Source organism: Achromobacter sp. UBA2119, assembly GCF_002331005.1.
GTDB classification, from domain to species: Bacteria; Pseudomonadota; Gammaproteobacteria; order Burkholderiales; family Burkholderiaceae_B; genus Achromobacter; species Achromobacter animicus.
In genome coordinates, this window is the sequence record NZ_DCYD01000010.1 from 1 (window position 1) to 57,671 (window position 57,671).

The window sequence follows — 57,671 nt, forward strand, 5'->3', positions numbered from 1 at the left end:
CCCCTGCGGGGTTTTGTCTTTGTGGCGTCGGAAATGAGTGCCCAGCTACATGGCCGGCGCGTGTCGAGCGGTGCCTTTGCCTGACAACAGAAGCAGGTCGGGCGCGGGGCGCTAATACGTCGGCGCGGGGCGCGGCTATGCGCTGCTTGCCTCAAAACCTCCTTGGTATATCGCTTTAATTAAGAAACCCCTCGCGGCTGGCGCCGCGAGGGGTTTTGTTTTGTTGCGCGGGGGATGGCATGCGCTGCAGCGAATTCTCGACGTGGCTGCTTTATACAGGGCTACGGGATCCGCCGACGTAATCCTGGCGGTCGATGCCGTGGCGTTGGAGTTTGTCGTAGAACGTCTTGCGCGGAATGCCTAGCGCGTCGAGTGTGGCCTTGATGTCGCCGCGGTGGGCGGTGAGGGCGTCGCGGATGATTTGCGCTTCGATCTGCTCCATGCGTTCCGGAAGGCTGAGGGCGCCCGCTTGCGGTTGGACAGGCTCAGGTGCGGAGCTATTGAGAACCCCAAGCACGAAACGTTCTGCGAAGTGCGCGAGTTCACGAACGTTGCCGGGCCAGTCGTGCGTCATCAGGTGTTGGCGGATCGAGGCGGGCATGTCGGGGATGTCGCGCTGGAATCGGCGTGAGGCGTGGCCGAGGTAGTGGGCGAAGAGTAGCGGGATGTCTTCACGCCGTTCCCGCAACGGTGGGAGGCGGATCGTGACGACGTTGAGGCGGTAGAACAGATCTTCGCGGAACTTGGCGCGTATGGCGGGGCTACCCAGATCTTCTTTTGTGGCGGCGACAACGCGCAGGTCGAGATTGCGGACTTCGTTGCTGCCGAGCGGTGTGATCTGGCGTGATTCGAGCACGCGCAGCAGTTTGACCTGGACGGCGAGCGGCATGCTTTCGATCTCATCGAGAAACAGGGTGCCGCCGCTGGCATGTTCGATGCGGCCGATGCGTTTCTTTTGGGCGCCCGTGAAAGCGCCAGGCTCGTGACCGAAGAGCTCGCTTTCGATGACGCTTTCGGGTAAGGCGCCGCAATTGATAGCGACCAGCGCACGGTGCCGGCGGCGGCTCAGGCGGTGCAGTGCGGTTGCGACGACTTCCTTGCCGGTGCCCGTTTCACCTTCAACGAGCACATCGACGTCGGCGTCTGCAATGTGGCGCAGCGTTTGCTTGATGCGCTGCATGGCGGGCGTGGTGCCGATGAACGGCACTTCGTCGGCTTCGACGGTGAAGGCGGCTTCGCGCAGACGGCGGTTTTCGAGAACGAGGCGCCGCTTTTCGGCGGCATGACTGATGGAGGCTACCAGTCGATCGGCCGGATAGGGCTTAGACAGGAAGTCGTACGCACCCTCCCGCATGCATTGAACTGCTGTGGCGATGTCGCCGTGGCCTGTGATCAGGATGACCGGAATGTCAGGGTCGATGGCGCGTAGCCGCTGGAAAAGCTCGAGGCCGTCAATATCAGGCATGCGGATATCCGTGACCACTACGCCGTCGAAATTCCGGCCCAGGGCCGGCAACGCAGCACGCGCGTTGGCGTGCGCCTCGACCGAGATGCCATGAAGCTTCAGCGTCTGCTGGGCCGCGCGGCGCAGTTCGTCGTCGTCGTCAATGAACACGGCGTGGGGCGCGACGGGCCGTGGCATGCGGTCGTTCGTCACGTCCGCGACCTTTGTTGTATTACGGGCATTTGCGGAATTTGCGGCAGTTGGGGCCCCGGCGCCGGGGGACTGAGGATCAGGGGCACGCGTCATGGTGAGTGCTCGGGGTGTGAGTTTGATCCGGCGCTTTGCGCAGGGTCAGAATGAACAACGCGCCGGTCGCGGGCGCATGAGGGGACGGCAAGCTGGCATCGCCTGGGCGGGCGGCGCGTAGTTCGCCGCCGAACTCTGTGACGATGTCGCGGCTGATGACGAGGCCCAGGCCCATGCCGTCCGGCTTGGTCGTGTGAAAGGGGGTGAAGAGGTGGGCGCGGGCTTGGTCGGACAGGCCGGGGCCGTTGTCGTGAACCTGCAGCTGCACGGTGTCGCCGAGGTCTTGCAAGGCGATGATGATTCGCCCGTTCTGGGCGCCTTCGAGCGCCTCGAGCCCGTTCTGCAGCAGATTGACCAGAACCTGCTCCAACCGAACGCGATTGGCCAGGACGTGGCAGTTCTGGTTGCGAGGCGGGCTTTGCAGCGTGACGCCTTGGCGGCGGGCGCGGGGACCCACGAGGAGAATCGCCCCTTCCAGAGCTTCCATCAGGTCGGTCGGGCCGACTGTTGCACCTGCCTTGCGCGAAAAGGCGCGAAGCTCGCCGGTGATGTGGCCGATTCGATCGGTCAGTGCGGCGATGGTGCCCAGGTTCTCCTGGACGGCGCTTTCGTCGCGGCGTCGCAGAAGCTCGGCGGCGTTGTCGGCGTAGGCGCGGATGGCAGCGACGGGCTGGTTGACCTCGTGCGCGACGCCGGCTGCGACCTGGCCCAGCAATGCCAGCTTGCTGGCTTGGACGAGTTCGTCCTTCATGGTGTGAAGCTGAGATTCGGCGCTTTGGCGTTCGTCCATTTCGTCGACGAGCTTGGCGTTCACGTCTCGCAGCTGCGCCGTGCGCTCGTCCACCAGCGCTGCGAGCTGTTGTTGAATCGCGGCCTGTTGCTCGGCGCGTTCCTGGTTGCGATGACGGCGGTACAGCACCACGCCGATCAGCGCGGCGAGCACGCTCTGCGTAAGTAAGGCGCCGAGTTGGGCATTGGCGCTGGCCTGGTTCATCACCGCCTGCACCGGGGATAGCTGGTGCAGCGTCCAGCCGGGCGATTCGATGACCGGCAGGGTGGTGTGCAGCAGCGGAGCGCCGGCGGCGGCGCGGGGCAGCGCGTCGTCGGTGCGGATGAGTTGGCCGTTGCTGGCCGGTTGCAGGGGCGGTGTGACGGGGAGCGGTTGGAATTTTGCGTCGCCAAACTGCAGGCTGGTGCGCAGCGTCTCTGCCAGCGCGGCCGACAGCGGCGCCAGCACCCTGAAGCGCCAGTCTGGAATATTGCCCAGCAACACCACGCCATGTTCGTCGGTCACGAAGATGACGGCGTTGGCTTGGCGCCAATCGGCCTCCAGGTCCCGGAAATCGACCTTCAAGACCACCACGCCCAGCATTGCGCCCTGCGCATCGTCCACACGCCGCGACAGGTACAGGCCCGCTTCGTGGCTGACCGTGCCCAGTGCGAAGTGTTCGGCCGAGCCGTGCAGGACCGATCCCTGGAAGTAGGGGCGGAATTCGTAGTCGACGCCGACGAAGGTGGCCGGTTCGCGCCAATTGCTGGCGGCGATCGCGAGGCCTTTTTTGTCGAGCACGTAGATGGCGGAGGCGCCGACGCCGCGGCTGAGCGCTTCGAGCTTTTCGTCCAACGCCTCGATCTGCCTTGAACTGGCTCCTTGAAGCGCTGCGCGCAGGTCGACGTCCTGGGTCAGCACAAAGGGCAGCGCCCGGAATTTGTCGAGGTTGTTGCGCAGCAGCGCGGCGTTGATCTGGCCGGTGCTGCGGGCCTGGAGGGCGGCCTCGCGCAGCGCCCCGTCGCGCGCCCACTGGGTGGCCGCGTGCAGCGTGATCGCGACGATGCCGACGGCCAGCAGTGTCAGCCCCACGCGCCATGGCAAGGACCAAGCGCGGGAAGAGGTGGGCGGGGGGAGGGGTGAGGAAGAGGAGCCGTTCATGGTGTGCGGTTTTCCGCACATTTTAGCGGGTTTCTGTGCGGAGATTCGCCTATTAACGCTTCTCGGTGGACAAGCAGTGATTGCGAAATCCTATATTTTTCAATGCCTTATCTGAATTGTTGCGGAGCCGCCTGACTTGGCATGCGTATTGCGTTTATACCGGCAAGCCGCGCGGCACACCCCCGCGGTGAAATCGGCCGGCGGCAGGATCGCATGGCCATAAAACAGATAACGCCCCGACGTCGCGCGCGCCACGCTGCGCGGAGCAAGGGGCCCTGGTGGGGACAATCCCAATGATCGAAGTGGATCAAAGCGCGCCCGCGCGCAAGCTCAAGTTCTATCAAATCCTGTACGTGCAGGTGATCTTCGCCATCGTGGTGGGCATCTTGCTTGGCGCATTCAAGCCGGAACTCGGCCAGCAGATGCAACCGCTGGGCGACGCCTTCATCAAGCTGGTGAAGATGATCATTGCGCCGGTCATCTTCCTGACCGTGGCAACCGGCATTGCCGCCATGAGCGACCTGAAGAAGGTCGGGCGCGTTGCCGGCAAGGCCATGCTGTATTTCCTGGTGTTCTCGACGTTGGCGTTGGTCGTCGGCATGGTGGTCAGCCATATCGTGCAGCCCGGCGCCGGCATGCACATCGACCCGACCACGCTGGATCAGAAGGCCGTATCCGGATATGTCGCCAAGGCGCATGATTCGACAATCACCGGCTTCCTGATGAACGTGATTCCCACGACCATCTTCAGCCCGTTCGTCGGTGGCGACATCCTGCAGGTGTTGTTCGTGGCGGTGCTGTTCGGCATTTCGCTGGCCATGGTCGGCGAGCGCGGCAAACCGATCCTGAATTTCATGACGGCGCTGGCGCAGCCCATCTTCAAGATGGTGGCGATCCTGATGAAGGCCGCGCCCATCGGCGCCTTTGGCGCGATGGCGTTCACCATCGGCAAATACGGCATCAAGTCGGTCGTGAACCTGGCGATGCTGGTGGGCACGTTCTACGCGACGTCGGTGCTGTTCGTGGTGGTCGTGCTGGGCCTGGTTGCCCGCTACAACGGCTTCTCGATCTTCAAGCTGGTCCGCTACATCCGCGAAGAACTGCTGCTGGTGCTGGGCACGAGCTCGTCGGAAGCCGCTCTGCCGACGTTGATGCAGAAGATGGAACGCGCTGGCTGCTCGAAGTCGGTGGTCGGCCTGGTGGTGCCTACCGGTTACTCGTTCAACCTGGACGGCACCAACATCTACATGACGATGGCCGCGCTGTTCATTGCGCAGGCTTGCGACATTCCGCTGTCGCTGGGTGATCAGATTCTGCTGCTGCTCGTGGCGATGCTGAGCTCGAAGGGCGCGGCCGGCGTGACCGGCGCGGGTTTCATCACGTTGGCGGCCACGCTGTCGGTGGTGCCTTCGGTGCCGGTCGCCGGCATGGCGCTGATCCTGGGTGTGGATCGCTTCATGTCGGAATGCCGCGCCCTGACCAACCTGGTCGGCAACGCGACCGCCACCGTGGTCGTCGCGCGCTGGGAAGGCGAGCTCGATCAGGAGCAACTGCATGCCACGCTGGACAGCGCAGGCACGCCCGCGGCGGCGCAGGCGCAATCGCAGCCGCAAGTCGCCATCGGCGAACCTGCCCGCCAGAGCTGAACTTCTTCGCCGTGCACGCCCGGCGGCGAATGAAACATGGCCTGCGCCGAATCGCGTGCCGGTCAAAAAAAATCCCCCGAAAGCTTGCGGCGCGGGGGATTTTTTTCGGGCTGGATTGGTGTCAGGGCACCTGGACGCCGGCCTCGCGGAGCAGGTTGGCGGTATCGAAGAGCGGCAGGCCCATCACGCCGGTGTAGCTGCCGGCGATGCGCGAGACGAATGTGCCCGCCAGGCCTTGAATGCCATACGCGCCCGCCTTGCCGAAGGGTTCGCCGCTGTCGCAATAGCGGCTGATTTCGTCTTCTTGCAGGGCGCGCATGTGGACTTCGGTGATGGAGACGGCTTCCAGCAGGCGGTCGCCACTGCACACTGCAACCGCGGTATGGACTTCGTGCGAGGCGCCGGACAGCGCTCGCAGGATACGGATCGCGTCGTCACGGTCCGCCGGCTTGCCCAGGACCTCGCCCGCCAGGATGACGGTGGTGTCGGCGGCAAGCAAGGGCAGGACGGGCATGGCGTGCGCGCGCATCCAGTCGCGGCCGCGCAGGGCCTTGTCCCGGGCGGTGCGCTGCACGTAATCAGCGGCGCTTTCGCCCGGATGCTGCGGTTCGTCCTCGCCGGGCGGGGCCGGAACGAGCAGGACCTCGTGCGCGAGGCCGATCTGATTCAGCAATTCGCGGCGGCGCGGGCTGGCGGAGGCGAGATACAGGCGCGGGGAGGAACGGGAGGGATTGGCGGTGTCGGTCATGCGCAGCAGGGCAGGCGCCGCCTGGCGGCGGTCACGCCCGATGGTAGGGGTGGTTGGTCATGATGGCCCAGGCGCGGTAGAGCTGTTCGGCCAGTACCACGCGCACCATGGGGTGGGGCAACGTGAGGGACGACAGGCGCAACTGGCCGCTGGCGGATGCCTTGAGGGCGGGATCCAAGCCGTCGGGGCCGCCGACAAGAAACGCGACATCCTGCCCGCCCGCGCGCCACTGTTCGAGTTTTTGCGACAGCGCCATCGTGGTGAGGTCGCGGCCGCGTTCGTCCAGGGCCAGGCGCAGCGCATTGGCGGGCAGGGCGGCCTCAATGCGCTTGGCCTCGGCCGCCATCATCTGGGCCGGGGTCTTGCCTGTGGTGCGGGGCTCGGGCTTGATCTCGCGCAGCTCAAGGGCGCAGTCGGCCGGCAGGCGCTTGGCGTAGTCGTCCCAGGCGGTCTGCACCCAGTCCGGCATCCGCGTGCCCACCGCGACGACGATCAGCTTCACGGCGTGATCAGTCTTCGGTGTCGTCGTAACCGCTGCCGCTGTCGCTGGGGACAGGCGCGACGCGGGTCGATTCGGGCAGGAGCTTCACGCGCACCGGCTTGCCGCCCCAGATTTCTTCGAGGTTGTAATACTGGCGAATGGCCGGCTGCATGATGTGCACGACGACATCGCCAAGGTCGACGACGACCCATTCACCGGTGTCCTCGCCTTCGATGGTGATGCCGGTAAGCGACATGGCGCGGCCGCGATCGGCGACGCTGGACGCCAGCGCGCGGGTCTGCCGGTTGGAGGTGGCGCTTGCAATCACGACGCGATCGAACAGGCTGGTCAGATGCGTGGTGCTGAAGACCTTGATGTCTTGCGCCTTGACGTCTTCGAGGGCGTCGATGACGGCGCGTTGGAGTTTCTGTATATCCATAGGTGCAAATATAACCCGCTCGAGGGCAGCGGCGGCTGACCGGCAGCGCCGGGCGGGAAGGGTTTATCGGTAGAGTTTGTGCGCCGCAATATAGGCGGCGACGGACGCGTCGAGCAGTCCGTCGGTGGATTCGCCCTGCGCCAGGCGCTGGCGGATTTCGGAAGCCGACACCGGCATGGGCGGAAAAGGCAGTTCTTGCAGCGTGCGGCCCTGGTCCTCTAGCCATTGCGCAAGTTCCGGCGGTGCGCTGAGGGGCGTGCCGGGGCGGGTGGCCACGGCCAGGTCGACCAGGCTGGAAATGTCGCGCCAGTTGCGCCAGGTGCAGAAATTGGCGAGCTGGTCGGCCCCCAGCAGCCATGCATAGCGCGCGTCCTGCGGCAGGGCGCGCAGCGTGTCGATGGTGTAGGTGGCGCCGCCCCGCTCGATTTCGATGGGGTTGACCGCCAGTCCCGGATGGCCGGCGATGGCCAGTTCCAGCATCGCAAGGCGATGTTCGGCGGCGGCGTTCAGCGCAGCGCGCTGCCAGGGGTTGGCGGCGGGGATGAGCTGCACCTGGTCTAACCCCAGCGACTGCAGGGCATTCTGCGCCAGCGCGATGTGGGCGACGTGAACGGGGTCGAAGCTGCCGCCGAAGAGGCCGATGCGTTTCAAACCCAGTCCCGCGGTTTGAGATAGGCGGCCAGTTCGGCCTCGGGGGTGCCGGCTTCAGGCTGCCAGTCGTAGCGCCATTGCGCGAGCGGCGGCATGGACAGCAGGATTGATTCGGTGCGGCCCCCGGATTGCAGGCCGAAGAGGGTGCCGCGGTCGAAGACCAGGTTGAATTCGACGTAGCGGCCGCGGCGGTAGGCCTGGAAATCGCGCTCGCGTTCGGTGTAGGCGATGCCGCGGCGCTTGTCGACGATGGGCAGGTAACTGTCCAGGAATGCGTCGCCGACTGAACGGGTCAGGGCGAAGGACGCGTCGAAGCCGGGGGCGTTCAGGTCGTCGAAGAAGACGCCGCCGATGCCGCGGGTTTCGTCGCGATGCTTGAGGAAGAAGTATTCGTCGCACCAGCGCTTGTAGCGCGGATAGTAATCGGGCCCGTGGGGCGCCAGCGCGTCCCGGCACACCGTGTGGAAGTGGCGGGCGTCTTCTTCGAAGGGATAGTACGGGGTGAGGTCGATGCCGCCGCCGAACCAGAAGACGTCGGCCTCGTCATGGCCGGGCCGCGCGGCCGCGACGAACATGCGCACGTTCATGTGCGTGGTGGGCACGTACGGATTGCGCGGGTGCAGCACCATGGACACGCCCATGGCTTCCCATGGGCGGCCGGCAAGTTCCGGGCGGTGCGCGCTGGCCGACGGCGGCAGCTTGGAACCCTTGACGTGGCTGAACAGCACGCCGGCGCGTTCGAAGAGCTGGCCGCCTTCGAGCAGGCGCGACAGACCGCCGCCGCCCTCGGGCCGCACCCATTCGTCGGCGCGGAAGGGGCCGCCTTCGGCCGCTTCCAGCGCGCCCACGATGCGGGCCTGCAAGCCGGTGAGGTAGTCCCGGACAGCGGAGACGGGCAGAGCGGTCATGGGCGGTTCCGGTTACGCGTTGGACTTGGGCTTTTGCTGCGACGGCTTGAGCGCGCGCCAGCCGATGTCGGAGCGGTACTGGCGGCCATCGAAGTGGATGCGGTCAATGGCTTCGTAGACACGGTCGCGCGCCATTTTGACGGAATCGCCCAGGGCAGTGACGCACAGTACGCGGCCGCCAGTGGTCTTGACTTCTTCGCCATCGAGCTGGGTGGCGGCGTGAAAGACCATGCAGTCTTCGGCATCGGCGGGCAGGCCGCGGATGACGTCGCCGGTGCGCGGCGTGTTGGGGTAGTTGTGAGCGGCCAGCACGGCGCCCAGGGCGGTGCGGCGGTCCCAGACGATGTCAGCCTGGTCGAGCGTGCCTTCGACGGCGTGCTCGAGGGCATCCAGCAGGTCGCTCTTGACGCGCATCATGATGGGCTGGGTTTCGGGGTCGCCCATGCGGCAGTTGAATTCCAGCGTCTTGATTTCGCGGTCGGGGTCATCGCCCGGGGCGATCATCAGGCCGGCGTACAGGAAACCGGTGTATGGGATGCCGTCGCGCGTCATGCCCTGCACGGTGGGCAGGATGATTTCGCGCATGATGCGGTGATGCAGTTCGGGCGTGACGATGGGCGCGGGGGAGTAGGCGCCCATGCCGCCCGTGTTGGGACCGCGGTCGCCGTCCTGCAGGCGCTTGTGGTCCTGGCTGGTGGCCAGGGCGAGCACGTTGCGGCCGTCGCACATGACGATGAAGCTGGCTTCTTCGCCGATCAGGCATTCTTCGATGACGACGCGCGCGCCGGCTTCGCCCATGGAGCCGTCGCCCAGCATGGCGTCGACGGCAGCGTGCGCTTCTTCGAGGGTGGCGGCGACGACCACGCCCTTGCCTGCGGCCAGACCGTCAGCCTTGATGACGATGGGCGCGCCTTCCTGGTCAATGTAGGCATGAGCCTTGGCCGGGTCGGTGAAGGTTTCGTAGCGGGCGGTCGGGATGTTGTGCCGGACCATGAAGGCCTTGGCGTAATCCTTGGAGCTTTCAAGCTGCGCGGCAGCCTTGGTGGGTCCGAAGATCTTCAGGCCACGGGCGCGGAAGACGTCGACGACACCGGCGGCCAGGGGCGCCTCGGGGCCGACGACCGTCAGGGCGATGCCCTCGCGCTGGACGAAATCGGCCAGTTCCTCGGCATTGGTGAGCGGGATGTTCTCCATCTGCTCGGCCCGTTGCGTGCCGCCGTTGCCCGGAGCGACATACACCTTGTGCACGCGCGGGGAGCGGGCCAGCCGCCAGGCGAGGGCATGTTCGCGGCCGCCCGAGCCAATTACCAGGAGTTTCATGTTGCGTGAGTCTGAAGAGGCGCGCAGGCAGACGGAACCGCCGGCGCGCCAGGAAAGGGAGAGTTACTGCGCTTCGTCGAAAATGACGGTCGTATAGACTTCCTGCACGTCGTCCAGGCTTTCCAGGGCGTCGAGCAGTTTCTGCATCTTGGCGGCGTCGTCGCCGGCGAGTTCGGTTTCGTTCAGGGCCTTCATGACGATGCCGTCGACTTCGGCCTTCAGGCCGGCCTCGTCGAAGGCCTTGCGCACGGCAGCGTAATCGGACGGGGCGCAGACGACTTCGATCACGCCTTCTTCGTCGGTGGTGACGTCTTCGGCGCCGGCCTCGAGGGCGGCTTCCATGACCTTGTCTTCAGGGGTGCCCGGGGCGAACACGAATTGGCCGCAGTGCTTGAACATGAAGGCGACCGAGCCTTCCTGGCCGAGGTTGCCGCCGTTCTTGGAGAACGCGTGGCGCACTTCAGCGACGGTGCGGGTGCGGTTGTCGGTCATGCAGTCGACGATGACCGCCGCGCCGCCAATGCCGTAGCCTTCGTAGCGGACTTCTTCGTAGGCCTCGCCGTCGGCGCCGCCCGCGCCACGCTGGATGGCGCGCTGGATGTTGTCCTTGGGCATGTTGGCGTCGGTGGCCTTGTCCCAGGCCATGCGCAAACGGGGGTTGCTGTCCGGGTCGGGGCCGCCGGCGCGCGCCGCCACGGTGATTTCACGAATGATCTTGGTCCAGAGCTTTCCGCGCTTGGCGTCTTGGCGCCCTTTGCGGTGCTGAATATTGGCCCATTTGCTGTGTCCGGCCATGGCTTCCCAGGGTAATGTGTCTGCAAAGACGGCATTTTACCGTGCCGGCGGCCCTCCCGTCCGGCAAGAGGGACGCTTGTGTCCATATAGCCACGCGCACAAGGCGGGCGGCAGGCTCTACACTTGGGCATCCATCTGATCCCTGGTCCGGAGCCGCCCATGCCCAACCCCCTTGTCATCGCCAAGAACGCGCAGACCGAGTTGGCGCTGCTGCCCGCCCTGGCCAACCGCCACGGGTGCATCACGGGGGCCACCGGCACGGGCAAAACCGTCACGCTGCAGGTCCTTGCCGAGTCTTTTTCCCGGATCGGCACGCCCGTGTTCATGGCGGACGTCAAAGGCGACCTGACCGGCATTTCGCAGGCGGGCGTGTCCAGCCCCAAACTGCAGGAACGCCTGAAGAATCTGGGGCTGCCGGAGCCCGCCTGGGGCGCCAGCCCGGTCGCCCTGTGGGACGTCTTTGGCGAGCAGGGGCTGCCGGTGCGGGCCACCATTACCGATATGGGGCCGCTGCTGCTGTCGCGCATTCTTGAACTGAACGACACGCAGGAAGGCGTCCTGACCCTGGTTTTCAAGGTGGCGGACGACGAGGGACAGCTGCTGCTGGACTTGAAGGATTTGCGGGCGATGCTGCAGGACGTCGCCGACCGCGCCGGCGAACTGAAGACGCGCTACGGCAATGTGTCCTCGGCCAGCGTCGGTGCCATCCAGCGCGGTCTGCTCGCGCTGGAATCGCAAGGCGCGGAACGGTTTTTCGGCGAGCCGATGCTCGACGTCGCCGACCTGATGCGCACCGACGCGCAGGGCCGCGGCATCGTCAACGTGCTGGCGGCCGACAAGCTGATGCAGGCGCCGCGCCTGTACGCCATCTTCCTGCTGTGGCTGCTGGCCGACCTGTATGAAAAGCTGCCCGAGGTGGGCGACATGGACCAGCCCAAGCTGGTCTTTTTCTTCGACGAGGCGCACCTGCTGTTCAACGACGCCCCGCAGGCGCTCCTGACCAAGATCGAGCAGGTCGTGCGCCTGGTCCGCTCCAAGGGCGTGGGCGTTTATTTCGTGACGCAGAATCCGCTGGATATCCCCGACACCGTGCTGGGCCAGTTGGGCAACCGCGTCCAGCATGCGCTGCGGGCGTTCACGCCGCGCGACCAGAAGGCCGTCAAGACTGCGGCGCAGACCATGCGGCCCAATCCCGGCCTGGACATCGAGGCCGCGATCACCGAGCTGGGCGTGGGCGAGGCGCTGGTGTCGCTCCTGGATGCCAAGGGCCGCCCGATGCCGACCGAGCGCGCCTACATCGTGCCGCCGGGCAGCCGTATCGGGCCGGCGACGGACGCGGAACGTCAGGCGCTACGCCAGGGCAATCCCCTGGCGCCCAAATATGAAAAGGCGGTCGACCGGGAATCCGCCTACGAAATCCTGGCAGGCCGCGCGGCGGCGCCGGCAGAACCTCCGGTCGCCAAGGATGTTCCGGCCCGGGCCGGGCAGCCGTCCGCCAAGACGTCCCAGCCGCCTGCCGACGAGAGCGGCGGGCTAATGGACAGCCTGAAGGACGTGCTGTTTGGATCGACCGGACCGCGCGGCGGCAAACGCGACGGCGTGGTGCAGACCATTGCCAAAAGCTCGGCACGCTCCATCGCGCGGGAACTCACGCGAGGGATCCTCGGGTCGTTGCTGGGATCGAAGGGCCGGCGCTAAGCCTCATCGGCGCAACGTGGCGTATCGGTTAGTCCGACCGTCCGTTTCGTAAAGTGGGGTATTGTGTGGCCGGCATTTATGCCTGACATTGCGGGCGGTGTATCAATGAAAACCAAAGGAAGACGTGGTGGCTAAGAAACACAAGATTGCGGTGCTCCCAGGAGACGGGATCGGCAAGGAAGTCGTGCCGGAAGGTTTGAAGGTGCTGGATGCCGTGGCGACGCGGTTCGGAATCGAGTTCCAATGGGACCATTTCGACTGGAGCTGCGACTACTACGCCAAGCACGGCAAGATGATGCCGGACGACTGGAAGGACCAGATCGGCCAGCACGAGGCCATTTTCTTCGGTTCGATCGGCTGGCCCGCTACGGTGCCCGACCACGAGGCCTTGTGGGGCTCGTTGTTCAAGTTCCGCCGTGAATTCGATCAATACATCAATCTGCGCCCGGTGCGTCTGATGCCCGGCGTGCCGTCGCCGCTGGCCGACCGCAAGCCCGGCGAGATCGATTTCTTCATCGTGCGTGAAAACACCGAAGGCGAATACTCCAACAGCGGTGGCCGCCTGTTCGAGGGCACCGACCGCGAAGTGGTCATCCAGGAAAGTGTTTTTACGCGCATCGGCGCCGAGCGGGTGCTGAAGTTCGCATTTGAACTGGCGCAAAAGCGCGGCAAGCACCTGACCGCCGCCACCAAGTCCAATGGCATTTCTATTTCGATGCCGTGGTGGGACGAGCGCGTGGCCGAGATGGCCGGGAACTATCCCGACGTGCGCTGGGACAAATATCACATCGACATCCTATGCGCGCACTTCGTGCAGCATCCGGACTGGTTCGATGTCGTGGTGGCTTCCAACCTGTTTGGCGACATCCTGTCGGACCTGGGACCGGCCTGCACGGGCACCATCGGTATCGCGCCGTCCGCCAATCTCAACCCGGAACGCAAGTTTCCGTCGCTCTTTGAACCGGTGCATGGATCGGCGCCGGACATTTATGGCAAGGGCATCGCCAACCCCATCGGTCAGATTTGGAGCGGGGCATTGATGCTGGATTTCTTGGGGTATCCCGACGCGTCGGCCGCCGTGGTCAAGGCAATCGAAACCGTGCTGGCCGAAGGTCCGCGGACGCGGGATATGAAAGGCAACGCTTCAACGGCCGAAGTCGGCGACGCGATCGCTGCGCTGGTCCGAGCCGGCTGATTGCATTGTCGGCAGGCCCGTTCGATTAATTGATGAACGACTCGATTATTTCTCCCCCCTCCGATCACGTGGGCGGCGGGCGGGCCGACCGCTTCGTGCGCAAGCTTTTTCGCATGCTGCGCTCGCGCACGCAGCGGCACAATCAGCATCTGTGGCCGTTCGTCCGTATCTGGCGCGACAAGGAAGGCGCGATCAGCGGGTATCGCGCCTTCGGTCGTTCGCTGCCCGTCACGCCGTTATCCCAAGGCTACGACCCCGCCGACAAGGTGGTGCATCTCATCCTGAGCGGCCCGTCGATCGCCGAGATTCCCTATGACCGGATGGATATCGGCGTGGCGATGGGCGTCAATGGTTCCATCGCGCTGTCGCGCAAGTTTGGTCTGAAGTTCAAGTATTACTGCGTCATCGACCAGAACTTCGTGCGCGACCGCATCGACCTCGTGCGAGAGATCGTCGCGAGCGACCTGACCCTGTATGTGTTTCCGGAGGTGCTGCGCTACATCATGCAGGGCATTTCCCAGGAACACATCCGCTGCCGCATCTGCATCATCGAACTGATATCCAAGCGCGCTTACGAGCGTAGCGCCGCGCCGGCAGTGCTCAAGCGCATTGCGGCGGCCTCGGCTGACGTCGAACTGCTGGACGCCAAGCAGGGGCTGGGCTACAGCTTCGATGCCTCGCTGGGGGTATTCGATGCCGATACCGTCGCGTATGCGGCCCTTCAGGTCCTGATGTCCGGCGGGGTGCGCGAGGTCTACGTGCACGGGCTGGACCTGACCGTGCAGGGCGGATTGCGTTTCTACGACGAGGGCGGCAAGCCACAGACCAGCCGTCTGACACGCAACTTTCCGCGCTACATCGAACCGTCTTTCCGCTTTGCATCGCCGCTTTGGCGCGCGCGGGGGGTGTCCGTGTTCAATCTGTCGCCGGTCAGCGCGTTGTCGGCCGACATCATCGAACGCAAGGACTGGCGCACGCTGCTCAAGGACTGATCCGGCGGTGCGGACGCCGCCAGGCCAACCCGAGCATCAGAAAAAAACAAGGCGCCGCGAGGCGCCTTGTGCTTTTGCCGATGCCGATCGTATCAGTGCGCGCCGGCAGCCGCTTCCGCCGCACCGCCGCCTCCCGATTTGGACGCGCGCGGCCGCGCGAACCAGACCAGGCCCGTCAGCAGCAGGAAGATGATGGCGGACGCGTAGAACACGTCCGTCGCCGACATCGTGAAGGCCTGCGCATTGATCAGCCCGTCCACCATGGTGAGCGCTTGCTGGTGCGAGACGCCCAGCCCGTTCTGCAAGCTGTTCATGGTCTGGTCGAACGCCTGCTGGCCGGGCCGGGCAATCTCGGTCAGTTGCGCGTGGTGCAGCGTTGCGCGGTTTTCCCACAGCGTCGTCGAAATCGACGTGCCGAACGCGCCCGCCGTCAGCCGCAGGAAGTTCGACAGCCCGGATGCCGCCGGGATGCGCCAAGGCTCCATGCTGGACAGCGTGATCGACGTGAGCGGCACGAAGAACGCCGCCATCGCTGCGCCCTGGATGATGGTCGGGATCATCAGCGTGCGCACGTCCGTCTGGGTGTTGAAGCCCGCGCGCATGAAGCAGACCAGCGCAAAAATCAGGAAGGCGACCGTGACGATCTGCCTGGGGTCGCGCGTGGCCAGCATCTTGCCCACGATGGGCGTGAGCAGGATCGCCAGCAGTCCGACCGGGGCAGTCACAAGCCCCGCATAGGTCGCGGTGTAGCCCATGTTGCTTTGCAGCCAGAGCGGCAGCAGCACGACGTTGCCGAAGAAGACGCCATAGGCCACCGCCAGCGTCAGCGCGCCCACCGTGAAGTTGCGGACCTTGAAAAGGCGCAGGTCCACCACGGGGTGCGCGTCGGTCAACTCCCAGATCAGGAAGAACACGAAGGCCACGAACGCAATCGCCGCCAGCGCGATGATGGTGGGGCTGGCAAACCAGTCCAGCTCCTTGCCCTTGTCCAGCATGATCTGCAGCGCGCCTACCCAGACCACGAGCAGGACGAGGCCGAGCTTGTCGATCGGCAGCTTGCGCGTGACGGATTCGCGGTTGCCGTAGATGCGCCAGCTGATCCAGGCGGCCAGCAGGCCCACCGGCACGTTGATGTAGAAGATCCAGGGCCAGGTGTAGTTGTCGGAAATCCAGCCGCCGAGCAGCGGGCCGGCCACCGGCGCCACCAGTGTCGTCATGGACCAGACCGCCAGCGCCATGCCTGCCTTGGACTTCGGAAAGCTGGCCAGCATCAGCGTCTGCGACAGGGGGATCATCGGGCCGGCCACCGCGCCTTGCAGCACCCGGAACGCGATCAGCGCCTCGAGCGAGGGCGAAAAGCCGCACAGCCAGGACGCCAGCACGAAAAGCAGCGTGGAGATCAGGAACAGGCGCACCTGTCCGAAGCGCTGCGTCAGCCAGCCGGTCAGCGGCACGGTGATGGCGTTGGCCACCGCGAACGACGTAATGACCCACGTACCCTGGCTGGTGCTCACGCCTAGGTCGCCGGAGATGGTGGGGATGGACACGTTCGCGATGGACGTGTCCAGCACGTTCATGAAGACCGCGGTCGACAGGGCAATGGACCCGATGATGCGGGTCGCGCCCTCCAATGGCGGATGGGTGCCCGGCGGGCGGGCGGCTTCTTGGGGCGCGCCGGCGCCCGCGGGCTGGGCGGCCGTGCTCATGATGCGACGTTGGCGGCGATGATCTTCGCGATCATTGCGTCGACTTCATTGTGGGCGGGCTCGAAGGCGCGGGTCGACCAGGCCGGTTCCTTGCGCGCCACCTGCGTGAGCGGGGCGCCATCGTCCTTGCCGACGTCGACTTCCACGTCCATCGACAGGCCCACGCGCAGCGGATGCTGCTTGAGGTCTTCGGGGTCCAGCGTGATGCGCACGGGGACGCGCTGCACCACCTTGATCCAGTTGCCGGTGGCGTTCTGGGCGGGAAGCAGGGCGAAGGCGGCGCCCGTGCCGGCATCCAGCCCGGCGACGGTGCCGTGGTAGGTGACCGAGCTGCCGTACAGATCGGCCACCATCTTGACCGGCTGGCCGATGCGCATCTTGCGCAACTGGCCTTCCTTGAAGTTGGCCTCGACCCAGACCTGGTCCAGCGGCACCACGGTCATCAGCGCGGCGCCGGGGGCGACGCGCTGGCCGACCTGCGCGCTGCGACGCGCGATCACGCCACCCACGGGGGCGGGCAGCACGGTGCGCGACTGCGCAAGCCAGGCGTTGCGCAGCTCGGCGGCCGCCTGGCGCACGTCGGGGTGATCGGCCACCGAGGTGCCTTGCGTCAGCGCCTGGTTGGTCGCCAGCTTGGCCTGCGCGGCGGCCAACGCCGCCTTGGCTTGCGCAACGCCGGACTGCGCGGACTTGAGCGCGACCTCGGCGTGCAGGATTTCCTCGCCGCTGACGCCGCCCGACTTGGCGAGCTGCTGGCGACGCTTCACGTCGCTCTGCGCGCGGGTCAGTTCAGCCTGGGCGCGCAGGATATCGGCATTGCGCAGGTCGACGTCGGCCGCCAGCGCATCGTTCTGCACGTAGTAGGTCTGTACCTGGCGCACGGTCTGCGCCAGCTTGGCTTGCGCCTGCTGCAGGGCGACGTCGGTGTCGGCGGGGTCCAGGCGGACCAGCGGCTGGCCGGCGGTGACCGTTTCGGTGTCGTCGGCTTCGATGGCCACCACGGTGCCGGGCACCTGCGGTGTGATCTGCACCAGGTTGCCGTGCACGTAGGCATCGTCGGTGCTTTCAAAATGGGCGCCGAACAGCGCCCACCAGATGCCGTAGGCAATGCCGGCAACGATGAAAACGCCGGTCGCCGTCAGCAGGAGGCGTTTACGGGCGGGATGGGTGGTGGGAGTGGCAGCGTTCATGACGTCTGAATCCGGGATCGTTCAATGAATGGAGTTCGGGGCAGGTTCGGCCTGCGCCGCATAGCCGCCGCCCAGGGCGGTGGCAAGGTTGGCGTCGAGCTGATAGGCGCGGATGCGCAGGTCCGTTTCCAGACGGGCCTGCGTCAGCACGCCGGTCTGCGCGATCAGCACGGTGATGTAGTTGCCCATGCCGGCCTTGTAGCGGTCGACGGCCAGGGCGTAGGCGGCCTCGATGGCCTCGCGCGCCTGGCGTTGCTGGGCCTTTTCCTGGTCCAGCAGGCGCAGGCCGTCCAGGGCGTCGGCGACCTGATGTGCGGCGTCCAGCACGGTCTGGTTGTAGTCCGACACCGCCAGGTCGGCATCGGCGCGGCGGCCCGCGAGATTGGCGTTGAGTTCTCCGCCGTGGAAGATGGGCAGCGTGATGGCCGGACCGATGCCGGCCATGCGGGCGTCGGCGCCCAGCAGGTTGCCGGTGCCGATCGCCTGAAAGCCGACGAACGCGGCGAGGTTCACGTTGGGATAGAACTCGGCCTTGGCCGTGTCGATGGCGTGGCGCGCCGCCTCGGCGCGCCAGCGGGCGGCCGTGACGTCGGGCCGGTGACCGAGCAGGTCGAGCGGAACACTGGCCGGGACCGCGCCGGCCGGTGCGGTCAGTGACACCTGAACCAGATCCTGTCCCCGCTGCGGGCCGGCGCCGGCCAAGGCGGCGACCTGGTTACGCAGTTGGGCGAGCGTGGTGTCGGTCTGGGTCAGTTCGACCTTGCCGGAGGCCAGCGACGACTCGGCCTGCTTGACTTCAACCTGCGTGTCCAGCCCGGCCGAGTAGCGGCCCTGGGTCAGCGACAAAACTTCAGCGCGCTGCGCGATCACGCGGTTCAGCACGTCGCGCTGGGCAAATGCGTTCTGCAGGTTCAGATAGGCGCGCACGGTCGCGCTGGCGAGCAGGTTGCGCGCGGCTTGCGCGTCGGCGCTGGCGGCTTCCTGTTGCGACACGGCGGACTGCAGGCGCGAACGGTTCTTGCCCCAGAAATCAAGCTCGTAGCTGAAGTCCAGCGCCAGCCGGTTGTCGCTGACGACGGAGCCGCCCAGCGGCGCCGGGTAGATGTAGTCCTTGGACAGGTGCTCGCGATTGAGGGTGTAGCCCGCGTCCACGCGCGGCAGCAGTGGGGCGCGCGCGATGCCGACGGCGGCGTTGGCCTTGGCCAGGCGCGCCTGCGCGGCGCTCATTGACGGACTGTTTGCCAGCGCTTCGGTCATCAGTGCGTTGAGCTGCGGGTCGCCGTAGCGTTCCCACCATTGGGCGGCGGGCCATTCGGTGGCTTGACCGGTCAGCCCGAGCTTGGCGGCATCAAGCGCGGCGACGGGCTTGGGCGCCGGCTCCATCAGCGCGCAACCGGCGAGGGCGAGCACCAATGCGGTAGATAAAAGGCGTTTCATCCTGACTGTTAGCTGAAAGTAATTGATTGATCTGTATTTGCCTAGGCAACGATTATGCCAAATAAAAACCCCGGCTCCAGCACGGGGCGTGGGGTCAGCGGTCGGCCGGGGAGCCGGACGCGGACCCGTTTGCGATCATTCGTCGCATGAAGTGCATGAGCTGCTTGACCTCGTCGGTCGAAAAGCCGCGCAGGTGATGATTGAGCGCGCGGGCAATGTTGGCGGGGATTTCGCGGGCCTTGGCCTCGCCCAGTTCGGTGAGCTCGATCTTGACGACGCGGCGGTCTTCCTGGCTGCGGTTCCGGCGCAAGAGGCCCTTGGCTTCCAGGCGATCCAGCGCACGCGTCATGGCGCCGGTGTCCATGTCGTTGAGCCGCGCCAGTTCGGCGGGCGTATCGGCACGGCCCAGAAATACCATGGCCAGCGGACGCCATTGCATGGCGGTGAGGTCAAGCGGCGCCATCTCCTGGTCCAGCATGCGGTTCAGGGAGTGATAAGCCAGCTTGATGAGATAACCCGCGTTGTCTTCGGCCATGCAACGGGTGTCGTTGCGGTAATGGACCGGGGTGTCGGGCGACTCGGAGGATACGGGCGTGGGCAGGGAAGGCGCGGCAGTCATGCGGCGCATTTTACTGCCTAGTCAGTTATTGTCAAGGCTGTATCTTTGCCGCGGGTTCGGCCGCCGGCGCCTGCTTGCGCAGACCGGACCAGACGATGGCGGCCACGATCAGCGCAGCGCCCGCCAGCATGCGCGGCGTCGGCTCCTGGCTGAACAGCACCCAGGCGAAGGCAATGGCATAGACCGGTTCCAGCGCAATCACCAGCCCCGCGCTGCGGGCGTTCAGCCGGGTCAGGCTGGAGACGAACAGGTAATGGGACAGCCCGGTGCAGAAGACGCCCAGCAACGCCAGCCAGAACCAGTCCAGCGCGGGCAGGGCAGGCAGTTGGCCGATCGCGAAGGGCACCATCACCAGCGCCACCACCACGTTCTGCCAGCAGGCCACCTGCATCGGATCCATGCCGGAGGCCGAGCGGCGGTTGCTCAAGGCCAGCAGCGCAAAGCTCAGGCCGGACAGCAGGCCCCACGCGAGTCCGATGGTGCCCTGGTCGGCCAGGTTGAACGAAGGCGTGACGAGCACCAGGCCGGCGGTCACCAGGCCTAACAGCAGCCATTCGGCAAGACGGACGCGCTCGCGGAAGATGAGGCCTTCGAACAGGGTGATAAAGGCGGGAAAACTGGCAAAGCCGAGCGTCGCGATGGCAATGCCGCCCACCTTCACGGAAATGAAGAAGGTGACCCAGTGCGCCGCGAGCAGCGCGCCCGCGAGGACCAGCACGAACAGCTGCGCCGGGGTCAGCACGCCCAGCAGCGGCTTGCGGCGCATGCGCGCGAAGATGCCCAGCGCCACGACCGCGAACAGCGCCCGTCCCAGCGTGATGACGGCGGCGCTGGCCTGGATCAGTTCGCCGAACACGCCGGTCAGGCCGAATAGCACGGCGGCAATATGGATATAAGTGAGGGCGCGGTGTCGGGTCATGCTGCGAAGGAGGCGGTCTGCATCAGAGAAGGCGTGCAATTATTTTTGCGGTGAACTTAAAATCATCGCATGAATCGTATTGCCAAGCTTACGGCGCTCCCGCTGGCCTCCAGCCGCGCCGCCGGGATCGCCATGGCGGTGCTTGGCGCCATCCTCTTTTCCGCCAAGGCCATCGTCGTCAAGTTCACCTACCGCTACGGAATCGACGCGGTCACGCTGATCGCGTTTCGGATGCTGTTCGCGATGCCGTTCTTCGCGGTGGTGGCGTGGCGCCAGTCGCGCCGCGCGGCGCGGGGCGAGATCGTGGTGATGACCACCAAGGAACGCCTGCAGGTGTGCGTGCTTGGTCTTCTGGGCTATTACCTGTCCAGCTTCCTGGACTTCCTGGGGTTGCGCTACATCACCGCCAGCCTCGAACGCCTGATCCTGTTTCTGTCTCCCTCGCTCGTCGTGCTGCTGTCGGCCCTTTGGTTCAAGCGGCCGATCGAGCGCCGGCAATGGCTGGCCATGGTGCTGTCGTACGCCGGCGTGGTGCTGGTGTTTGCGCACGACCTGTCCTTCGGCGGGGGCGGCGAGGTGCTGTTAGGGTCTTTGTTCGTTTTCGGCTCGGCCGCAAGCTATTCTGTGTACCTGATTTGCTCCGGGGAACTGATCAAGCGGATCGGCCCGACGCGGCTGGTGGCGTATGCCATGCTGGTGTCGTGCGTGGCCTGCATCATCCAGTTCTTTGTCGTGCACCCGCCGTCGATGCTGATCCAGCCCGCCGCGGTCTATGGCTATTCCATCATTCACGCCACGCTGAACACGGTGGTGCCGGTATTCATGCTGATGTGGGCGGTGTCGCTGATCGGCGCGCCCACCGCGTCGTTGCTGGGCATGGTGGGACCGGTGTCGGTGCTGTTCCTGGCCTCATGGTTCCTGGACGAGCCCATCACCGTGTGGCAGATGGGCGGAACCGTCCTGGTGCTGGCGGGGGTGTTTGCGTTGATGGGCGGCGGCGCCATGCGCACGCCGCAGGACGACAGGCAATCCACGCGGTGAAGTCTGCATTTTTGGTCAATTCGCATTATTTCCAATGAAAGGAGGCCAGCATGGCCAGCAATCTCGTCAAGGCAATTCGTATCGAGCAGCACGGTGGTCCTGAAGTTTTGAAGCTGGTTGAGGTGGAAGTACCGCCGCCGGCCGCCAACGAAGTCACGATCGAGCAGCACGCTGCCGGTCTGAACTTCATCGATATCTATTTCCGCACGGGCTTGTATCCGCATCCGCTGCCGCACGGCCTGGGTTTCGAGGGCGCCGGCGTGGTGACCGCCGTGGGCGCCGACGTCAAGCACCTGAAGAAGGGCGACCGCGTGGCCTACGGCCAGAGCCCCATCGGCGCTTATGCCAAGGCTCGCAACGTGCCGGCCCTGCAGGTCGTCAAGGTGCCCAAGGGCATTGAATTCGATGAAGCGGCCGCGCTGATGCTCAAGGGCCTGACGGTGCAGTACCTGTTCCGCCAGACGTACCGCCTGCAGGGCGGCGAGACCATCCTGTTCCATGCCGCGGCTGGCGGTGTCGGGCTGATCGCTTGCCAATGGGCCAAGGCGCTCGGCGTCAAGCTGATCGGCACGGTCTCCAGCCCGGAAAAGGCGGAACTGGCGCGCGAGAACGGCGCCTGGGAAACCATTGATTATTCGCGTGAAAATGTGGTCGAGCGCGTGCTGGAACTGACGGGCGGCAAGAAGGTGCCCGTGGTGTACGACGGCGTGGGCAAGGACACGTGGGAAACCTCGCTGGACTGCATCGAGCCGCGCGGTTTGATGGTCAGCTTCGGCAACGCCTCGGGTCCGGTGGCTGGCGTGAACCTGGCCGTCCTGAATCAGAAGGGCAGCCTGTACGTGACGCGCCCCTCGCTGGGCATCCACGTGAACACGCTGGAAAAGTTGCAGTCGGCCTCCGAAGAACTGTTCGACCTGGTGCTCAAGAACAAGATCAAGGTTCGCATCGACCAGCGCTACACGCTGGAGCAGGCGGGCGAGGCGCAGACGGCGCTGGCTTCGCGCAAGACGACGGGCGCGACGGTGCTGACGCTGGACTGATCCCAACTCAAAGCATTGCGGCGCCCCGTGGGGCGCCGCAGCGGGCCTGGAGGACGCGCGATGCGCGGACTGCCAGGCTTTTTTATGGGCGGTGCAAAGCGCACCGCCCGCTGATCAGAGGTTCTCTTCGTTGATCAGGTCTTCCTTGCCGTAGAACTTGACGCCGATGTGAATGCGTTCGCGGCCCTGCGAGCGGCGATGGCGGTTGGTATCGCGCAGCGAGTAGACGCAGCCGCAGTATTCCTGCTGGTAGAAGTTCTCGCGCTTGCTGATTTCGATCATGCGCGCCGAACCGCCGCCCTTGCGCCAGTTGTAGGTCCAGTAGACCAGGTCGTCGTAGCGCGCGGCGGCGCGTTCGCCGCAGCCGTTGATCTGGTTCATGTCCTTCCAGCGCGAGATCCCGAGCGAGCTGGTGATGGTGTCAAAGCCATGCTCGTGCGCGTAAAGCGCGGTGCGCTCGAAGCGCATGTCGAAGCAGGCCGTGCAGCGCTCGCCGCGTTCGGGCGCGTTTTCCATGCCCTTGACGCGTTCGAACCAGTTGTCCATGTCGTAGTCGGCGTCGATGAATTCGATGCCGTGCTGCTCGGCGAAGCGGATGTTCTCCTGCTTGCGGATTTCGTACTCTTTGACCGGATGGATGTTCGGGTTGTAGAAGTAGATCGCGTAATCGATCCCGGAGGCCGTCATGGCCTCCATGACCTCGCCGGAACAGGGCGCGCAGCACGAATGCATCAGCACCTTGCTGCGGCCGGCGGGCAGGTCGAGTTTGGGGCGGACGAGTTCAGACATGGCGGTCAGGCAAAAGCGGAAAAACCCTTATTTTACGACGAGTTGCCATCAGCCCAGCACCGTCGTCCAGAGTTCGCGGACCGCGGCCCGTTCTGATTGCAGCTGGTCGGGCGCCACGCGGGCCTTCTCCACGCCCTGAAGACGCAATTGGTGCTGGACGCGGCGCAGCGTGCGGTAGGCGTCGCCCGACCGCGCCGCCAGGTCCGGCGGGATCAGCCCGGCTTCGCCGGCCAGGCGCAATAGCGCGATGTTGCCCAGGTTGCGCACCAGCACCGGATGCGTGCCCGCGTGGCACAGCACCAGGTACTGCGTCACGAATTCCACGTCGACCATGCCGCCGCGATCGTGCTTCAGATCGAAGCGGTCGGTGGTGTTGGGATGGCCGGCATTGATCTTTTCGCGCATCGCCAGCACCTCGTTGCGCAACGCGGCCGTGTCGCGCGGCGCCACCAGGATGTCCGCGCGGATCTTCTCAAAGCGCTCGCCCAGGTTGGCGTCGCCCGCCGCGAAACGCGCCCGGGTCAGCGCCTGGTGTTCCCACGCCCAGGCGTGCTTGTGCTGGTATTGCTCGAAGGCCTCCAGCGAGACCGCCAGCAGCCCCGCGTCGCCGTCGGGCCGCAGGCGCAGGTCGGTTTCGTACAGCCGGCCCGAGGACGTCATGGTCGACAGCCAGGACGACATGCGCCGTCCCAGCTTGGCGTAGACCTCCGCCGCGTCGTCGCGCGGGTCGTCGAACAGGAACACCAGGTCAAGGTCGGACGCATAGCCCAGTTCCTTGCCGCCCAGCTTGCCGTACGCGATGACGGCAAAGTGCGGCTCGGCGCCCGGGACCTTGTTCACGAGCGGCCAGGCGCGACGGATGGTTTCGGTGAGCAGCAGGTCGGCCAGCGCCGACAACTGGTCGGCCAGCTTTTCGACGGTGAGCTCGCCCTCCAGATCCTGCGCGAGCAATTGGAAGCTGGCCTGGCGCTGCACGTCGCGCATCAGGTTCATCTGGCGTTCGACGTCCGGATCGCCGTCCGGCAGGCGGCAGGCGTCCATGTCTGCGGTGAGCTGCCGGGCAATCTGGCCGAAGTCGAGCGGCTCGAAGAGCGTGCGCCAGTCGATCAGGCTGTCGAGCAGCAGCGGATGCTGCGTCAGGTACTGCGCGGCCCACGGACTGGCGGCCACCATGCGCGCCACGCGCGCCAGCGTGTCCGGGTACTCGGCAAGCAAGGCAAGGTACGCGCTGCGTTGCGCAATCTTTTCGATCAGGTCGAACAGGCGCACCGCCGCTTCATGCGGCGCCGGCGTCTGCAGCGCGGCGCGCAGGGCGGCCGGCAGCAGAACCTCCATGCGGCGGCGGCTGCTTTCCGGCAGGCTGCGCACGCGATGGCTGCCCGATAGCGTCTCGGCGCGGCGCAGCAGATCGTCTGCGTCGTTGCCGAACGCCTGGCGGATCTGCTCGCTCAGTTCGCATTCGCTGTCAGGCTCGGGCTGGCTGGACGGCGTGGCGTCTGCGGTGGCGTCCGGGGCGGTGGCGGGTGCGGCTTCTTCCTCGCCCATGCCGACCATGCGGAATACGTTGCGGAAGGTCTGCGACACGAACTCGCGGTGTGCCGCCAAGGTGCTTTCAAAGTCTTCGGCCGTCATCCCCAGCGCCGCGGCCAGGGCGGCGCGCAGGTCGGGGTCTCCGGGCAAGAGGTGGGTCTGCTCGTCTTCGCGGTACTGCAGCGCATGCTCGGTGCGGCGCAGGAAACGATAGGCCTCTTCCAGCCGGCGGGCATCGTCCTCGGGGATCAGACCCGCCACGCACTCGGCATGCAGCGCTTCGAGCAGCCCCCGCTTTTGCAGCGCCGGCATGCGGCCGCCGCGAATCAATTGCGCAAGCTGCACCACGAACTCGATCTCGCGGATGCCGCCGTCGCCCAGCTTGATGTTGTTGGCGCTGTCGATGCCATTGCGCGCCGACGCGCGGCGCTGCCAGTCCTGGCGGATGCGCTCGCGCAGCGCGCGCAGCGCGGCCAGCGCGTCAAAATCGAAATACTTGCGGTAGACGAAGGGCACGCGCAGGCTTTCCAGTTGCCGGGCCTGCGCGGCGCTGTCGCTGTCTTCGAACGCCTGCGCGGGCATCAGCCGCGCCTTCAGCCACGCATAGCGCTCCCATTCGCGGCCCTGGCCGATCAGGTAGTGCTCCAGGGCATCCAGGCTCCAGGCCAGCGGACCGGCGTCGCCGTCCGGGCGCAGGCGCAGGTCGGTGCGGAACACCTGGCCGTTGGCGTCCACCTCGGACAGGACCGGCATCATGCGGCGGGTCAGGCGCCCGTAGAACTCGTGATGGCTGATGCGGCGCGGGCCGTCGGTTTCGCCTTCTTCGCCGTACAGCATGATGAGGTCGATGTCGGACGAGACGTTGAGCTCGCAGCCGCCCAGCTTGCCCATGCCGACGATGAGCATCTCCTGCGGTTTGCCGGTGGCCGGGTCGCGCGGCATGCCGTGCACGGCCGACAGTTCCGCCGTCACGCTGCGGTAGGCGGCAGCCACTGCCATGTCCGCCAGCGTGGTCATGGCGCCCACCACCTCTTCAAGCGGCGCTTGCCCGGTCAGGTCGCGCACGATCAGCACGCTGAAGACGCGTTCGCGCAGCTTGCGCAGCACCATGCGGCAGACGTCCACCGGCAAGGCGGCGGAGGCGGCCGAGGCGGGGCCGGCCAGTTCGTTCTGCCATTGCGCCATCAGGTCGGGTGTCACGGGGTGTTTCACGGCCTCGTCCAACCAGGCGGCCAGGTCCGGGTGGGCGTCCAGGCGGCGGCGCAGATGGCCGGACCAGGCGAGGGCGGGAGCGATCAAGGATGGTTTCGACATGGTGCAAAGGGCGGCAGACGGATGGACGTGTTTCAGGTATAAGTGGGGACGATACTGCAAGACATCTCCTCCTGCCCACTGATCCGTGTCTGTTCCAAAAAAAGTGCTCCGCAGCCTGTTCTGGGCCGCGCTGACCGTCTATGGCGTCGTCGCCATCGGGTTTCTGGGCGTGCGCTACTGGGTCCTCCCGCGGGTGGATCAGTGGCGCCCTCAGATCGAAGCCTACGCCAGCCAGGCGTTGGGCGCCCGCGTTACGATCGGCGCGATCAAGGCGAACTGGCAAGGGCTCAATCCCAGGCTCGATCTCGCTGCCGTCCAGGTCTACGACGACGAGGCCGATCCGGTATTGAGCCTGCCGTCCGTGTCCGCGGTCGTGGCATGGCGCAGCCTGCTGTCGCTGTCGCCCACGCTGGTGCGGCTGCGGCTGGAAAAGCCGGAACTCACGCTGCGGCGGGACGCGTCCAATCATCTGTGGGTCGCCGGTCAGGACATCGACCTGAATGCGAGCGACCATGCCTCCGACCTCAATCATCCGGGCCTGCGCTGGCTGGCGGCGCAGCGCGAGCTGCTGGTCAGCGACGCCACGCTGCGCTGGCAGGACGAATTGCGCCAGGCGCCGGAACTGACACTGGAAGGCGTCGACTTCCTGGTGCGCAATGGCAGCCTGTCGCACCGGTTCGTGCTGCAGGCCTCCGCAGGGCCCGCGCTGGCGCATAAGCTGGAACTGCGCGGGGAATTCAACCGTGGACTGTTTGGCGTCGACGCCAAAAAGCCCGCCAACTGGAGCGGCCAGATTTTTGCGCAGGCCGACGACGTGGAGCCGCAGGCCTGGGCGCCGTGGATCGACGTGCCCGCGGTCGCCGGCCGGCTGGCGGCTCGGGCGTGGTGGCAATTGGATCACGGCAAGTTCACCGAACTGACCAGCGACGTCGCCGTGCGCGGCGTGTCCTGGATTTCGGCGCCGGACGGCCCCGCTGTCCAGAGCGGGTCGGGCCAGTTGCGCTTTTCCGTGTGGCCTGGCGATTACGTGAAGATTGAAGGCGTGCCGCTGGGGCGCAGCAAGGGCGCGCCTGACGTGGCCGTCAAGGGGGCGCTGCATCAACTGCGCGTGACGCTGCCCGGCGTCTTCGAGACGCCGACGCTACGGGCCGACGACCTGGAGCTCGATGCCCAGGTCAAGGGGCCGGATCCGGCGCATTGGTTCGTGGACGTGGCGCAGTTGCGCCTTGCCAATGAAGACCTGGAAGCACGCCTGCAAGGCCAATGGCGGCCCGAAGGCAAGACCGCGGCGGGCAGCGTCGACGTGCGCGGTACGATGGTCCGCGGGTCGATGTCGGCCATTCACCGGTATCTGCCGCTCGAAGTGAATGCGGACGCCCGTGAATGGCTGGCGTCCGGCCTGCCCGCCGGGCAGATGCATTCGGCGGCCATCACGCTCAAGGGCGATCTGGACGACTTTCCGTATGGCGCACCGGGCTCGACCGGCGAGTTCGTCATCGCCGGCAACTATTCCGGCGCCAAGGTCGATTACGCGCCGGCGCGCAAGCACCACAAGGGCTGGCCGATGCTGGAAAACCTGTCGGGCAGTTTTCGCATCGACAAGGTCAGCCTGGCGCTGGATAGCGCGGGCGGCGCCGTGGCCCATACCGGGCAGGGACATACCGTCACGCTGGGCAAGGTGAAAGCCGCCATTCCGAACATGGAGCACGACTCGCAGCTTCGCGTCACCGGCGACACCTCCGGGCCGGTGGCGGCGTACCTGGCGCTGGCGGCGAATTCTCCGCTTGGCGAGCTGCTGGACGGGGCGCTGGACGAGGCGCACGGCACCGGCGACTGGCGCATGCCGCTCGATCTGACCGTGCCGCTGCTCAACACCGATGACACGCAAGTGGTGGGGCGCATCAAGTTCTCGGACAATTCGTTCAGCTTCATGCCCGAGATCCCGGTGCTCAGCCAGATCCACGGTGATCTGGAATTCTCGGAAAAAGGCGTGCAGACCAAGGGCATCCGCGCGCAGTTCCTGGGCGGCCCCGTCAACATCTACGGCACGCTGGCGCAAGGCACGGACGCGCTGCGTTTTGACGGCACGCTATCGGGGCCCGGCCTGTCGCAGTTGAGCCGCGCGCCGTCGATGTCGCGCTTTACCGGCCGTGCGGCGTACAAGGGCCGGCTGATCTACCTGAAGGGCGGTGCAATCGACATCTCGGCCGAGTCCGACCTGGTCGGCATGGCGATCGACATGCCCGCGCCGGCCGGCAAGCCCGCCAAGTCCGCGCAGCTGTTGAAGCTGCAATGGTCGCCGGCACAGGACCGCGGCGCGCGCGACCGGCGCTGGCTCACGGCCAGCCTGGGCGACAACGTGAATGCGCTGTTCGAGCGGGACCCGGCCGATGGCTCGTCGTCGTATTTTTCGCGCGGGGCGCTGGGCGTCGGGCGGCCAGCCAGCCTGCCGGAACGCGGGCTGAGCCTGAACGCCAGCCTGCCCGAGCTGGACATGGACGGCTGGGAAAAGGTTTCGGACGGATTCGACGAGCCGCCCGTCAAGGGCAGGCCGTCCGCCAAGCCCATCCTGCCGCAGCCCGAGCGCATCAGCCTGGCGGCCAGCGTGCTGCACGCCAGCGGTTTCACCTTCAATGACCTGACGCTGTACGCCACGCGTCCCGCGCCGGCGCGCTGGCGCGTCGAACTGGAATCGCGGCAGGCGGCGGGCACGCTGGAGTGGCGTGAGGCGCAGGGCGCCATCGCCGGCCAGATCACCGCTCGCCTGAAACATCTGTCGATCGCGGGCGAGGGCGACGCCAACCAGGCCGACAAGGCGCTGGCGTCCGGCAACGACCTGTCCGACATCCCCGCCATCGACCTGCAAGCCAACCAGTTCATGCTGTACGGCAAGAACCTGGGGGCGCTTCAGGTCACGGGCACCAATCTGGAACGCGGACGGCAGTGGCGGCTGGACAAGCTCTCCATCACCAACGATTCGGCGGCCCTGAACGCCACGGGGAGTTGGGGGCTGGAAGGTCCGAACCGCGGCCTGACCGTCGACGCGTTGCTGAAGCTGGAGAACGTCGGTGACTTCATGGGTCGGATCGGCTTCGAGAACGTGGTGTCCAACGGCAAGGGAACGATCCAGGGCAAGGCGACCTGGCGCAACCTGCCGTGGACACACAACATTGCCGACGTGGTGGGGGACGTGGTCGTCAGCCTGGACAACGGCCGCTTCATGCACGTGAATTCCCGCACCGCGCGCCTCTTGGAGTTGCTGTCGCTGCAATCGCTGCAGCGGTTGGCACGGCTGGACGTCAATCCCACCAACCTGCTGCGCGACGGCTTTCCGTTCGACACCATTCGCGGGAACGTCAAGGTGGCCGACGGCATGCTGACCACCGAAGGCTACAAGATCAACGGGCCGGTCGCGGCCATCGTCTTGGCCGGAGGCGTGAACCTCGTCAAGGAACGCTGGGACATGAAAGCGGTGGTGATTCCGAATCTGGACGCCAGCGGCGCGGCGATGGTCACCGCTCTGGCGGTCAATCCGCTGATCGGCCTGGGCGCTTTTGTCACGCAATGGTTGCTCAAGCAGCCGCTCGCCCGCGCAATGACCATGGAATACGCCGTCACAGGCAGCTGGGACGATCCCAGCATCGAGCCGATCGAAGCTGGCAAGGAACCGGCCAAGCAGACGCCGCGCCCCGCGAATGCCACGCCGCGCCGGATGCCGGAATTCATCGAACATTGAGCCGCCGCCCATGAAAAAAGCCGCCCTTGGCAAGGGCGGCTTTCTTTGGCGCGGACGTTCCGCTTACTTCTTCTTCATCATGTCGAAGAATTCGGCGTTGGTCTTGGTGGCGCGCATCTTGTCCAGGATGAATTCCATGGACTGGACTTCGTCCATGTCGTGGATGAACTTGCGCAGCACCCACACCTTCTGCAGCAGGTCCGGGGCGATCAGCAGCTCTTCGCGGCGGGTGCCCGACTTGTTCAGGTTGATGGACGGGTAGACGCGCTTTTCTGCGAGGCGGCGCTCGAGGTGGACTTCGGAGTTGCCGGTGCCCTTGAATTCTTCATAGATGACTTCATCCATGCGGCTGCCGGTTTCGATCAGCGCGGTGCCCAGGATGGTCAGCGAGCCGCCTTCTTCCAGGTTACGCGCCGCGCCGAAGAAACGCTTGGGCCGTTGCAGGGCGTTGGCGTCCACACCGCCGGTCAGCACCTTGCCGGAAGCCGGCACGACGGTGTTGTAGGCGCGGGCCAGACGGGTGATCGAGTCCAGCAGGATCACGACGTCCTTCTTCATTTCGACCAGGCGCTTGGCCTTTTCGATGACCATTTCGGCCACTTGCACGTGACGCGTGGCGGGTTCGTCGAAGGTCGACGCCACCACTTCACCGCGCACGGTGCGCTGCATTTCGGTCACTTCTTCCGGGCGTTCGTCGACCAGCAGGACGATCATGACCGCGTCGGGATAGTTGGTGGTGATGGCATGCGCGATGTGCTGCATCATCACCGTCTTGCCGGACTTGGGGCTGGCGACGATCAGGCCGCGCTGGCCCATGCCGATGGGGGCGAAGACGTCGAGGATCCGGCCGGTGAGGTTTTCCTCGCTCTTGATGTCGCGTTCCAGGCGGATGACGCGGTTCGGATGCAGCGGCGTCAGGTTCTCGAACATGATGCGATGCTTGATCGCCTCAGGGGCCACGCCGTTGACCTTGTCCACCTTCACCAGGGCAAAGTAGCGCTCGCCATCCTTGGGGGTGCGCACTTCGCCTTCGATGGAATCGCCGGTGTGCAGATTGAAACGGCGGATCTGCGACGGAGAAATGTAGATGTCGTCGGTGCTGGCCAGATACGAGGTTTCCGGCGAACGCAGGAAACCAAAGCCGTCGGGCAGGACTTCAAGAACGCCGTCGCCGAAGATCTGCTCGCCCTGCTTGGCGCGCCGCTTCATGATGGCGAACATCAGTTCCTGCTTGCGCAGGCGGTTGGCGTTCTCGATTTCCAGGCCAGCGGCCATTTCGAGCAGCTGCGAGACGTGCAGCGCCTTCAGTTCGTTGAGGTGCATCGCGGTGAGTGTTGGGGGAAAAGTAAAGGAGGGTCTGGCGGCGCGCCACGGACGGGCTCGCGCGGTACTGAATGAGCGCCGCCTATGCGGCGGCGCCCTCGTTTACAGCACGCGATTTACAACGCGCCGTCCAGGAATGCGGTGAGTTGCGACTTCGACAGCGCGCCAACTTTGGTGGCGGCAGCCTGGCCGTCTTTAAAGAGCATAAGGGTCGGAATGCCGCGGATGCCGTACTTGGTGGCGGTGCCCTGGTTCTCGTCCACGTTCAGCTTGGCGATCGTCAGACGGCCAGCGTATTCGGTGGCGACTTCTTCCAGGATCGGGGCGATCATCTTGCAGGGGCCACACCAGGCAGCCCAGTAGTCCACCAGCACCGGCTGGCCGGATTTCAACACATCGGCATCGAAGCTGGCGTCACTGACGTTCTTGATTTGGTCGCTCATGATGGTGATTCTCGGTTCGGCAGCAAAAGGCGCGTGAATACGCGCCTTGCCGTTGTTCTTGTTTGTGGAATGGACTCAAGCATACCACTGTCAATAACAACAGGCATACCACTGTTAATAACAACAGGGTTTGCAGGTTTTTGTGTAGGATGTTGCGGCGCAGCTGTCGCGGTCCGGGAAGTCAAAGCCCGGATCGGCGGTTGTGACTGTCATCATCCTACCGAAATCGGACCTGGTCAGGTCGTGCGCATCCCACCCGGAGCCGCGCAGAATCTAGGCTTATCCGTAAAATGTCGGTTTTTTTCCACAGATGTTGGGGATAACTTGGCCACTCCACGTTACAACGAGGCGTCCATCCGCGTCCTGAAGGGGCTGGAACCCGTGCGGCAGCGCCCGGGCATGTACACCCGCACCGAAAACGCCCTGCACGTCGTGCAGGAGGTCATTGATAACGCCGCAGACGAGGCCCTGGCCGGCTACGGCAAACAGATCCAGGTCACGCTGCATGCAGATGGCAGCGTATCCGTCGAGGACGATGGCCGCGGCATTCCCGTCGGCCTGCACCCCGAAGAAAACGCGCCCGTCGTCGAACTCGTGTTCACGCGCCTGCACGCCGGCGGCAAGTTCGACAAGGCGGGCGGCGGCGCCTACGCCTTCTCGGGCGGCCTGCACGGCGTCGGCGTGTCCGTCACCAACGCGCTCGCCACCCGCCTGGAAGTCATCGTCTGGCGCGACAACGCCGTGAGCCGCCTGGTGTTCAAGGGCGGCGACGTCGCCGAACCCCTGGCGCCCTACGATCAGGGCGGCCGCAAGAAGTCCGGCACCCGCGTGCGCGTCTGGCCGGACGCCAAATACTTCGACAGCCCCAATATCCCGCTGGGCGAGCTGACGCATCTGCTGCGCAGCAAGGCTGTGCTGCTGCCGGGCGTGAAGGTCACGCTCGTCAACGAGAAAACCAACGACACCAAGACCTGGCAATATCAGGACGGCCTGCGCGGCTACCTGGCCGAGGCCCTGGCGGGCGCCGAACTGATGGTGCCGTTCTTCGAGGGCGAACAATACGCCGGCGCCGACCACGAAAACTTCGCCGAAGGCGAGGGCGCCCAATGGGTGGTCGCCTGGACCGACGACGGCAACGCGGTACGCGAGTCCTACGTCAACCTCATTCCCACGCCGGCCGGCGGCACGCATGAGTCCGGCCTGCGCGAAGGCCTGTTCGGCGCGGTGAAGGGCTTTGCCGAACTGCACAGCCTGCTGCCCAAGGGCGTGAAGCTGCTTCCTGAAGACGTGTTCGCCCGCGCCAGCTTCGTGCTGTCGGCCAAGGTGCTGGACCCTCAATTCCAGGGCCAGATCAAGGAACGCCTGAACAGCCGCGACGCCGTGCGGCTGGTGGGCGGTTTTTCCAAGAGCGCGCTCGACCTCTGGCTGCACAGCAACGTCGAATACGGCAAGAAGCTCGCGGAACTGGCCATCCGGCAGGCGCAGGCGCGCCAGCGTTCGGCCCAGAAAGTCGAAAAGCGCAAGAGTTCCGGCGTGGCGGTGCTGCCCGGCAAACTGACTGACTGCGAGTCCAGCGACGCCACGCGCACTGAAGTGTTCCTGGTCGAGGGCGACTCGGCCGGCGGCTCGGCCAAGATGGGCCGCGACAAGGAATTCCAGGCCATCCTGCCGCTGCGCGGCAAGGTGCTCAATTCCTGGGAAGTCGACCGCGACCGTCTTTTTGCCAACAACGAGATCCACGACATTTCCGTGGCCATCGGCGTCGACCCTCACGGTCCCAACGATACGCCCGACCTGTCCGGCCTGCGCTACGGCCGCATCTGCATCCTGTCGGACGCGGACGTCGACGGCTCGCACATCCAGGTGCTGCTGCTGACGCTGTTCTACCGGCATTTCCCCAAGCTCGTCGAGGCTGGCAACGTGTACGTCGCCAAGCCGCCGCTGTTCCGCCTGGATGTGCCCGCGCAGGGCAAGCGTCCCGCGCGCAAGATCTACTGTCTTGATGAAGGCGAACTTGAAGCCGCGCAGGACAAGCTGCGCAAGGAAGGCGTGCGCGAAGGCGCGTGGGCCGTCAGCCGGTTCAAGGGCCTGGGCGAAATGAACCCCGAGCAACTGTGGGAAACCACCATGAACCCGGACACGCGCCGTCTGCTGCCCGTGGGCTACGGCGACCAGACGCCCGACGACACCACCCGCATGTTCGACATGCTGATGGGCAAGGGCGAGTCCTCGCAACGCCGCGCCTGGATCGAAGAAAAGGGCAACCTGGCGGAGCTCGACATCTGATGACGCCGTCCGCGCCCGGGCAAGCCCGCATGGTCGTCGACCTGACCGCCGACGACTACGCGGATTTCGCCGCTTATGTGTACAAACGGCCGGAACTGCGCCGCCGCCGCTACCGGTCTCATTTGCGCTTCGGCGTCCTGATGATCGTCGCGCTGCTTGCGTACCTGATCTGGCAGACCTGGGACGGCAAGGGCCCCAATTGGGGCGCGATCCTGCCGGTGTACTTCCAGGGGCTGGCGGTCGGGCTGGGCATCCTCGCGCTGCTGGCCCTGGCTTACGAATACGTGCTGCCCGGACTCGTGCGGATGAACACGCGCCGCATGCTGGCCAAGCAGCCGGACACCCTGTATCTGGGTCGGCACGAACTTGATTTCGGCCCCGACGGCGTCACCGACAGCACCGCCTCTGCTTCCGGGCAGATGGCGTGGACCGACGTGCGGCGGGTCGAAGAAACCCCCGAACATCTCTACGTCATCCTCGGCACCCTGCAGGGCGTGATCATCCCCAAGCGCGGGCAGGACGCCGCCACGCTGCAAGCCGTGCGCGCCCAGATCCGCGCGCACGTTGCCGACACCCAGCTCATGGCCCCGTCCGCCTGAGGCGCATTGACGCCGTTTCGATGAATTTGTTTACCTGAAACCATCATGACCGACAGCAATCAACCCGGCCTGTTTGACTCCAACCCGCCCGGCGGCGACGGCGACGGTGACGGCAACGCCGCCATCACGCTGGCGCGCTACGCGGAACAGGCCTATCTGGACTACGCGGTTTCCGTGGTGCGCGGCCGCGCGCTGCCCGACGTGGGCGACGGGCAGAAGCCCGTTCAGCGCCGCATCCTGTTTGCGATGCAGGCGATGGGGCTGGGCTCCGGCGCCAAACCCGTCAAATCCGCGCGCGTCGTGGGCGACGTGCTGGGTAAATACCATCCGCATGGCGATCAGGCCGCGTACGACGCCATGGTCCGCATGGCGCAGGATTTCTCGCTGCGCTATCCCTTGATCGACGGCCAGGGCAACTTCGGTTCGCGCGACGGCGATAACGCCGCCGCCATGCGTTACACGGAAGCGCGGCTCACGCCCATCGCCAAGCTGCTGCTCGACGAGTTGGACGAGGGCACCGTCGATTTCGTGCCCAACTACGACGGCAGCCAGCAAGAGCCGCAGATGCTGCCGGCGCGCCTGCCTGTGATGCTGCTAAACGGCGCCTCGGGCATTGCCGTCGGCATGGCCACCGAGATTCCGCCGCACAACCTGCGCGAAGTCGCCCAGGCCTGCGTGGCGCTCATCAAGCAGCCGCAGTTGCCGGACGAGGAGCTGTACGCCATGATCCCCGGCCCGGACTTCGCGGGCGGCGGACAGATCATCACCCCGGCTGCCGATATCGCGCAGATCTACGGAGGGGGCCGCGGCTCGCTCAAGGTGCGCGCGCGCTGGCAGTTTGAAGAACTGGCGCGCGGCCAGTGGCAACTGGTCGTCAACGAGCTGCCCCCGGGCACGTCCGGCCAGAAGGTGCTGGAAGAAATCGAGGAAATCACCAATCCCAAGGTCAAGACGGGCAAGAAGAGCCTGACGCCCGAGCAGACGCAGGCCAAGGCCGTGATGCTGAACCTGCTGGATGCCGTGCGCGACGAATCCGGCAAGGACGCCGCGGTGCGCCTGGTCTTCGAACCCAAGACGTCGCGGGTGGACCGCGACGAGTTCGTCAACACGCTGCTGGCGCAGACCAGCATGGAAGGCAGCGCCAGCGTCAATCTGGTGTGCATCGGCACCGACGGCCGGCCGCGCCAGAAGGGCCTGCGCGACATCCTGGTCGAGTGGCTGGCATTCCGCACCAACACCGTCGTGCGCCGCACGCGCTTCCGCCTGGATAAGGTCATCGACCGCATCCATGTGCTGGAAGGCCGCATGGTCGTCTACCTGAACGTGGACGAGGTCATCCAGACCATCCGCGAATCCGACGAGCCCCGCGCCGCCCTGATGGAACGCTTCAAGCTGTCCGAGCGCCAGGCCGAAGACATCCTGGAAATGCGCCTGCGCCAATTGGCCCGCCTGGAAGGCTTCAAGATCGAGCAGGAACTGGCCGACAAGCGCAAGGAGCAGATCTCGCTGCAGGAGCTGCTGGACAACCCCACGACGCTCAAGCGCCTGCTGATCAAGGAAATCGAAGCCGACGCCAAGCAATATGGCGACGAGCGCCGCACCCTGATCGAAACCGCCGAGCGCGCCGTGCTGGAAACCAAGGTGCTGGACGAGCCGGTCACCATAGTCGTGTCGCAGAAGGGCTGGCTGCGTGCGCGTCAGGGCCACGGCCATGACGCTTCGCAATTTGGCTTCAAGCAGGGCGACGACCTGTACGGCGCCTTCGAGTGCCGCACCACCGACACGCTGATTGCGGTCGGCGACAACGGCCGGGTCTACTCGGTGCCGGTGTCCGGACTGCCGTCGGCGCGTGGCGACGGCCAACCGGTCACCACGATGATCGACCTGGAATCCGGCACGCGCATCGTCCATACGATCGCTGCCTCGGCCGACAGCCGCTGGCTGCTGGCCACCCGCGGCGGTTATGGCTTCGCGGCCAAGCTGTCCGACATGGTCAGCCGCCAGCGCGCGGGCAAGCAGTTCATCACGCTGGAAACGGGCGACGAACTGCTGCGTCCGGTGCCGCTGTTTGCGGGCGCCCAGCAACTGGCGCTGCTGTCGCAAAAGGGCAAGTTCCTGGTCTTCGGCCTGGACGAGGTCAAGTCGCTGTCGGGCGGCGGACGCGGCACCATCCTGATGGGACTGGACGGCGCGGACAAGCTCGACCAGACCGTGCCGATCGGCCCGAAGGGCTTGCGCGCCACCGGCATCTACCGCAACAAGATGACCGAGGACATCCTGGCGGGTGCGGACCTGGCCGTCTACGTCGGCAAGCGGGCCCGCAAGGGCCGCGCGCTGGACGTGCGGCCCAAGCAGCCGTTGCTGTCGCCGGTGCTGGGTTGACGCCTGCGCGCCGCCTGACGCCGAAAACGCCCGGCGGCGCGCGCCACTTGCGCCGCCGGGTTGCCTTCCAGAGGCCCGCATGAGCATCGACCTCGCCGCCCGGCCGCGCCTTGCGCACGTCGATGCCCTGCGCGGCTTCGCGCTCTTCGGCATCCTGGTCGTCAACATCAACGTCTTCGCCTTTCCGTTCTATGGCGGGGGCGTGCCGGATCCGGTGTATTCCAGCCCCGTGGACGTGACGGTCCGCTGGCTGGTCGCCTGGTTGTTCGAAACCAAGTTCTACCTGCTGTTTTCCTTCCTGTTCGGCTACAGCTTCACGCTGCAGATGTCGGCGGCCGAGCGCGCCGACGCGGCCTTCGCACCGCGCTTTCTGCGCCGGTTATTGGGACTGGCGGCCTTGGGCATGGCGCACGCCATCCTGTTCTACCAGGGCGACATCCTGGTGACCTACGCCTTGTTGGGCCTTGCGCTGCTTTTATGTCGGCGCATGGACCCGGGCCGGGCGCTGCGCGTTGCCCTGTGGCTGATTGCGCTGGCATCGGCGGTGTGGGGGATTCTGGGCGCGTTGAGCTTTCTGGACCCCGTTCCGGCCGGCTACGCGCTGCAATACAAGGCCGACGCACTGGCCTCCATCGAGGCGTACCGCGGCACCGTGGGCACCACGGTCGCGCAGCACATCAAGGAACTCACCGAAGCCATCTGGTTTACGGTGCTGTTCGTGCAAGGGCCGTTCGTCTTCGCCATGTTCCTGGCCGGGTATGCGTTGGGGCGGCGCAATGCGCTGGCGGATCCCTGGCGCTCGCGCCGCGCCCTCGGATTGTTGTGCGCGTTGGGCGTCCTGCCCGGACTGGCAGGCGCCGCAGCGTATGCCACCAGCGCCTTGCCGCAGGCGCGCGTGATGTGGGAATTGCCGGGCCTGGCCGTGGGCCTGTTCACCGCGCCGCTCCTGAGCCTGTCGTACGGGGCGGCGTTCCTGCTGGCGCTCCGCACGGGGCCGGGCGAGCGCCTTGGGGTCTGGCTGGCCCCGGCAGGGCGGATGGCGCTGAGCAACTACCTGATGCAATCGGTGGTCTGCGCGTTTCTCTTCACGGCGTGGGGCCTGCGGCTGTACGCCGCCGTGACGCCTCTGGCCGCGTTTCTGATTGCGGTGGCCATCTTTGCCGCCCAGTTGCCGTTGTCTGCCTGGTGGCTGCGGCATCACGCCTATGGACCCGTGGAATGGTTCCTGCGCGCGCTCACCATCGGCGCGCGCCCGCCCTGGCGGCGGGCGGGCGCAGGCTGATCAGGCGGCGCGGGGCGGAGGATCGCCGCTCGGCGGCCGTTGCGGTGGACGGCTAACCCCGCGTCTGCGCGATCGCGGCGTCGATGGCGCCGGTCAGCCGTTCCGTCAGTTGATCCAGTTCGTCGTCGGAAATGATGAAAGGCGGCGCGAGCAGGACGTGATCGCCCTGTCGTCCATCGAGGGTGCCGCCCATCGGATACACCATCAAACCCCGCGCCATCGCCTCGCGCTTGATCCGCGCATGCAGCGTCAATTCGGGATCGAAGGGCTGCTTGGTGGCGCGGTCCTGAACCAGCTCCACGCCCATGAAGAGACCCCGGCCGCGGATGTCGCCCACATGCGGGTGTTCGCCCAGCGCCGCCTGCAGACGCTGCGCCAGGCCTGCGCCTTGCACCCGCACGCGCTCAAGCAGCCCGTCGCGCCGGATCACGTCCTGCACCGCCAGCGAGGCCGCGCACGCCAGCGCGTGGCCAAGATACGTGTGGCCATGCTGGAAAAAGCCGCTGCCTTGCTGCATCGCCTGCACGATGTGCTGTTGCGCCATGACTGCCCCGATGGGCTGATAGCCGCCGCCCAGCCCCTTGGCGATGGTGATGAGATCCGGCGTCACGCCTTCCTGTTCGACGGCGTACAGCGTGCCGGTCCTGCCCATGCCGCACATCACTTCGTCGGCGATGAACAGCACGCCGTGGCGGTCGCAGACCTCGCGGATGCGGCGGAAGTACCCCGGCACGGCGGTCACCGCGCCAGACGTCGCGCCCACCACCGGCTCGGCCACGAATGCCATGACAGCGTCCGGGCCGAGGCGCAGGATGGCCGCGTCCAGTTCCTCTGCAAGCCGCTCGCCGTATTGTTCGGCGGTTTCGTCGCTGCGCTGGTCGCGGTAGGCATAGCACGGCGAAACGTGCTCGACCTCGATCAACAGCGGCGCGAATTGTGCGCGCCGCCAGGCATTTCCGCCGACCGCCAGCGCGCCGAGCGTATTGCCGTGATAGCTCTGCCGCCGCGCGATGATGTGGCGGCGCTGTGGCTGGCCGATTTCGACGAAATACTGGCGCGCCATCTTGAGCGCCGCTTCCACCGCTTCGGACCCGCCCGATACGAAGTACGCATGGGAGGTGCCGGCGGGCGCGTCCGCCACCAGGCGGGCCGCCAGCTTTTCAGCGACGTCGGTGGTGAAGAAGCTGGTGTGGGCATAGGCCAGCGCGTCGATCTGCGCGTGCAGGGCCGCCTGGACGTCCGGATGATTGTGGCCCAGGCAGGACACGGCCGCGCCGCCTGAGCCGTCCAGATATGCGCGGCTCGCGCTGTCATGGATCCAGACGCCCTGGCCGCGCACGGCGACGGGGGGCGTATGGCGAAGGGAGCGATGCAGGATGTGGGTTTGGCTCATGCTGCGGGTTCCTGGGTCAGGTTGAGGGTGGCGTTGGCTCGGGCGCCTCAGCCGTGGCGGCGCGCGGGGGCGCCGGTCCAATAGACGTTATCAGTGCGCAGGCGCTGCTCGACTTCGGCCAGCCGGTCCAGCACCGCGTCGCCGCCGAGGGCCGTCAGCCGTGCGATCAGGTGTTCGGCCAGCCCAAGCAGACCGGCGGTCGTGTGGAAGAACGAGCCCGGCCCCTGGCGCGCCGGCCTGGCTTGCACGCCATCGCGGCCGGACGGGGCAAAGCGCAGCGTGTGGCGGGCGTCTCCGGCAAGCGGCGACAGCGGGTCGTCGGTCAGCGCCACCACGGCCACGCCGCGCCGCGCGGCCTGGCGTGCCAGCGCCACGGTGGCGGCGGGATAGGGCGCCTGCGAGATGACGATCAGCGCATCGCCCGCGGTCAGGTTGTCGATCTGCTCGGCCGCCGCGCCGCCCAGCCCGTCGATCAGGACACTGTTGCGCCGCACGAGCTGATAGGCGTAGCGCATCTGGAATGCAATGCCGAAGGCCGAGCGCGTGCCCAGGAAACCGACCTGACGCGCGTCCAAAAGGGTTTGCACGGTGGCGTCGAACGTTGCGGGCGGGTTCAGCGCGCAGACCGAGGTGATGGCCTGGACCTGATACCCGGTCAATGCATCGTGGCCGGGTTCGGCGGACGCACCCGCCGCAGCCTGCAGGGCAGCGGCGCGGTCGCGCAGGCCCGGCTCGCCCTGTGCCGCCAGCGCCTGCTGGAACGGCTGGCGGAAATCCTCGTAGCTGCCATAGCCCAACGCGCGAGCCAGGCGCAACATCGTGGCGGGCGCCACGCCGAGCGTCTGCGCCTGCCGGCGCATCGACCAGAGTCCCACCTGCGCGGGATTCGCCACGACCCAGCGCGCCGCCCGCTGCAATTCGGGCGGCAGTTGTTCCAGCTTTGCCTGGAGGGTGGGGAGCAGGGAAGCGGGCAAGGACATGTTGGCAGGGGCGGATAAACGGTAAAAACATATGATAAATAAAACATCATGAACAAAACATATGTTTTTTGTTCGGGCCATCCAGCAGGCGGATGCCGCTCACAGCCCCCTGGCATAGCGGACACAGCATGCTGACAAGTCCTTTCATACTGCGGTCATCCTCGCCAAATCCGCGTTCATTTATTTACATCGTGCCCGGGTTTTTGTTTGACTCGAATAAATCGGGCGCATATGATTCGTGTAGAAATGATTTTGCCCGAACCATCTGTATCCATGACTGACGCCGCGAAAACCGAAACCACTCAGCAGTACGACCTGCGCATTTTGCGAGCCCTGCGCCGCATCACGCGTTCGATCGCGCTGCATTCGCGCCAGTTGTCCGCGGTCAGCCACATCACTGCGCCGCAGCTGATGTGCCTGCGCACCGTGATCGCCAACGGTCCGATGACCGCCACCGCGATCAGCCGCGAGATGCACGTCAGCCCCAGTACGGTGGTCGGCATCCTGGATCGCCTGGAAGACAAGGCGCTCATCCGCCGCGAGCGGGGCCGTGAAGACCGCCGCATCGTGTTCGTCACCGCCACCGAGGCGGGACAGGAATTGGCGCAAGGCGCGCCGTCGCCGCTGCAAAAGCATCTGGCTGACGCGCTCAATGCCTTGCCGGAATTGGAACAGGCCACCATCACCCTGTCCCTGGAGCGCATCGTGACGCTCATGGAACAGGACGGTCAGGCCGCAGTCGACACGCATGGAGACGTGTCGTCGCCCATCCTTGAAGTGCCCACGGGCGGGGCACCCCCAGAATCGGGAATCGTTGCATGAAGAAAAACGAACTGGACTCCCCCATACTCTCAAGTGCCGTGGCGCCGGCGGTCAGCGCGCAGACCCATACCATGCGTCTGCCCGACCGCAAAGACGGCGCCGCGATCCACCGCCTCATTTCCGAGTGCCCGCCGCTCGACCTGAATTCCCTCTACGCGTACCTGCTCCTGTGCGAGCACTTCCGCGACACCTGCGTCCTGGCTGAAAGCGCCGGGGGACGCATCAATGGTTTCATCTCCGCATATGTGGACCCGTCCCGCCCCGACGTCCTGTTCGTCTGGCAGGTTGCGGTGCACGCCCGCGCTCGCGGCCAACGCCTTGGCCGCGCCATGCTCCGGGAACTCTTGCAGCGCAAGGGCCTGGCGCATGTCCGCTATCTTGAAACCACGGTGGGGCCTGACAACCAGGCTTCGCGCCGCACCTTCGCCGGCCTGGCCGCCGAAGTAGGCGCCCACGTTTCCGAACAGCCGTTCTTCGACCGGCAACTCTTCGGCGGCGCGGACCATGACGACGAGATGCTGTTGAGGATAGGTTCGTTCGCCTTGCCGTCCCCGTAGGGGCGTCACAGGCCTGAAGGGCTTATCGAGTTACCGTGATGGTTCTAACTGTCCGGGTGCGCTTGCCGCACCTGGCGGGATCAGGCCGTCCGTCAATTAATGAGTTGAAAAGGGAGGATTAATCATGGACTTGAAGATCTTTGACCGCATGGAGTCTGAAGTGCGGGGCTACATCAGGTCGTTTCCCGTGATATTCAATCAGGCCCGTGGCTCGACGCTCATCGATGAAGATGGCGCCGAATACATCGACTTCTTCAGCGGCGCAGGCACGCTGAACTACGGCCACAACAATCCTGTTCTCAAGGAAAAGCTGCTGGAGTATGTGCAGGCGGACGGCGTCGTCCACGGCCTGGACATGGCCACCAGCGCGAAGAAGCGTTTCCTGGAGACGGTGGATCGCGTGCTGCTCAAGCCGCGCAACTGGCAGTACACGCTGCAATTCACCGGCCCGACCGGCACCAATGCCGTCGAAGCCGCGCTGAAGATCGCGCGCCAGGTCAAGGGCCGTCCCAACGTGATCTCGTTCACGCACGGCTTTCACGGCGTGAGCGGCGGCTCGTTGGCCGCCACGGCCAACATGAAGTTCCGTGACGCCGCCGGCTATGCGCTCGGCAACACGACCTTCATGCCCTACGACGGCTACTTCGGTCCGGACGTGGACACCATGGCGTACATGGAACGCATGCTGGAAGACCCGAGCAGCGGCATGGACAAGCCGGCCGCCGTCATCGTGGAAACGGTGCAGGGCGAAGGCGGCGTCAATGTGGCCACGCTGCGCTGGCTCAAAGAGCTGGAAAAACTGTGCAAGCGCCACGACATGCTGCTGATCGTGGACGACATCCAGGTCGGCTGCGGCCGCACCGGCACGTTCTTCAGCTTCGAAACCGCCGGCATCCGCCCCGACATCATCACGCTGTCCAAGTCGCTATCCGGCTTTGGCCTGCCGATGTCGCTGGTGCTGATGAAGCCCGAACTGGACATCTGGAAGCCCGGCGCACACAGCGGCACCTTCCGCGGCAACAACCTGGCGTTCGTCACCGCCACGCAGGCGCTGGAAACCTACTGGACCAACGCCGCATTCACGGCCGACATCCAGCGCAAGGAACGCCTGGTCGGCGACTGGCTTGAAAACCTGGTGCACAGCTATCCCAACGCCGGCCTGTCGGCGCGTGGCCGCGGCCTGATCCAGGGCCTCGTGTCCAACGGCAATCCGGCGCTGTCCAACCGCATCGCCCAATGCGCTTTCAAGAAGGGCGTCGTGATCGAAACGTCGGGCGCGCACGATGAAGTGCTGAAGTTGCTGCCCGCGCTGACGATCGAGGAAGACCTGCTGGCCAAGGGCCTGGATCTGATCGAGGCCAGCGTGGCCGAAGCGCTGGCCGATGAGGGGCAGTCTGCCCGCATCCTGAAATTTGGAGGAAAACGTCAATGATCGTACGTAATGTCAAAGATGTGATCGGCACCGCCGACGAAGTCCGCACCGACACCTGGGTCAGCCGCCGCGTGCTGCTGAAGAAGGATGGCATGGGCTTTTCATTCCACGAGACCACCATCTTCCCGGGCGGCCGCACGCACATCCACTACAAGAACCATCTTGAGGCGGTGTGGTGCATCGAGGGCGACGGTTCGATCGAGACCATTGCCGACGGCAAGAAATACGACCTGGGTCCCGGCGTGGTCTACGCGCTGAACGAAAACGACGAGCACTGGCTGTGCGGCGGCAAGGAGCCGCTGCGCGTCATCTGCGTCTTCAATCCGCCGCTGACCGGCCAGGAAGTGCACGACAAGGAAGGTGTCTACGCGCTGCCCGATGCGGTCGCGGCCTGATAAAAGGAGGTTCGCATGATCTCACCCGCGCAGGATCCGTACGCCTCCCGTACGGATCGCAGTTCCGCCATCATTTCCCGTCAGGACCCGGTCGTCTATGAAGACGGCAAGTACGCCAGCGCCCTGAGCGACGAGCAGGTCGGCCAGTACGACCGCAATGGCTTCCTGCTGCTGGAAAACCTGTTCACGGAGGCCGAGGTGCGTGCACTGTCGGCCGAGGTCGAGCGCATGACGCGCGACCCGTCCATCGTCCGCCGCGAAGAGGCCATCACCGAGCCGGGCAGCAACGCCGTGCGTTCCATCTTCATGGTGCATGTGCTCAATCCGATGCTGGCACGGCTGGTGCGCGATCCGCGCCTGGTCAACGTGGCACGTCAGATTCTCGGCTCCGAGGTCTACATCCACCAGTCGCGCGCCAATATGAAGCCGGGCTTCAAGGGCAAGGAGTTCTACTGGCACTCCGACTTTGAAACCTGGCACGTCGAGGACGGCATGCCGTCGATGCGTGCGCTCAGCTGCTCGGTGCTGCTGACCGACAACAACGAGTGCAACGGCCCGCTGATGCTGGTGCCCGGCTCGCATCGGCAGTTCATTTCGTGCGTCGGCGAGACGCCGAACGAGCACTACAAGCAGTCGCTGAAGAAACAGGAATACGGCGTGCCGGATCCGGTCAGCCTGCAATTGCTGGTGGAGCAGGGCGGCATCAGCACGATGACGGCCAAGGCCGGCTCGGTGGTGTTCTTCGACTGCAACACGATGCACGGCTCGAACAGCAACATCTCGCCGTGGCCCCGCGCCAATGTCTTCATGGTCTACAACAGCATGGAGAACACCCTGAACCCGCCCAAGTACGGGCTGACCCCGCGTCCCGAGCACATCGCGACGCGCAAGGGATTCAAGGCGGTCACGCCGCTGGACACCTTGAAGCTGGTCGGCGGCTGAGCAACCGCCACCTCATCTGGCCCGGGCTAGTCCCGGGCTTTTTTTGTCTCTTTCGGGCGGTCCGGCGCGCCGCATTTCTTGTATTCTCTGCGGCATTCGCCACTCGTTGAGCCATCGCCGCCATGTCCGCCCGCATCCTCAGCCTGCATATCTACCCCGTCAAATCCTGCGCGGGCATCGATCTGACCGAATCTCCCATCGATCGGGCGGGCCTTGCGCATGACCGGCGCTGGATGGTGGTGGACGCCGCGGGCCAGTTCATGACGCAACGGCAATGGCCGGCCATGGCGCTCATCCGCACGGCGCTCACTGCTGACGCGCTGCGGCTGTCGGCGCCTGGCATGGCTGACCTGGATATCGCGTTGGACGGATCGGGTCTGCACGGCGAGGCCCTCACGGTCGGCGTCTGGGCCGACACCACCAGGGCCCGGCGCGAAAGCGAAGCGGCCGCCCAATGGCTGACCCAGTTCCTGCAAACGCCGTGCGGCCTGCTCAAGGTGGACGCCGCGGCGCGCCGCGACGCCAAGCCCGACTGGGTGTCGCGCTGGGTCGATGCGCACCCGGACCTGGCCGACGCCTTCGTGGGCGAGCACTGCTTCGGGTTTGCCGACGGGTTCCCGCTGCTGATCGCCAACCAGGCGTCGCTGGACGACCTGAATGCCCGCCTGCAGGCCAAGGGCGCCGACCCCGTGCCCATGGACCGGTTCCGTCCCAATATTGTGGTCGAGGGCGAATGGGAAGCCTTCGAGGAAGACCACACCGCCATGATTTCGGCGGCCGGGGTGCGGATGGCGTTCGTCAAGCCGTGCACGCGTTGCTCGATTCCGGACATCGATCAGCGCACGGCCAAGCAGTACGAGGAACCGGGCCGTACGCTGGCGGGTTACCGCAATCTGGACATCGGCGTGGTGTTCGGCCAGAACGCCATCCTGGATGCGCCGGCGGGGGCGCGGCTCAAGGTGGGCGACGCCGTCGAGATCGAACTGGATTTCTGACGCGCCGCCCGAACGGGGCTGGGGGCTGGTCTGGACCCTGTGCCTTAAGCCCAGCCCGGCCGGAGCCTTACGGCGTGGAAAGCTTCAGGCCCACGAGGCCCAGCACGATCAACGCGACGCTGGCGATTCGAAGCCAGCTCGCCGACTCCCCGAACAGCACGATGCCGGCCACAAAGGCGCCAATCGTGCCGATACCCACCCACACGGCGTAGGCCGTGCCCAGCGGCAGGGTTTTCATGGCCAGGGCCAGCAGCCAAAAACTGACCAGCATGCCGCCCACCGTAACGATGGAGGGGCCAAGCCGGGTGAATCCGTGCGTGTATTTCAGGCCGACGGCCCAGACGATTTCAAATAGGCCAGCCAATACCAGGATGATCCAGGTCATTCACGACTCCCATGTTGCGTTGCCGGCAAGGCGCCGGCATAAATGGGGTCGTCCCCGGAAAACGCGCCAGCCGTTTGACTGTGCGCAGCAACGGGCCGTCCCGCTGCGGCAAAAATTATAGAATACCGGCTTTCGACGGCAAATCCGGATGCCGGGCATCAACCTTGCAACACTTCGCGGTCCGGGCCGCGAAACCAGGAATTTTTTATGCAACGCATCATGCTGCGGGCAAAGCTGCACCGCGTCACGGTCACCGAAGCCGACCTTCACTACGAAGGATCTTGCGGCATCGACGAAGACCTCCTCGACGCTGCCGGCATGCGCGAGTTCGAACGCATCGAACTCTACAACGTGACTAACGGTGAACGCTTCGACACCTACATCATCAAGGCGGCCCGCGGCAGCGGCGCCATCTCGCTGAACGGCGCGGCTGCGCGGCGGGCCCAGGTGGGCGACCTGCTCATCATCTGCACGTACGGCCCGATGTCCGAAGAAGATTCGGCCAAGCACAAGCCCCAGGTGGTGCTCGTGGACGACGCCAACCGCGTCAAGGAAATCCGCAAGTTCCCGGCATGACGCCGGGCCGGGCGGAGCGCCTTCCCGGCACAGCCGGATAGCGCTTCGTCGCCTCTGAACCGTTTCATCATGAGCTTCCAGGTCATCATCCAACCCAGCAAGCATCAATTCCCGGTCGAGCCCGGCCAGACCGTGCTCGACGCCGCGTTGGCGGCGGGCATCGTCCTGCCTTACAGCTGTCGCAACGGCGCGTGCTCCACCTGCAAGGGCAAAGTGGTGTCCGGGGAGTTCGACGCCGGCCAGTACCCCGCGCAGATCCTGTCGCCGGAAGAACTGGCCGACGGCTACACGCTGTTCTGCCAGGCCCGGCCGGAATCCGACCTCGTGGTCGAATCCACCGAGGTCCGACTGGCCAGCGACATCCAGATTCGCAAGCTGCCGTCGCGCGTCCAGACCATGGAACGCGTCGCGCCGGACGTCACGGTCCTCAAGCTGCAATTGCCGGCTTCCGAACAGTTCCGCTATTACGCGGGCCAGTACGTCGAAATCATCCTGAAGGACGGCCGCCGCCGCAGCTATTCGATGGCTGGCGCGCCGCACACCGGCAGCCCGCTGGAACTGCACATCCGGCACATGCCGGGAGGACTCTTCACCGATCACGTGTTCGGCGCCGGCGACACGCAGATGAAGGAACGCGAGATCCTGCGCCTGGAAGGGCCCTTCGGATCGTTCTTCCTGCGCGAAGACAGCGACAAGCCGATCGTTCTGCTGGCCAGCGGCACGGGCTTCGCGCCCGTCAAGGCGATCGTCGAACACATGATCCACAAGAACATCAACCGTCCGGTCGCGCTGTACTGGGGCGGCCGCCGTCCGCAAGACCTTTACATGGACGCGTTGGCGCAGTCCTGGTCCGCGCAACTGCCGAACTTCCGCTACGTGCCGGTGGTGTCCAATTCGCTGCAGGAAGACAACTGGACCGGCCGCACCGGCTTCGTCCACGAAGCCGTGATGCACGACATCGCGGATCTTTCCGGGCACCAGGTCTATGCCTGCGGCACGCCGCTGATGGTCGATGCGGCCCGCCGCGAGTTCAGCGCCCAGAACGGTCTGCCGCCGGAAGAGTTCTATGCGGACGCCTTCACGTCCGAGGCCGATCTGGCGAAGGCCGGGTCTTAAGTAATATGTTTTTTTATTACTTAGGCGGCGGCAAAGCGGCAAGGTAAACTGCTTTGGCAGCGGCCTGCCGGGGGTACGCGGACATCGGGTCCGCGCACGCAACCGGCATGCAAGGAGCGATGCGGGCATGAAAGTAGCGGTATTGGGTAGCGGCATTATCGGCATCTCCAGCGCCTGGTGGCTCAGCCAGGCGGGTCATGACGTCGTGGTCATAGACCGCTGCACCGGTGCCGCCCAGGAAACCAGCCTTGCCAATGGCGCGCAGATTTCCGTTTCCTACGCCGAGCCCTGGGCCAATCCCCAGGCGCCGATGAAGCTGCTCAAGTGGATGTTCCGCGACGACGCGCCGCTGCTGTTCCGTCCGCAACTGGACTGGCGGCAGTGGATGTGGGGCCTGGCATTCCTGCGCGAATGCCTGCCTGGCCGGCTGGCCCCCAACATCCGCGCCATGGTGCGCATGGCCGAATACAGCCGCGCCACCCTGCGCGGCATGCGCGCCGAACTCGGCATCCAGTACGACCACCTGGAACGCGGCATCCTGAATTTCTACCGCGATCCCCACGAATTCGAAAACTCCCAGCGTGCCGCCGGCCTGATGCGCGACTTCGGCGTCGAGCGCCGCGTCGTGAACACCGACGAAGTCATCGCCATCGAGCCCGCGCTGGCGCCGCATCGCGCCACGATCGTGGGCGGCGACTACACGCCCGAGGACGAAAGCGGGGACGTGCACCTCTTTACCGTCGCGCTGGCCGATCACTGCGCCCGCGCGGGCGTCGAATTCCAGTACAACACGCGTGCCACCCGGCTCTTGACGCAGGGCGGCGCGGTCACGGGCATCGAACTCATCCAGCCCGACGGCCGCTATGCCACGCTGTCGGCCGACGCCTATGTGGTCGCCATGGGCAGCTTCAGCCCCGCGATGCTGCGTCCCCTCGGCATTCCGTGCAACGTGTATCCGGCAAAGGGCTATTCGGCCACGTTCCCGGTGCGCAATCCGGGTGCGACTCCCACCGTCAGCCTGACGGACAGCAGCCACAAGATCGTCTTTTCGCGGCTGGGCGACCGGCTGCGCATGGCAGGCACGGCGGAACTTTCCGGCTATTCGCGCAGCCTGAATACCGGCCGTTGCGAGGCCCTGACCCGCCTCGCCAAAGAACTCTTTCCCGACGCGCTCGATTTCGAGCGCGTCAGCTATTGGTCGGGCCTGCGCCCGTCCACTCCCTCGAACGTGCCCATCATCGGCCGCAGCCGTATTCCGAATTTGTATATCAATACCGGACACGGTACGCTTGGCTGGACGATGGGTGTTGGCTCGGGCCGGGCATTGGCCGATCTGCTCAGTGGACGGCGGCCAGAACCGGAATTCCCTTTTCTTGGTCTGTGAACCTATGAAGAAACTGCAATTGGCGGGCGTTGCCCGCGCGATGTTCGCCAGCCGGCGTGCATGGGTGTTTGGCGCCGCGATGGCGATGGCCGGCGTGGCAAACGCCGCACCCGTCGAAATCCAGGTCTGGCACACCCTGACAGATGCAAACAAGGCCGAGTTCGAAAAGCTCGCCAAGCAATACAACAAGGAGCAGGACGACGTCAAAGTGACGCTGCGCGGCTTCGCGTCGCCGACCGCCCTGGAACAAGAGGCGGTGTCCGCGGTCAAGGCCAAGAAGGGCCCGAACCTGCTGCAACTGTCCGATAACCACTCGCCCGAAGTCGTGGCCCAGCACAAAGCCGTGCTGCCGCTCTACGAACTGCTGGCCAAGTATCCGATCAAGGACCTGAACTGGTTCGTGCCGGCCACCAGCAGCTTCACCCGCGACAGCAAGGGCCGCCTGCTGGCTTTCCCCTGGATGGCCGAAGTGCCGGTGATGTTCTACAACACCGCCGCCTATAAGAAGGCTGGTCTCGATCCCAACAAGCCGGCGCGCACCTGGACCGCGCTGCAGGCCGAACTCCTGAAGCTGCGCGACGTGGCCGATATCGACTGCCCCTACGCGTCCAGCGATCAGGTCGCGGTCCACCTCGAGAACCTGGCGCCGGTCAACAACCAGCTGTTCACCAGCAACAACAACGGCCTGGACGCGGTCACCAAGAAATCCGCCGCGCCTGCCATGCAGTTCGACACGCTGTACATGCGCCACATCTCGCTGATGGTCAGCTGGAAGCGCTCGCTGCTGTTTACGGCGTATTCCGGCGACAACGCCTCCGACAAGCTGTTCGCCAAGGGCGAATGCGCCGTGCTGACGGCCAATTCGGGCGCGCTCGGCCAGTTCCTCGCCACCAAGTCGCTGTCCTTCGGCGTCTCGCCGCTGCCGTACTACGAGCAAGCCACGAAGGAGGGCGGCAAGCCCTTCGTCAGCGGTTCGGCGCTGTGGGCGCTTGAAGGCCATCCGCAGGCCCAGGAAAAGGCCACCGCGCAGTTCCTGGCGTGGCTGTCCAAGCCGGTGGTCGCCGCCGAATGGCATCAGCGCACGGGTTACCTGCCGCTGACCGAAGCCGCCTTCCGTGCCTCGGACGTGTCGTTCTACAGCAAGATCCCGGGCGCGCAGGCGTTTGTGGCTTCGATGAGCGCCAAGCCCGTCCAGAACGCACGCGGTTTCCGCATGGCCAACTACGAGCGCATCGAACCCGTGCTGAACAAGGAACTCACCGATGCCTTCGATGGCAAGGTGCCTCCCGTTTCTGCGCTGAACAACGCCGCCGCGCAGGCGCGCACCATTGCCACGCAGCGCTGATCGCGCCGCATAGCGGCGCGCTCTCGCAGCGCCGCGCAGCAGAAGAAAGCCTGGTCTACGGACCAGGCTTTTTTGTTGTCCGGATTCGTCGCGCGCGCGGGGTGGATGAATCCATCCGTCCGTACATGCCAGTCTGGCGGCGCCTCCGGCGCTCGGCCACCATGCCGTTCAAGCGTGTCGCTTCCGATGCGCGCTTTGTTCGCGGTGAGGCATGGTACGAATCTTCTTTCTGGCGGCCGGGCTGTCTTGCCTGGGCGCATGCACGTGGTCGGGCCCGGGCTCAGGCCGAGACACAACCTCCTGGCAGGCGGCCAAGCCGTTCTCGCAAGGGTTCCGATTCGACTGGCAACTATCCGGCGATCCCGCCGTCGCGCCGCTGCAGGTCTTCGACGACGGGCGCGAGACCTGGCTGCAATTCCAGCCGGGCCAGCCGCTGCCGGCCATCTTCGGTGCGGGCGATGGCGGCGAACTCCCGTTGCCTTATGTGCGCCGCGACCCCTACGTCGTGGTCGCCGGTGCATGGAAAGCACTGAGCTTCCGCGGCGGCAGGCTGACTGCTTGGGCGCAGCGGGCGCATGGTGCGGGGGACATTCCGTCGCCCTTGACCCAATCCGCCTCGCGTATGGTGCAGACCCCGGCAACTGCCGTAGACGCATCGCAGCGTCCGCGGGCGGATTTCACCTCGCACACCAAGCTCGTCGATGACTCGGCTCCGCGCTCGGATGGGGGCGCGCTGGCCGGCACAGAAGCGTCGAGCCGTCACGCCGCGCAGTCCGCCACGCTTGCGGGCGCGACGTCCACCGACACGCACGATGGCGCGCAGGCTGCCCCGTTTCGGGCCGCGCCACCCGACGCCACGCTGCGCGCGGTGCTGGCGCGCTGGGCCGGCGCGTCGGGCTGGACGTTCGAACCACAGCATTGGGCCGTAGACGTCGATATCCCGCTGGCGGCCACGGCCGAATTCTCCGGCGACTTCAGAACGGCAGTGCGCGGGCTGCTCGGCGCCACCGAACTGGCCGACCGGCCGTTGCAGCCCTGCTTCTATGGCAACCGCGTCCTGCGCGTCGTGCCGCTTGCGCAATCGTGCTCACGGGCGGCCACGCCCAAAGGAGCCGCGGCATGAAGTTCCTTTCGTTTGCTTGCGCCACGCGCGTTCCGGCAACCAGAACGTTCGCCTGCACTGTGCTCTCGTGCGTACTCGCCGGCTGCTCGGTGTCCGAGCAGGTCACGATCATGCAACGCGCGGCCAGCGGCCGGCATGCGGACGCCGCCACCCGCCATCAGGCCTATGCCGACGGTTTGTCTGATCGGCAGGCGCGCATCGCCGCGCAGGAAGTCTCCACGCCTTGGCTGGCGGGCAAGCCGCAACCGCTCGCGCGGGAGGTCGCGCTGCCTCCCGCCCTACGTGAAAACGTCAAGACCACGCTCATGCTGGCTGACGACGCGGACCTTCCCACACTGGCGCAGCGCCTGACCGCCGCCACCGGCATCGCGGTGCGGGTGCGCCCCGACGCGCTGCTTCCCCCAGACCAATTCCTGCCGCGTCTTGCCGTCAGCGGCGCGGTGGCTCTCGCCGCACCGGCGCGCATTGAAGTGCGGGCGGATCCTCAGCCGCTCGCCGATCTGCTCGACGCGCTGGCCGCGCGCTTTTCGGTGCACTGGCGCTACGAACACAACGCGCTCGAGTTCTACCGCACCGAAACACGCGTCTTCGATCTGCGGGCCCTGACGCTCGCCAGCAAGGTCGACGTGCGCCTCGGCCGTTCAGGCAGCGCGGAAGGCGAGGGCTTCGAAAGCACCTCCAATACGACGCTGGCCGCAGGCGAACACAACGCGTTGGCCATCCTGCGCGCAAACGTTCTGCCTTTCCTCACTCGATCCGGCGTTATTGCAGAGCCGGTGGAAGGCGCAGCCACGCTGGTGGTCACCGATACGCCGGACGCGCTGGACCGGGTCGCACGCTATCTGGAACGCGAGAACAAGGCGTTGACCCGCCGTGTTCGCCTGCTTTTCGAGGAAATCACCTTTATCGCCAACACGGAAACTACGGGCGGACTCGACTGGAATGCCCTCTATGCAGCCGCAGGCGCTACGGCGCGGCTGGCCGTGCCAGGCGTGCCGGCCACCGGCGCAGGGTTGCTTCAAGCCGCCTCGGGCGCGGGACCATTCCAAGGCTCGCAGGCCATCGTGTCCGCCCTCAGTGCGATGGGCGCGGTCGTGCGGCACAGCAAGATCCCGGTTCTCACCTTGAACCGCCGGCCGGTCTCGCATGCCGTCAGGACTACGTTCTCCTACATTGATCGCGTGCAGAGCACTGCCATGCCCGGCATGACCGCCACTGGCGCGAACGGATCGCTGCCTGCCGTCTCGATCAGCCAAAAAGAAGAAACCGTCGGCTCGTTCCTGACCCTGGTGCCGGACATCCAGGAAGACGGGCAGATCCTGCTTTCCATCGCGTATGACAACGCGGTCGCGCAGCCCCTGAAAACAATCACCTTCGGCGAAAGCGCCAATCAGGTGCAAGTGCAGCAGATCACGGTCGATGGCAGCGGCACGGTACAGCAGATCGAACTGCGGCCGGGGCAGCCCATGATTGTGGCTGGCTTTGACCGCACGCAGGACCAGCACGATCGCCAACGGCTGGCGCCCGGACTGCCGCTGCTCGCGGGCGGCCTGGACCGAGCCGCCACTGAACGCCACACGACGCTGATCCTCGTGACGGCTCAGGTCGAGGAAGGGTACTGATCGTGAACCGGGCCCCTCAACTCCTGCTGATCGACTGCCCGGGCGCCGAACGAACGCTGGCGTTCGGCCTGCGCTGGTTCGCGCTTATCGGTTCCAACGTCCCCAAGCTCGCGCGGTCGCGCGGACGGCGCCTGCGGGCCACGCATTACGTCGTGGGCGGATCGCCCGCCATGGTCGCGGGCTATGGACGCACCCGCGCCGGACTCCGGGGCGCGCGATTCAAGCGCCGCGCCGGCGCACCGGCCGCGATGCCGCCGCAGTCGGCCGCGCAGTTGTTTGCCTTGCTGTACCCCGAGGGCGGTCATAGCCTGGTTCGGCTACCGGACGGGCGCCATTGGCTTGTCGCCGCGCACGGCGGCGCAGTCCTCTCGCAGACCGACCGGGTGTTCGGTTCGCTTGACGAAGCCCAGCAGGAACAGCGGGCGCTGCTCGCGCAGCGTCCGTCCCTCGCGGAGCGCGCGCCGGACCAGGTGTGGTCCGCGTTGATTCAGGCCGTGGATGCCGGCGCCGCGCTTACCGCGCTGCACTCGCGTTGGGCCGAGCTGCCCGTCGCATTGCGTCTCTTTCTGGCGTGCGTCGGGTTTGCCGCGGCAGCGCCGCCGCTATGGAACGCCGGCGCCAGCACGTTCTCGCAAAGACAGGCAGCGCCGCCACAGCCCGTTGCCGTTCGGGACCCGGTGGCCGATGCCTACGAAGCGATGTTGCGCGCCACCACAGTCCAGCCGCCGACGGAGCTGACGCGCCTGCTCGCAAGCGTGGCGGCGCTGCCGGTGCAGGTGCAGGGCTGGGCGTTGCGGCGCGCGCACTGCGACGCTGGCGCGCAGCATTGGAATTGCGCGGCCGTGTACGCCCGCGTTCACCCATTGGCCACGAATCATGGCCTGCACGCGTTGTTGCCAGCGGGCTGGCAGGTGTCGTTCAAGCCGCTCGAGGAAGCCACGCTGGCGTGGCGCCTGGCGTCCGAGCCGATCCGGATTGCCGACATGACGTTGCCTTCGTCGCTGCACGTCGACACGCGGGTGGCGGGCGGACTGCAAGGACTACGCCCAGCATTCGCTTCCGTCGCGCTGTCGCATTCCGTGCCGCTCCTGCCGCATGGGCAGCGCCAGCCTGCGGCCCAGCAACTGGCGGCCAGGCAGGCGAGCGCAGTGCAATCCAATCCCGCGCGGACGGGCATGCCCGTCGTGCGGCGGCGCAGTCTGGCCTTGCATGGGCCATTGCGGTCCATGGCGTTGATGCCGGGACCTGTATCCGCGGCACGCTGGTCGCGCCTTGTGGTGACCGTGCAGCCGCAACCGCGGCCCAGCCTCGTGGCCAGTGCGCTAGTCGCCGAATTGCAGGGAGAACTTTATGAACAGGAATGAGCTTTGCATCCCGCGCCGATGCGTAGCCCGGCGAACGCTTGCCGGTATTGCACTGAGCGCCGCGGCGCTATCGGCGGGCCATGCGCAAGGCGCGGATCCGGCGTCCGCGCCGCAACCTTGGCCCGAGGTGGAAACCGTACGCACGTTGCTGCGCGCGGACGCGGCGGCCGCGATGTCCGACTGCCAAATCCCGGGTCTTTGCACGATGAACGACGGGAAAGGCCCGATGGCGCCGCCCGCGGGACGCCCGGCGGACGACATACGCGTGACCGCAATCTTCGGCACAGCGAGCCGCTTGAACGTTGACATCGTCGTCAATGGCACGCTGCAGCGCTATCGGGCTGGCCGCGCCGATCCCGTGGCGGGAGGCAGCCTGGCCGCGCCGTATCGTCTGCTGGCCATCGACGGCGCCTGTGTCCGCGTGCAGCGCGACGGCCGCGATCAGACCGCGTGCCTTGACGCCGGGGGCGGACACCCATGATAACGCAGACCCAGCCCATCGCGGACACGTTCGTTCGCCCGCCCGAGCTGCATACGCCCGAAGACGTCGCTGGCATGGATCCCGCCTTTGTGCGCGCTCTGAGCCGTCAGTTTGATCTGGCTGCGCTGGCCGGACGCTTGTGCCCGGTCCTGCTCGAGGGCGGCCAAGCCGCGATCTTTGCCGTCAAGGAATACACCGTCGGCGATCAGATCGACGAGGTCGAGCGCATGGTGAAGGCGGCTGGCTATCGCATGGCAAGTCCCGCGCGATACGTCGTTCCGGCGCCGCTCCTGCTGATGATCGCGCGCGGCCAGTACACGGCGCCCAGCCCCGGGCGCTCAGCGCGAGCCAACCCGGCCGAACGCGCCTCGGCGCTCGCCGCCCTGTTTCTCGACATCGTCCGCTGGGGCGTGGTTCAAGGCGCCAGCGACGTCCACATCAACGTGGACCAGCGGCGTGACGCCAGCGAAATTCGCTACACCATCCACGGCGAGTACGTCGGCTCCGACCGTTTCGCCGGCCTTTCCAGCGCCACGCTGCTCGAAGTCCTTGCCGTGGCGTGGATGGACGTACGCGGCGGCAATGGCGCCGTGTTCGATCCGGCGCTCGAGCAGCAGGGGCGCATTTCGCTGACCGTGGACGCGGCGCCCATCGTGCTGCGCTGGGCGTCGCTAGCGGCGGACGCGGGGCCTTCCGTGTGCCTGCGGATCCTGCGGTTGGATGCAACCGTCAACGGCGACCTCCTGGCCTTGGGATACTTGCCTGGCCAGGCGGAAACCCTGTTGCGGGTGCGTGAGCGCGAGGGTGGGGCCATCGTGCTGGCGGGCGTGGTCGGTTCGGGCAAGTCCACCACCATCGCCGCGCTGATGCGCGGTATCGCGCCCACGCGCAAGGTCATCACGCTTGAAGACCCGGTGGAATACTACATTGGCAACGCGTTGCAGAACACGCTGACGGGCGCGCTGGCGGACGCGGCGTGGCCGACGCTGGATGCCAAGCTCAAGACCATCAAGCGCTCGGCGATGAACGACCTGCTGATCGGCGAGATCCGCGACACGCAGACCGGCCGCGCGTTCATGGATCTCGCCAGTTCTGGCGTCAGCCTGTACGCCACGACACACGCCGGATCGGCCGCGATGATTCCCGAGCGCCTGGCGTCCGACGCCATAGGCGTGTCACGCGAGTTTCTCGCGTCGCCCGGCATCCTGAAGCTTTTGATCTATCAGACGCTGCTGCCACGCCTGTGCCCCGGCTGCGCGTTGCCCGTCGATAGCCTGTGGTCGGGCGTCCACGCTCGGCATGCGCAAGCATGGGACTGGCGCGGCTGGGTGCTGGGGATGCAAGACGCGTTCGATCTGCACGCCGAGTCGCTCCGGGTCAGAAACGAAGCAGGCTGCCCCGCGTGCCGGCGCGATCACATGCCGGAATTGAACGGAACGGCGGGGCGCAGCGTTGCCGCCGAAATGATCGAACCCGATCGCGTGCCGGACTTTCTAGACCAAGTGCGTCAGCGCGACAACCACGCACTGAAGCAACAGTTCCAGCCTGCCACGCGTAGTGCGTGGCGAGACGCCGGCACGCGCGGCGCGCGGGCGCTGGATTGCGCGCTGTATCGGACGAGCCTGGGAGAGATCGATCCGCGCACGCTGTTGCGCCGGTTCGAATTGCCCATCGTGCCCAGCCTGCGCACGGGATCGGCCGCTCCGCTACAGCCCGCGGCGCTTGCGCAGGCCGGCACGGCCCTCTCTGATGGAGCGCACCATGGCTGATCTCGCGTTGCGGGCTTCGCGCGGGTCTCTGCGGTCAGCAGGTACACGCCAGCTGCGGCTGGACGCGCTGCGCTTTCGGCCGCAGCGCGCGGACTATTACGAATACCTGGCGGATGTCGTCGAAGGCACGCAAGGCCGAAAGAGCCTGCGCGACATCTTCGAGGACGACGCCAGCCGGTACGGGCCCGAGACGGTGCGCGGCCGCCTCTGTCAGCACTGGGCTGCCGCGTATCTGGGCGCCGGCGGAGACCTGGGCGTCGCGTGGTCCGACACGCTGCCGCACGACGAATGCCTGCTGCTCAGTTGCGTGCAGGAAGAAGGCGGCGATCTGCCCGCGGCGCTGCGCGATCTGGCGCGCGCCGTCCGCCTGGCGTCCGAGGCTTGGTCGGCATTGCTGTCGGCAGCCGCCACGGGCGTCGTTGCCGCCTTGGTGGCCTTCGCGTTGCTGTGCGCCATTCCGTTCTTCAGCGTGCCACGGCTGCACCAGGTCTTTCAGGCCGTGCCCGTCGAAGACTATGCGTCGCTCACGCGCGGGCTGTTCGCTTTGGCGGGCGGCTTGAAGCAGTGGCTTGCGCTGTGGGTCGTCCTGATATTTGGCGTGGTCATGCTCGCCCTCTGGTCGCTGGCGAACTTCACCGGCGATCTTCGCGCCGTGCTCGACCGTTGGCTGCTCTGGCGGCTGTATCGCGATTTCCAGGCCATCCGCTTTCTGTCGCTGCTGGCCGTGCTCATCCGGCAGCACGGCGCGGCCGACACGCGATTGCGCCGCGCGCTGGCCGTGCAGGCGCGCGACGCCTCGCC

The 57,671-nt window shown here is 66.0% G+C and carries 48 protein-coding genes (1 of these 48 running past the window's edge); 27 read left to right on the plus strand and 21 right to left on the minus strand.

Annotated features, from left to right (window positions below; genetic code table 11):
• Positions 1–271 precede the first annotated feature (271 nt).
• Both B3098_RS09550 and B3098_RS09555 read right to left on the minus strand, forming a co-directional pair.
• Complete coding sequence (locus tag B3098_RS09550) at positions 272–1,642, minus strand: sigma-54-dependent transcriptional regulator (RefSeq protein ID WP_286895731.1); 1,371 nt, start codon at positions 1,640–1,642, stop codon at positions 272–274.
• Positions 1,643–1,733: 91 nt separating this feature from the next.
• On the minus strand, positions 1,734–3,680 hold the full coding sequence (locus tag B3098_RS09555) for a sensor histidine kinase (protein ID WP_286894723.1): 1,947 nt from the start codon (positions 3,678–3,680) through the stop codon (positions 1,734–1,736).
• A gap of 293 nt (positions 3,681–3,973) precedes the next feature.
• On the opposite strand from B3098_RS09555, the gene B3098_RS09560 reads away from it, so the two are divergent.
• A complete protein-coding gene (locus tag B3098_RS09560) occupies positions 3,974–5,326 on the plus strand; it encodes a dicarboxylate/amino acid:cation symporter (RefSeq protein ID WP_279974651.1) in 1,353 nt (450 codons plus the stop codon).
• A gap of 121 nt (positions 5,327–5,447) precedes the next feature.
• On the opposite strand, the gene B3098_RS09565 is transcribed toward B3098_RS09560, so the two are convergent.
• The 7 genes from B3098_RS09565 to B3098_RS09595 form a co-directional block, all read right to left on the minus strand.
• On the minus strand, positions 5,448–6,074 hold the full coding sequence (locus B3098_RS09565) for a Maf family protein (protein WP_286894724.1): 627 nt from the start codon (positions 6,072–6,074) through the stop codon (positions 5,448–5,450).
• Between the two features lie 31 nt (positions 6,075–6,105).
• Positions 6,106–6,576 carry a 23S rRNA (pseudouridine(1915)-N(3))-methyltransferase RlmH gene (gene rlmH, locus B3098_RS09570; RefSeq protein ID WP_056315576.1) on the minus strand — a complete coding sequence of 157 codons (471 nt, stop codon included), beginning with the start codon at positions 6,574–6,576 and terminating at the stop codon, positions 6,106–6,108.
• A 7-nt stretch (positions 6,577–6,583) separates the two neighbouring features.
• Entirely contained in the window at positions 6,584–6,994 is a 411-nt protein-coding gene (rsfS, locus tag B3098_RS09575; protein WP_191577071.1) for a ribosome silencing factor, read from the minus strand.
• Positions 6,995–7,057: 63 nt separating this feature from the next.
• Positions 7,058–7,645, minus strand: a complete 588-nt coding sequence (nadD, locus tag B3098_RS09580) for a nicotinate (nicotinamide) nucleotide adenylyltransferase (protein ID WP_279974649.1) — start codon at positions 7,643–7,645, stop codon at positions 7,058–7,060.
• On the minus strand, positions 7,642–8,553 hold the full coding sequence (gene hemF / locus B3098_RS09585) for an oxygen-dependent coproporphyrinogen oxidase (protein ID WP_286894725.1): 912 nt from the start codon (positions 8,551–8,553) through the stop codon (positions 7,642–7,644). Before hemF ends, nadD begins: the two co-directional genes overlap by 4 nt.
• Positions 8,554–8,565: 12 nt before the next feature.
• Complete coding sequence (gene purD / locus B3098_RS09590) at positions 8,566–9,873, minus strand: phosphoribosylamine--glycine ligase (protein ID WP_175125079.1); 1,308 nt, start codon at positions 9,871–9,873, stop codon at positions 8,566–8,568.
• Between the two features lie 63 nt (positions 9,874–9,936).
• Positions 9,937–10,668: a YebC/PmpR family DNA-binding transcriptional regulator gene (locus B3098_RS09595; protein WP_175125078.1), complete on the minus strand. Its 732-nt coding sequence runs from the start codon at positions 10,666–10,668 to the stop codon at positions 9,937–9,939.
• Positions 10,669–10,827: 159 nt separating this feature from the next.
• Here B3098_RS09595 and B3098_RS09600 point away from each other — a divergent pair, with 159 nt between their 5' ends.
• The 3 genes from B3098_RS09600 (at position 10,828) to B3098_RS09610 (ending at position 14,553) form a co-directional block, all read left to right on the plus strand.
• Positions 10,828–12,366: a helicase HerA-like C-terminal domain-containing protein gene (locus tag B3098_RS09600; RefSeq protein WP_175125077.1), complete on the plus strand. Its 1,539-nt coding sequence runs from the start codon at positions 10,828–10,830 to the stop codon at positions 12,364–12,366.
• Between the two features lie 127 nt (positions 12,367–12,493).
• On the plus strand, positions 12,494–13,561 hold the full coding sequence (locus tag B3098_RS09605; RefSeq protein ID WP_191577066.1) for a tartrate dehydrogenase: 1,068 nt from the start codon (positions 12,494–12,496) through the stop codon (positions 13,559–13,561).
• A 32-nt stretch (positions 13,562–13,593) separates the two neighbouring features.
• Entirely contained in the window at positions 13,594–14,553 is a 960-nt protein-coding gene (locus B3098_RS09610; protein ID WP_286894726.1) for a hypothetical protein, read from the plus strand.
• 92 nt (positions 14,554–14,645) lie between these two features.
• Here the strand turns inward: B3098_RS09610 and B3098_RS09615 are convergent, their stop codons facing one another.
• From B3098_RS09615 to B3098_RS09635, 5 genes are all read right to left on the minus strand, one after another.
• Entirely contained in the window at positions 14,646–16,259 is a 1,614-nt protein-coding gene (locus B3098_RS09615; protein WP_224776795.1) for a DHA2 family efflux MFS transporter permease subunit, read from the minus strand.
• Entirely contained in the window at positions 16,256–17,449 is a 1,194-nt protein-coding gene (locus tag B3098_RS09620) for an efflux RND transporter periplasmic adaptor subunit (protein WP_175125074.1), read from the minus strand. Before B3098_RS09620 ends, B3098_RS09615 begins: the two co-directional genes overlap by 4 nt.
• A gap of 21 nt (positions 17,450–17,470) precedes the next feature.
• Positions 17,471–18,886, minus strand: a complete 1,416-nt coding sequence (locus tag B3098_RS09625; RefSeq protein WP_175125073.1) for an efflux transporter outer membrane subunit — start codon at positions 18,884–18,886, stop codon at positions 17,471–17,473.
• Between the two features lie 94 nt (positions 18,887–18,980).
• Entirely contained in the window at positions 18,981–19,505 is a 525-nt protein-coding gene (locus B3098_RS09630) for a MarR family winged helix-turn-helix transcriptional regulator (protein ID WP_175185189.1), read from the minus strand.
• Positions 19,506–19,536: 31 nt separating this feature from the next.
• Positions 19,537–20,424: a DMT family transporter gene (locus tag B3098_RS09635; protein ID WP_175184936.1), complete on the minus strand. Its 888-nt coding sequence runs from the start codon at positions 20,422–20,424 to the stop codon at positions 19,537–19,539.
• Positions 20,425–20,493: 69 nt separating this feature from the next.
• Between B3098_RS09635 and B3098_RS09640 the strand changes: the two genes are divergently transcribed.
• Entirely contained in the window at positions 20,494–21,465 is a 972-nt protein-coding gene (locus B3098_RS09640) for a DMT family transporter (RefSeq protein WP_175139267.1), read from the plus strand.
• Positions 21,466–21,515: 50 nt separating this feature from the next.
• Positions 21,516–22,505: a quinone oxidoreductase family protein gene (locus B3098_RS09645; protein ID WP_279974640.1), complete on the plus strand. Its 990-nt coding sequence runs from the start codon at positions 21,516–21,518 to the stop codon at positions 22,503–22,505.
• Between the two features lie 114 nt (positions 22,506–22,619).
• Here the strand turns inward: B3098_RS09645 and B3098_RS09650 are convergent, their stop codons facing one another.
• Both B3098_RS09650 and glnE read right to left on the minus strand, forming a co-directional pair.
• Positions 22,620–23,294, minus strand: coding sequence for an epoxyqueuosine reductase QueH (locus B3098_RS09650; protein WP_279974638.1), 675 nt, complete (start codon positions 23,292–23,294; stop codon positions 22,620–22,622).
• 48 nt (positions 23,295–23,342) lie between these two features.
• A complete protein-coding gene (gene glnE, locus B3098_RS09655; protein WP_279974636.1) occupies positions 23,343–26,138 on the minus strand; it encodes a bifunctional [glutamate--ammonia ligase]-adenylyl-L-tyrosine phosphorylase/[glutamate--ammonia-ligase] adenylyltransferase in 2,796 nt (931 codons plus the stop codon).
• Between the two features lie 103 nt (positions 26,139–26,241).
• Here glnE and B3098_RS09660 point away from each other — a divergent pair, with 103 nt between their 5' ends.
• Positions 26,242–29,874, plus strand: a complete 3,633-nt coding sequence (locus B3098_RS09660; RefSeq protein ID WP_286894732.1) for a YhdP family protein — start codon at positions 26,242–26,244, stop codon at positions 29,872–29,874.
• Between the two features lie 63 nt (positions 29,875–29,937).
• On the opposite strand, the gene rho is transcribed toward B3098_RS09660, so the two are convergent.
• Together rho and trxA are read right to left on the minus strand one after the other, a co-directional pair.
• The gene (gene rho, locus B3098_RS09665) at positions 29,938–31,197 is read right to left on the minus strand and encodes a transcription termination factor Rho (RefSeq protein ID WP_043541410.1); all 1,260 of its coding nucleotides are present in this window, start codon (positions 31,195–31,197) and stop codon (positions 29,938–29,940) included.
• Between the two features lie 116 nt (positions 31,198–31,313).
• Complete coding sequence (gene trxA / locus B3098_RS09670; RefSeq protein ID WP_006218534.1) at positions 31,314–31,640, minus strand: thioredoxin TrxA; 327 nt, start codon at positions 31,638–31,640, stop codon at positions 31,314–31,316.
• Positions 31,641–31,964: 324 nt separating this feature from the next.
• Here trxA and parE point away from each other — a divergent pair, with 324 nt between their 5' ends.
• From parE to B3098_RS09690, 4 genes are all read left to right on the plus strand, one after another.
• On the plus strand, positions 31,965–33,926 hold the full coding sequence (parE, locus tag B3098_RS09675; protein ID WP_286894742.1) for a DNA topoisomerase IV subunit B: 1,962 nt from the start codon (positions 31,965–31,967) through the stop codon (positions 33,924–33,926).
• Positions 33,926–34,525, plus strand: a complete 600-nt coding sequence (locus B3098_RS09680; RefSeq protein WP_286894744.1) for a YcxB family protein — start codon at positions 33,926–33,928, stop codon at positions 34,523–34,525. Before parE ends, B3098_RS09680 begins: the two co-directional genes overlap by 1 nt.
• Positions 34,526–34,570: 45 nt before the next feature.
• The gene (gene parC / locus B3098_RS09685; protein WP_286894746.1) at positions 34,571–36,907 is read left to right on the plus strand and encodes a DNA topoisomerase IV subunit A; all 2,337 of its coding nucleotides are present in this window, start codon (positions 34,571–34,573) and stop codon (positions 36,905–36,907) included.
• Between the two features lie 79 nt (positions 36,908–36,986).
• A complete protein-coding gene (locus tag B3098_RS09690; protein ID WP_286894748.1) occupies positions 36,987–38,189 on the plus strand; it encodes a DUF418 domain-containing protein in 1,203 nt (400 codons plus the stop codon).
• Between the two features lie 52 nt (positions 38,190–38,241).
• Here B3098_RS09690 and B3098_RS09695 read toward each other — a convergent pair whose 3' ends face one another.
• Both B3098_RS09695 and B3098_RS09700 read right to left on the minus strand, forming a co-directional pair.
• Entirely contained in the window at positions 38,242–39,582 is a 1,341-nt protein-coding gene (locus B3098_RS09695; protein WP_286894750.1) for an aspartate aminotransferase family protein, read from the minus strand.
• A gap of 47 nt (positions 39,583–39,629) precedes the next feature.
• The gene (locus B3098_RS09700) at positions 39,630–40,562 is read right to left on the minus strand and encodes a MurR/RpiR family transcriptional regulator (RefSeq protein ID WP_286894752.1); all 933 of its coding nucleotides are present in this window, start codon (positions 40,560–40,562) and stop codon (positions 39,630–39,632) included.
• Between the two features lie 273 nt (positions 40,563–40,835).
• On the opposite strand from B3098_RS09700, the gene B3098_RS09705 reads away from it, so the two are divergent.
• The 6 genes from B3098_RS09705 to B3098_RS09730 all read left to right on the plus strand — a co-directional run bounded on the left by B3098_RS09705 (position 40,836) and on the right by B3098_RS09730 (position 45,705).
• Entirely contained in the window at positions 40,836–41,384 is a 549-nt protein-coding gene (locus B3098_RS09705; RefSeq protein ID WP_246282994.1) for a MarR family winged helix-turn-helix transcriptional regulator, read from the plus strand.
• Entirely contained in the window at positions 41,381–41,941 is a 561-nt protein-coding gene (gene ectA / locus B3098_RS09710; protein ID WP_286894755.1) for a diaminobutyrate acetyltransferase, read from the plus strand. The genes B3098_RS09705 and ectA overlap by 4 nt, the downstream gene beginning before the upstream one ends.
• A 124-nt stretch (positions 41,942–42,065) precedes the next feature.
• Positions 42,066–43,373: a diaminobutyrate--2-oxoglutarate transaminase gene (ectB, locus tag B3098_RS09715; protein ID WP_239214650.1), complete on the plus strand. Its 1,308-nt coding sequence runs from the start codon at positions 42,066–42,068 to the stop codon at positions 43,371–43,373.
• Positions 43,370–43,768: an ectoine synthase gene (locus tag B3098_RS09720; protein ID WP_056571502.1), complete on the plus strand. Its 399-nt coding sequence runs from the start codon at positions 43,370–43,372 to the stop codon at positions 43,766–43,768. The genes ectB and B3098_RS09720 overlap by 4 nt, the downstream gene beginning before the upstream one ends.
• 15 nt (positions 43,769–43,783) lie before the next feature.
• Positions 43,784–44,710, plus strand: a complete 927-nt coding sequence (gene thpD, locus B3098_RS09725) for an ectoine hydroxylase (RefSeq protein WP_175184944.1) — start codon at positions 43,784–43,786, stop codon at positions 44,708–44,710.
• 122 nt (positions 44,711–44,832) lie between these two features.
• The gene (locus tag B3098_RS09730; RefSeq protein ID WP_279974624.1) at positions 44,833–45,705 is read left to right on the plus strand and encodes an MOSC domain-containing protein; all 873 of its coding nucleotides are present in this window, start codon (positions 44,833–44,835) and stop codon (positions 45,703–45,705) included.
• 67 nt (positions 45,706–45,772) lie between these two features.
• Here the strand turns inward: B3098_RS09730 and sugE are convergent, their stop codons facing one another.
• Positions 45,773–46,090, minus strand: a complete 318-nt coding sequence (gene sugE, locus B3098_RS09735) for a quaternary ammonium compound efflux SMR transporter SugE (RefSeq protein WP_175125056.1) — start codon at positions 46,088–46,090, stop codon at positions 45,773–45,775.
• Positions 46,091–46,297: 207 nt separating this feature from the next.
• Here sugE and panD point away from each other — a divergent pair, with 207 nt between their 5' ends.
• The 10 genes from panD to B3098_RS09785 all read left to right on the plus strand — a co-directional run.
• On the plus strand, positions 46,298–46,666 hold the full coding sequence (gene panD / locus B3098_RS09740; protein WP_039883066.1) for an aspartate 1-decarboxylase: 369 nt from the start codon (positions 46,298–46,300) through the stop codon (positions 46,664–46,666).
• 69 nt (positions 46,667–46,735) lie between these two features.
• Complete coding sequence (locus B3098_RS09745; protein WP_175139257.1) at positions 46,736–47,782, plus strand: CDP-6-deoxy-delta-3,4-glucoseen reductase; 1,047 nt, start codon at positions 46,736–46,738, stop codon at positions 47,780–47,782.
• A gap of 127 nt (positions 47,783–47,909) precedes the next feature.
• Positions 47,910–49,166: a D-amino acid dehydrogenase gene (locus B3098_RS09750; RefSeq protein WP_279974621.1), complete on the plus strand. Its 1,257-nt coding sequence runs from the start codon at positions 47,910–47,912 to the stop codon at positions 49,164–49,166.
• 4 nt (positions 49,167–49,170) lie between these two features.
• On the plus strand, positions 49,171–50,511 hold the full coding sequence (locus B3098_RS09755; RefSeq protein ID WP_175125053.1) for an extracellular solute-binding protein: 1,341 nt from the start codon (positions 49,171–49,173) through the stop codon (positions 50,509–50,511).
• A 211-nt stretch (positions 50,512–50,722) separates the two neighbouring features.
• Positions 50,723–51,634: a TcpQ domain-containing protein gene (locus B3098_RS09760; RefSeq protein ID WP_279974619.1), complete on the plus strand. Its 912-nt coding sequence runs from the start codon at positions 50,723–50,725 to the stop codon at positions 51,632–51,634.
• Positions 51,631–53,256 carry a hypothetical protein gene (locus B3098_RS09765; RefSeq protein WP_286894763.1) on the plus strand — a complete coding sequence of 542 codons (1,626 nt, stop codon included), beginning with the start codon at positions 51,631–51,633 and terminating at the stop codon, positions 53,254–53,256. Before B3098_RS09760 ends, B3098_RS09765 begins: the two co-directional genes overlap by 4 nt.
• A gap of 2 nt (positions 53,257–53,258) precedes the next feature.
• Positions 53,259–54,620 (plus strand): hypothetical protein, encoded by a 1,362-nt coding sequence (locus B3098_RS09770; RefSeq protein ID WP_279974615.1) that lies wholly within the window; start codon positions 53,259–53,261, stop codon positions 54,618–54,620.
• 265 nt (positions 54,621–54,885) lie between these two features.
• Positions 54,886–55,101, plus strand: a complete 216-nt coding sequence (locus tag B3098_RS09775) for a hypothetical protein (protein ID WP_254594231.1) — start codon at positions 54,886–54,888, stop codon at positions 55,099–55,101.
• Positions 55,098–56,870: an ATPase, T2SS/T4P/T4SS family gene (locus B3098_RS09780; protein WP_286894768.1), complete on the plus strand. Its 1,773-nt coding sequence runs from the start codon at positions 55,098–55,100 to the stop codon at positions 56,868–56,870. Before B3098_RS09775 ends, B3098_RS09780 begins: the two co-directional genes overlap by 4 nt.
• Positions 56,863–57,671: the 5' portion of a general secretion pathway protein gene (locus B3098_RS09785; RefSeq protein WP_286894771.1), read on the plus strand. The gene runs 328 nt beyond the window's last position; 809 of the gene's 1,137 nt are visible here — the first part of the coding sequence; it begins with the start codon at positions 56,863–56,865; its stop codon lies beyond the right edge, outside the window. The genes B3098_RS09780 and B3098_RS09785 overlap by 8 nt, the downstream gene beginning before the upstream one ends.

Coding starts and splice junctions, on each gene's coding strand:
- purD (WP_175125079.1), bottom strand. CDS start 9,873: ATGAAACTCCTGGTAATTGGCTCGGGCGGCCGCGAACATGCCCTCGCC.
- B3098_RS09720 (WP_056571502.1), top strand. CDS start 43,370: ATGATCGTACGTAATGTCAAAGATGTGATCGGCACCGCCGACGAAGTC.
- B3098_RS09625 (WP_175125073.1), bottom strand. CDS start 18,886: ATGAAACGCCTTTTATCTACCGCATTGGTGCTCGCCCTCGCCGGTTGC.
- B3098_RS09765 (WP_286894763.1), top strand. CDS start 51,631: ATGAAGTTCCTTTCGTTTGCTTGCGCCACGCGCGTTCCGGCAACCAGA.
- B3098_RS09750 (WP_279974621.1), top strand. CDS start 47,910: ATGAAAGTAGCGGTATTGGGTAGCGGCATTATCGGCATCTCCAGCGCC.
- B3098_RS09630 (WP_175185189.1), bottom strand. CDS start 19,505: ATGACTGCCGCGCCTTCCCTGCCCACGCCCGTATCCTCCGAGTCGCCC.
- B3098_RS09610 (WP_286894726.1), top strand. CDS start 13,594: ATGAACGACTCGATTATTTCTCCCCCCTCCGATCACGTGGGCGGCGGG.
- glnE (WP_279974636.1), bottom strand. CDS start 26,138: ATGTCGAAACCATCCTTGATCGCTCCCGCCCTCGCCTGGTCCGGCCAT.
- B3098_RS09690 (WP_286894748.1), top strand. CDS start 36,987: ATGAGCATCGACCTCGCCGCCCGGCCGCGCCTTGCGCACGTCGATGCC.
- panD (WP_039883066.1), top strand. CDS start 46,298: ATGCAACGCATCATGCTGCGGGCAAAGCTGCACCGCGTCACGGTCACC.
- B3098_RS09560 (WP_279974651.1), top strand. CDS start 3,974: ATGATCGAAGTGGATCAAAGCGCGCCCGCGCGCAAGCTCAAGTTCTAT.
- B3098_RS09615 (WP_224776795.1), bottom strand. CDS start 16,259: ATGAGCACGGCCGCCCAGCCCGCGGGCGCCGGCGCGCCCCAAGAAGCC.
- B3098_RS09780 (WP_286894768.1), top strand. CDS start 55,098: ATGATAACGCAGACCCAGCCCATCGCGGACACGTTCGTTCGCCCGCCC.
- B3098_RS09595 (WP_175125078.1), bottom strand. CDS start 10,668: ATGGCCGGACACAGCAAATGGGCCAATATTCAGCACCGCAAAGGGCGC.
- rsfS (WP_191577071.1), bottom strand. CDS start 6,994: ATGGATATACAGAAACTCCAACGCGCCGTCATCGACGCCCTCGAAGAC.
- B3098_RS09640 (WP_175139267.1), top strand. CDS start 20,494: ATGAATCGTATTGCCAAGCTTACGGCGCTCCCGCTGGCCTCCAGCCGC.
- thpD (WP_175184944.1), top strand. CDS start 43,784: ATGATCTCACCCGCGCAGGATCCGTACGCCTCCCGTACGGATCGCAGT.
- hemF (WP_286894725.1), bottom strand. CDS start 8,553: ATGACCGCTCTGCCCGTCTCCGCTGTCCGGGACTACCTCACCGGCTTG.
- B3098_RS09695 (WP_286894750.1), bottom strand. CDS start 39,582: ATGAGCCAAACCCACATCCTGCATCGCTCCCTTCGCCATACGCCCCCC.
- B3098_RS09550 (WP_286895731.1), bottom strand. CDS start 1,642: ATGCCACGGCCCGTCGCGCCCCACGCCGTGTTCATTGACGACGACGAC.
- B3098_RS09680 (WP_286894744.1), top strand. CDS start 33,926: ATGACGCCGTCCGCGCCCGGGCAAGCCCGCATGGTCGTCGACCTGACC.
- B3098_RS09755 (WP_175125053.1), top strand. CDS start 49,171: ATGAAGAAACTGCAATTGGCGGGCGTTGCCCGCGCGATGTTCGCCAGC.
- B3098_RS09555 (WP_286894723.1), bottom strand. CDS start 3,680: ATGAACGGCTCCTCTTCCTCACCCCTCCCCCCGCCCACCTCTTCCCGC.
- parC (WP_286894746.1), top strand. CDS start 34,571: ATGACCGACAGCAATCAACCCGGCCTGTTTGACTCCAACCCGCCCGGC.
- B3098_RS09700 (WP_286894752.1), bottom strand. CDS start 40,562: ATGTCCTTGCCCGCTTCCCTGCTCCCCACCCTCCAGGCAAAGCTGGAA.
- sugE (WP_175125056.1), bottom strand. CDS start 46,090: ATGACCTGGATCATCCTGGTATTGGCTGGCCTATTTGAAATCGTCTGG.
- B3098_RS09730 (WP_279974624.1), top strand. CDS start 44,833: ATGTCCGCCCGCATCCTCAGCCTGCATATCTACCCCGTCAAATCCTGC.
- B3098_RS09645 (WP_279974640.1), top strand. CDS start 21,516: ATGGCCAGCAATCTCGTCAAGGCAATTCGTATCGAGCAGCACGGTGGT.
- rho (WP_043541410.1), bottom strand. CDS start 31,197: ATGCACCTCAACGAACTGAAGGCGCTGCACGTCTCGCAGCTGCTCGAA.
- B3098_RS09635 (WP_175184936.1), bottom strand. CDS start 20,424: ATGACCCGACACCGCGCCCTCACTTATATCCATATTGCCGCCGTGCTA.
- B3098_RS09620 (WP_175125074.1), bottom strand. CDS start 17,449: ATGAACGCTGCCACTCCCACCACCCATCCCGCCCGTAAACGCCTCCTG.
- B3098_RS09600 (WP_175125077.1), top strand. CDS start 10,828: ATGCCCAACCCCCTTGTCATCGCCAAGAACGCGCAGACCGAGTTGGCG.
- ectB (WP_239214650.1), top strand. CDS start 42,066: ATGGACTTGAAGATCTTTGACCGCATGGAGTCTGAAGTGCGGGGCTAC.
- trxA (WP_006218534.1), bottom strand. CDS start 31,640: ATGAGCGACCAAATCAAGAACGTCAGTGACGCCAGCTTCGATGCCGAT.
- B3098_RS09745 (WP_175139257.1), top strand. CDS start 46,736: ATGAGCTTCCAGGTCATCATCCAACCCAGCAAGCATCAATTCCCGGTC.
- B3098_RS09760 (WP_279974619.1), top strand. CDS start 50,723: ATGGTACGAATCTTCTTTCTGGCGGCCGGGCTGTCTTGCCTGGGCGCA.
- B3098_RS09705 (WP_246282994.1), top strand. CDS start 40,836: ATGACTGACGCCGCGAAAACCGAAACCACTCAGCAGTACGACCTGCGC.
- B3098_RS09565 (WP_286894724.1), bottom strand. CDS start 6,074: ATGACCGACACCGCCAATCCCTCCCGTTCCTCCCCGCGCCTGTATCTC.
- ectA (WP_286894755.1), top strand. CDS start 41,381: ATGAAGAAAAACGAACTGGACTCCCCCATACTCTCAAGTGCCGTGGCG.
- B3098_RS09650 (WP_279974638.1), bottom strand. CDS start 23,294: ATGTCTGAACTCGTCCGCCCCAAACTCGACCTGCCCGCCGGCCGCAGC.